This is a genomic window from Lysinibacillus sp. 10T31, from assembly GCF_056394365.1.
The window spans coordinates 1-57,671 of the sequence record NZ_JBFTHS010000012.1 but is presented as its reverse complement, the minus strand read 5'-3'; the positions used below and the strand labels follow the sequence as shown (position 1 = coordinate 57,671).

57 protein-coding genes, 2 pseudogenes, 1 riboswitch and 1 other annotated feature (1 of these 61 running past the window's edge) are annotated in these 57,671 nt (G+C 36.1%); of the genes and pseudogenes, 16 read left to right on the top strand and 43 right to left on the bottom strand.

Annotation, left to right across the window (positions count from 1 at the left end; translation table 11 throughout):
* From AC1DCY_RS09095 to AC1DCY_RS09010, 18 genes are all read right to left on the bottom strand, one after another.
* On the bottom strand, positions 1 to 608 hold the 5' portion of the coding sequence (locus AC1DCY_RS09095) for an Imm51 family immunity protein (RefSeq protein ID WP_477349380.1). It extends 1,057 nt beyond the left edge of the window; 608 of the gene's 1,665 nt are visible here — the first part of the coding sequence; it begins with the start codon at positions 606 to 608; its stop codon lies off the left edge, out of view.
* A gap of 147 nt (positions 609 to 755) precedes the next feature.
* Positions 756 to 1,997 carry a DUF6138 family protein gene (locus AC1DCY_RS09090; RefSeq protein WP_477349378.1) on the bottom strand — a complete coding sequence of 414 codons (1,242 nt, stop codon included), beginning with the start codon at positions 1,995 to 1,997 and terminating at the stop codon, positions 756 to 758.
* 67 nt (positions 1,998 to 2,064) lie between these two features.
* Positions 2,065 to 2,910 (bottom strand): YwqG family protein, encoded by an 846-nt coding sequence (locus tag AC1DCY_RS09085; RefSeq protein ID WP_477349376.1) that lies wholly within the window; start codon positions 2,908 to 2,910, stop codon positions 2,065 to 2,067.
* A 23-nt stretch (positions 2,911 to 2,933) separates the two neighbouring features.
* The gene (locus AC1DCY_RS09080; RefSeq protein WP_477349457.1) at positions 2,934 to 3,086 is read right to left on the bottom strand and encodes a DUF5713 family protein; all 153 of its coding nucleotides are present in this window, start codon (positions 3,084 to 3,086) and stop codon (positions 2,934 to 2,936) included.
* A gap of 232 nt (positions 3,087 to 3,318) precedes the next feature.
* Positions 3,319 to 3,813: a DUF4303 domain-containing protein gene (locus AC1DCY_RS09075; protein ID WP_477349375.1), complete on the bottom strand. Its 495-nt coding sequence runs from the start codon at positions 3,811 to 3,813 to the stop codon at positions 3,319 to 3,321.
* Between the two features lie 260 nt (positions 3,814 to 4,073).
* On the bottom strand, positions 4,074 to 4,910 hold the full coding sequence (locus AC1DCY_RS09070; protein WP_477349373.1) for a CbrC family protein: 837 nt from the start codon (positions 4,908 to 4,910) through the stop codon (positions 4,074 to 4,076).
* Positions 4,911 to 4,944: 34 nt separating this feature from the next.
* Entirely contained in the window at positions 4,945 to 5,328 is a 384-nt protein-coding gene (locus AC1DCY_RS09065) for a hypothetical protein (protein ID WP_477349371.1), read from the bottom strand.
* A 483-nt stretch (positions 5,329 to 5,811) separates the two neighbouring features.
* On the bottom strand, positions 5,812 to 7,248 hold the full coding sequence (gene proS / locus AC1DCY_RS09060) for a proline--tRNA ligase (RefSeq protein WP_477349369.1): 1,437 nt from the start codon (positions 7,246 to 7,248) through the stop codon (positions 5,812 to 5,814).
* Between the two features lie 64 nt (positions 7,249 to 7,312).
* Positions 7,313 to 7,532 (bottom strand) — a binding site (T-box leader).
* A 437-nt stretch (positions 7,533 to 7,969) separates the two neighbouring features.
* Entirely contained in the window at positions 7,970 to 8,275 is a 306-nt protein-coding gene (locus AC1DCY_RS09055) for a hypothetical protein (RefSeq protein WP_477349367.1), read from the bottom strand.
* A gap of 253 nt (positions 8,276 to 8,528) precedes the next feature.
* Positions 8,529 to 9,137 carry a transglutaminase-like domain-containing protein gene (locus tag AC1DCY_RS09050; protein ID WP_477349365.1) on the bottom strand — a complete coding sequence of 203 codons (609 nt, stop codon included), beginning with the start codon at positions 9,135 to 9,137 and terminating at the stop codon, positions 8,529 to 8,531.
* Positions 9,138 to 9,495: 358 nt separating this feature from the next.
* Positions 9,496 to 11,196 carry a putative bifunctional diguanylate cyclase/phosphodiesterase gene (locus AC1DCY_RS09045; protein WP_477349363.1) on the bottom strand — a complete coding sequence of 567 codons (1,701 nt, stop codon included), beginning with the start codon at positions 11,194 to 11,196 and terminating at the stop codon, positions 9,496 to 9,498.
* Between the two features lie 389 nt (positions 11,197 to 11,585).
* Positions 11,586 to 11,756 carry a transcriptional regulator gene (locus AC1DCY_RS09040; RefSeq protein WP_477349362.1) on the bottom strand — a complete coding sequence of 57 codons (171 nt, stop codon included), beginning with the start codon at positions 11,754 to 11,756 and terminating at the stop codon, positions 11,586 to 11,588.
* A 261-nt stretch (positions 11,757 to 12,017) separates the two neighbouring features.
* Complete coding sequence (locus AC1DCY_RS09035) at positions 12,018 to 12,167, bottom strand: transcriptional regulator (RefSeq protein ID WP_477349360.1); 150 nt, start codon at positions 12,165 to 12,167, stop codon at positions 12,018 to 12,020.
* A gap of 284 nt (positions 12,168 to 12,451) precedes the next feature.
* A complete protein-coding gene (locus tag AC1DCY_RS09030; RefSeq protein ID WP_477349358.1) occupies positions 12,452 to 12,988 on the bottom strand; it encodes a hypothetical protein in 537 nt (178 codons plus the stop codon).
* 549 nt (positions 12,989 to 13,537) lie between these two features.
* Positions 13,538 to 13,822, bottom strand: coding sequence for a phosphoglycerate mutase family protein (locus tag AC1DCY_RS09025; protein ID WP_477349356.1), 285 nt, complete (start codon positions 13,820 to 13,822; stop codon positions 13,538 to 13,540).
* Positions 13,823 to 13,875: 53 nt separating this feature from the next.
* On the bottom strand, positions 13,876 to 14,376 hold the full coding sequence (locus AC1DCY_RS09020; protein WP_477349355.1) for a DinB family protein: 501 nt from the start codon (positions 14,374 to 14,376) through the stop codon (positions 13,876 to 13,878).
* Positions 14,377 to 14,481: 105 nt separating this feature from the next.
* A complete protein-coding gene (locus tag AC1DCY_RS09015) occupies positions 14,482 to 15,444 on the bottom strand; it encodes a tyrosine recombinase XerC (RefSeq protein WP_477349353.1) in 963 nt (320 codons plus the stop codon).
* A gap of 364 nt (positions 15,445 to 15,808) precedes the next feature.
* Positions 15,809 to 16,222, bottom strand: coding sequence for a hypothetical protein (locus AC1DCY_RS09010; protein WP_477349351.1), 414 nt, complete (start codon positions 16,220 to 16,222; stop codon positions 15,809 to 15,811).
* Positions 16,223 to 16,396: 174 nt separating this feature from the next.
* On the opposite strand from AC1DCY_RS09010, the gene AC1DCY_RS09005 reads away from it, so the two are divergent.
* From AC1DCY_RS09005 to AC1DCY_RS08995, 3 genes are all read left to right on the top strand, one after another.
* Complete coding sequence (locus AC1DCY_RS09005) at positions 16,397 to 17,887, top strand: circularly permuted type 2 ATP-grasp protein (RefSeq protein WP_477349350.1); 1,491 nt, start codon at positions 16,397 to 16,399, stop codon at positions 17,885 to 17,887.
* A complete protein-coding gene (locus AC1DCY_RS09000) occupies positions 17,841 to 18,806 on the top strand; it encodes an alpha-E domain-containing protein (RefSeq protein ID WP_477349348.1) in 966 nt (321 codons plus the stop codon). Before AC1DCY_RS09005 ends, AC1DCY_RS09000 begins: the two co-directional genes overlap by 47 nt.
* 61 nt (positions 18,807 to 18,867) lie before the next feature.
* A complete protein-coding gene (locus AC1DCY_RS08995; protein ID WP_477349346.1) occupies positions 18,868 to 19,722 on the top strand; it encodes a transglutaminase family protein in 855 nt (284 codons plus the stop codon).
* A 121-nt stretch (positions 19,723 to 19,843) separates the two neighbouring features.
* Here the strand turns inward: AC1DCY_RS08995 and queE are convergent, their stop codons facing one another.
* From queE to AC1DCY_RS08975, 4 genes are all read right to left on the bottom strand, one after another.
* Positions 19,844 to 20,572: a 7-carboxy-7-deazaguanine synthase QueE gene (gene queE / locus AC1DCY_RS08990; protein ID WP_477349345.1), complete on the bottom strand. Its 729-nt coding sequence runs from the start codon at positions 20,570 to 20,572 to the stop codon at positions 19,844 to 19,846.
* On the bottom strand, positions 20,565 to 21,038 hold the full coding sequence (queD, locus tag AC1DCY_RS08985) for a 6-carboxytetrahydropterin synthase QueD (protein WP_477349343.1): 474 nt from the start codon (positions 21,036 to 21,038) through the stop codon (positions 20,565 to 20,567). The genes queE and queD overlap by 8 nt, the downstream gene beginning before the upstream one ends.
* A gap of 3 nt (positions 21,039 to 21,041) precedes the next feature.
* Positions 21,042 to 21,701: a 7-cyano-7-deazaguanine synthase QueC gene (gene queC, locus AC1DCY_RS08980; protein WP_477349341.1), complete on the bottom strand. Its 660-nt coding sequence runs from the start codon at positions 21,699 to 21,701 to the stop codon at positions 21,042 to 21,044.
* Between the two features lie 267 nt (positions 21,702 to 21,968).
* Positions 21,969 to 22,015: riboswitch (PreQ1 riboswitch) on the bottom strand.
* Positions 22,016 to 22,212: 197 nt separating this feature from the next.
* The gene (locus tag AC1DCY_RS08975) at positions 22,213 to 24,087 is read right to left on the bottom strand and encodes a leucine-rich repeat domain-containing protein (protein ID WP_477349339.1); all 1,875 of its coding nucleotides are present in this window, start codon (positions 24,085 to 24,087) and stop codon (positions 22,213 to 22,215) included.
* 426 nt (positions 24,088 to 24,513) lie between these two features.
* Between AC1DCY_RS08975 and AC1DCY_RS08970 the strand changes: the two are divergent.
* Positions 24,514 to 24,726, top strand: a pseudogene (locus AC1DCY_RS08970) (transposase); the annotation flags it as partial.
* Positions 24,716 to 24,907 (top strand): annotated as a pseudogene (locus tag AC1DCY_RS08965) (IS5/IS1182 family transposase); the annotation flags it as partial. The pseudogenes AC1DCY_RS08970 and AC1DCY_RS08965, both read left to right, overlap by 11 nt.
* 333 nt (positions 24,908 to 25,240) lie before the next feature.
* On the opposite strand, the gene speE reads toward AC1DCY_RS08965, so the two are convergent.
* From speE to metK, 4 genes are read right to left on the bottom strand one after another with little or no spacing between them, the layout of a single operon-like run.
* Positions 25,241 to 26,095 (bottom strand): polyamine aminopropyltransferase, encoded by an 855-nt coding sequence (gene speE / locus AC1DCY_RS08960; RefSeq protein ID WP_477349338.1) that lies wholly within the window; start codon positions 26,093 to 26,095, stop codon positions 25,241 to 25,243.
* Positions 26,095 to 26,529 carry an adenosylmethionine decarboxylase gene (gene speD, locus AC1DCY_RS08955; RefSeq protein ID WP_477349336.1) on the bottom strand — a complete coding sequence of 145 codons (435 nt, stop codon included), beginning with the start codon at positions 26,527 to 26,529 and terminating at the stop codon, positions 26,095 to 26,097. Before speD ends, speE begins: the two co-directional genes overlap by 1 nt.
* Complete coding sequence (locus tag AC1DCY_RS08950) at positions 26,526 to 28,001, bottom strand: aminotransferase class I/II-fold pyridoxal phosphate-dependent enzyme (protein ID WP_477349334.1); 1,476 nt, start codon at positions 27,999 to 28,001, stop codon at positions 26,526 to 26,528. The genes speD and AC1DCY_RS08950 overlap by 4 nt, the downstream gene beginning before the upstream one ends.
* 20 nt (positions 28,002 to 28,021) lie before the next feature.
* Entirely contained in the window at positions 28,022 to 29,197 is a 1,176-nt protein-coding gene (gene metK, locus AC1DCY_RS08945; RefSeq protein WP_477349332.1) for a methionine adenosyltransferase, read from the bottom strand.
* 972 nt (positions 29,198 to 30,169) lie between these two features.
* Between metK and AC1DCY_RS08940 the strand changes: the two genes are divergently transcribed.
* The gene (locus AC1DCY_RS08940; RefSeq protein WP_477349330.1) at positions 30,170 to 30,799 is read left to right on the top strand and encodes a hypothetical protein; all 630 of its coding nucleotides are present in this window, start codon (positions 30,170 to 30,172) and stop codon (positions 30,797 to 30,799) included.
* A gap of 269 nt (positions 30,800 to 31,068) precedes the next feature.
* Here AC1DCY_RS08940 and AC1DCY_RS08935 read toward each other — a convergent pair whose 3' ends face one another.
* Positions 31,069 to 31,653 carry a hypothetical protein gene (locus tag AC1DCY_RS08935; RefSeq protein ID WP_477349329.1) on the bottom strand — a complete coding sequence of 195 codons (585 nt, stop codon included), beginning with the start codon at positions 31,651 to 31,653 and terminating at the stop codon, positions 31,069 to 31,071.
* A 103-nt stretch (positions 31,654 to 31,756) separates the two neighbouring features.
* The gene (locus AC1DCY_RS08930) at positions 31,757 to 32,632 is read right to left on the bottom strand and encodes a tyrosine-type recombinase/integrase (protein ID WP_477349327.1); all 876 of its coding nucleotides are present in this window, start codon (positions 32,630 to 32,632) and stop codon (positions 31,757 to 31,759) included.
* Positions 32,633 to 32,975: 343 nt separating this feature from the next.
* Between AC1DCY_RS08930 and AC1DCY_RS08925 the strand changes: the two genes are divergently transcribed.
* On the top strand, positions 32,976 to 33,770 hold the full coding sequence (locus AC1DCY_RS08925) for an enoyl-CoA hydratase/isomerase family protein (protein WP_477349325.1): 795 nt from the start codon (positions 32,976 to 32,978) through the stop codon (positions 33,768 to 33,770).
* 46 nt (positions 33,771 to 33,816) lie between these two features.
* Here AC1DCY_RS08925 and AC1DCY_RS08920 read toward each other — a convergent pair whose 3' ends face one another.
* The gene (locus AC1DCY_RS08920; RefSeq protein ID WP_477349323.1) at positions 33,817 to 34,632 is read right to left on the bottom strand and encodes a hypothetical protein; all 816 of its coding nucleotides are present in this window, start codon (positions 34,630 to 34,632) and stop codon (positions 33,817 to 33,819) included.
* 259 nt (positions 34,633 to 34,891) lie between these two features.
* Here AC1DCY_RS08920 and AC1DCY_RS08915 point away from each other — a divergent pair, with 259 nt between their 5' ends.
* On the top strand, positions 34,892 to 36,067 hold the full coding sequence (locus AC1DCY_RS08915; protein WP_477349321.1) for an aminotransferase class I/II-fold pyridoxal phosphate-dependent enzyme: 1,176 nt from the start codon (positions 34,892 to 34,894) through the stop codon (positions 36,065 to 36,067).
* 30 nt (positions 36,068 to 36,097) lie between these two features.
* On the opposite strand, the gene AC1DCY_RS08910 is transcribed toward AC1DCY_RS08915, so the two are convergent.
* The 4 genes from AC1DCY_RS08910 to AC1DCY_RS08895 all read right to left on the bottom strand — a co-directional run bounded on the left by AC1DCY_RS08910 (position 36,098) and on the right by AC1DCY_RS08895 (position 38,637).
* Positions 36,098 to 36,568 (bottom strand): NUDIX hydrolase, encoded by a 471-nt coding sequence (locus AC1DCY_RS08910; RefSeq protein ID WP_477349319.1) that lies wholly within the window; start codon positions 36,566 to 36,568, stop codon positions 36,098 to 36,100.
* Positions 36,569 to 36,607: 39 nt separating this feature from the next.
* On the bottom strand, positions 36,608 to 36,988 hold the full coding sequence (locus tag AC1DCY_RS08905; RefSeq protein ID WP_477349318.1) for a hypothetical protein: 381 nt from the start codon (positions 36,986 to 36,988) through the stop codon (positions 36,608 to 36,610).
* Between the two features lie 321 nt (positions 36,989 to 37,309).
* The gene (locus AC1DCY_RS08900; RefSeq protein WP_477349316.1) at positions 37,310 to 37,786 is read right to left on the bottom strand and encodes a GyrI-like domain-containing protein; all 477 of its coding nucleotides are present in this window, start codon (positions 37,784 to 37,786) and stop codon (positions 37,310 to 37,312) included.
* A gap of 371 nt (positions 37,787 to 38,157) precedes the next feature.
* Complete coding sequence (locus AC1DCY_RS08895) at positions 38,158 to 38,637, bottom strand: hypothetical protein (protein WP_477349315.1); 480 nt, start codon at positions 38,635 to 38,637, stop codon at positions 38,158 to 38,160.
* Positions 38,638 to 38,832: 195 nt separating this feature from the next.
* Between AC1DCY_RS08895 and AC1DCY_RS08890 the strand changes: the two genes are divergently transcribed.
* Positions 38,833 to 39,801, top strand: a complete 969-nt coding sequence (locus AC1DCY_RS08890; RefSeq protein ID WP_477349313.1) for a helix-turn-helix transcriptional regulator — start codon at positions 38,833 to 38,835, stop codon at positions 39,799 to 39,801.
* 395 nt (positions 39,802 to 40,196) lie between these two features.
* Here AC1DCY_RS08890 and AC1DCY_RS08885 read toward each other — a convergent pair whose 3' ends face one another.
* Positions 40,197 to 41,396: an AI-2E family transporter gene (locus AC1DCY_RS08885; protein WP_477349311.1), complete on the bottom strand. Its 1,200-nt coding sequence runs from the start codon at positions 41,394 to 41,396 to the stop codon at positions 40,197 to 40,199.
* Between the two features lie 64 nt (positions 41,397 to 41,460).
* Positions 41,461 to 42,411, bottom strand: coding sequence for an LCP family protein (locus AC1DCY_RS08880; protein WP_477349309.1), 951 nt, complete (start codon positions 42,409 to 42,411; stop codon positions 41,461 to 41,463).
* A 175-nt stretch (positions 42,412 to 42,586) separates the two neighbouring features.
* On the opposite strand from AC1DCY_RS08880, the gene msrA reads away from it, so the two are divergent.
* Positions 42,587 to 43,111 carry a peptide-methionine (S)-S-oxide reductase MsrA gene (msrA, locus tag AC1DCY_RS08875; protein ID WP_477349307.1) on the top strand — a complete coding sequence of 175 codons (525 nt, stop codon included), beginning with the start codon at positions 42,587 to 42,589 and terminating at the stop codon, positions 43,109 to 43,111.
* Between the two features lie 133 nt (positions 43,112 to 43,244).
* On the opposite strand, the gene AC1DCY_RS08870 is transcribed toward msrA, so the two are convergent.
* From AC1DCY_RS08870 to AC1DCY_RS08850, 5 genes are all read right to left on the bottom strand, one after another.
* Positions 43,245 to 43,634, bottom strand: a complete 390-nt coding sequence (locus AC1DCY_RS08870) for a YidH family protein (RefSeq protein ID WP_477349305.1) — start codon at positions 43,632 to 43,634, stop codon at positions 43,245 to 43,247.
* Between the two features lie 104 nt (positions 43,635 to 43,738).
* Positions 43,739 to 44,923, bottom strand: a complete 1,185-nt coding sequence (locus AC1DCY_RS08865; RefSeq protein WP_477349303.1) for a serine hydrolase domain-containing protein — start codon at positions 44,921 to 44,923, stop codon at positions 43,739 to 43,741.
* A gap of 372 nt (positions 44,924 to 45,295) precedes the next feature.
* Complete coding sequence (locus tag AC1DCY_RS08860) at positions 45,296 to 46,531, bottom strand: MFS transporter (protein WP_477349301.1); 1,236 nt, start codon at positions 46,529 to 46,531, stop codon at positions 45,296 to 45,298.
* 199 nt (positions 46,532 to 46,730) lie between these two features.
* Positions 46,731 to 48,308 (bottom strand): class I adenylate-forming enzyme family protein, encoded by a 1,578-nt coding sequence (locus tag AC1DCY_RS08855; protein WP_477349299.1) that lies wholly within the window; start codon positions 48,306 to 48,308, stop codon positions 46,731 to 46,733.
* A 68-nt stretch (positions 48,309 to 48,376) separates the two neighbouring features.
* Positions 48,377 to 49,552 (bottom strand): acyl-CoA dehydrogenase family protein, encoded by a 1,176-nt coding sequence (locus AC1DCY_RS08850; RefSeq protein ID WP_477349297.1) that lies wholly within the window; start codon positions 49,550 to 49,552, stop codon positions 48,377 to 48,379.
* A 175-nt stretch (positions 49,553 to 49,727) separates the two neighbouring features.
* Here AC1DCY_RS08850 and AC1DCY_RS08845 point away from each other — a divergent pair, with 175 nt between their 5' ends.
* Together AC1DCY_RS08845 and AC1DCY_RS08840 are read left to right on the top strand one after the other, a co-directional pair.
* Positions 49,728 to 50,636 (top strand): LysR family transcriptional regulator, encoded by a 909-nt coding sequence (locus AC1DCY_RS08845; RefSeq protein ID WP_477349295.1) that lies wholly within the window; start codon positions 49,728 to 49,730, stop codon positions 50,634 to 50,636.
* 999 nt (positions 50,637 to 51,635) lie between these two features.
* Complete coding sequence (locus tag AC1DCY_RS08840; RefSeq protein ID WP_477349293.1) at positions 51,636 to 51,983, top strand: VOC family protein; 348 nt, start codon at positions 51,636 to 51,638, stop codon at positions 51,981 to 51,983.
* 63 nt (positions 51,984 to 52,046) lie between these two features.
* On the opposite strand, the gene recQ is transcribed toward AC1DCY_RS08840, so the two are convergent.
* Both recQ and AC1DCY_RS08830 read right to left on the bottom strand, forming a co-directional pair.
* Entirely contained in the window at positions 52,047 to 53,816 is a 1,770-nt protein-coding gene (gene recQ / locus AC1DCY_RS08835) for a DNA helicase RecQ (RefSeq protein WP_477349291.1), read from the bottom strand.
* Positions 53,817 to 53,824: 8 nt separating this feature from the next.
* Positions 53,825 to 54,985, bottom strand: coding sequence for a TcaA NTF2-like domain-containing protein (locus AC1DCY_RS08830; RefSeq protein WP_477349289.1), 1,161 nt, complete (start codon positions 54,983 to 54,985; stop codon positions 53,825 to 53,827).
* A gap of 445 nt (positions 54,986 to 55,430) precedes the next feature.
* On the opposite strand from AC1DCY_RS08830, the gene AC1DCY_RS08825 reads away from it, so the two are divergent.
* The 4 genes from AC1DCY_RS08825 (at position 55,431) to AC1DCY_RS08810 (ending at position 57,498) form a co-directional block, all read left to right on the top strand.
* Positions 55,431 to 55,979: a MarR family winged helix-turn-helix transcriptional regulator gene (locus AC1DCY_RS08825; RefSeq protein WP_477349287.1), complete on the top strand. Its 549-nt coding sequence runs from the start codon at positions 55,431 to 55,433 to the stop codon at positions 55,977 to 55,979.
* 3 nt (positions 55,980 to 55,982) lie between these two features.
* Complete coding sequence (locus tag AC1DCY_RS08820; RefSeq protein ID WP_477349285.1) at positions 55,983 to 56,375, top strand: alpha/beta fold hydrolase; 393 nt, start codon at positions 55,983 to 55,985, stop codon at positions 56,373 to 56,375.
* Positions 56,376 to 56,397: 22 nt separating this feature from the next.
* On the top strand, positions 56,398 to 56,832 hold the full coding sequence (locus AC1DCY_RS08815; protein ID WP_477349283.1) for a hypothetical protein: 435 nt from the start codon (positions 56,398 to 56,400) through the stop codon (positions 56,830 to 56,832).
* Positions 56,833 to 57,045: 213 nt separating this feature from the next.
* Positions 57,046 to 57,498 carry a hypothetical protein gene (locus AC1DCY_RS08810; RefSeq protein WP_477349281.1) on the top strand — a complete coding sequence of 151 codons (453 nt, stop codon included), beginning with the start codon at positions 57,046 to 57,048 and terminating at the stop codon, positions 57,496 to 57,498.
* A gap of 71 nt (positions 57,499 to 57,569) precedes the next feature.
* Here the strand turns inward: AC1DCY_RS08810 and AC1DCY_RS08805 are convergent.
* The coding region (locus AC1DCY_RS08805) for an IS3 family transposase (RefSeq protein WP_477349455.1) at positions 57,570 to 57,671 on the bottom strand (102 nt) is incomplete at its 5' end.

Here is a 57,671-nt window from a genome sequence, read left to right as displayed (position 1 = left end):
TGATTTTCAGCCCATGAAGTCGGCAAAGCCGTTGGAAAACAAGTGTTAACTGGCATACCGCCGTTCTGTTGTTGCATAAACCAAATATAATCTGCTGGCAATTTATAGCCAAGTTCCTCTTCTATAGAAGCAATCATTTCAGTAGTGGGGGATACTTCTACATAATTTTTATCCGCATAATCGCTTTTTTCCCAAAATTGACTGAAATCACGCTCATGAAAAGGGACAAGCTTGATATCATCTAGCGCTTCCACTGACTTTTTCATAATATTCCGACAGGCTACTATATACTCTTCAGTTCTAGTATCAAACTGTAATTCCTTCGCTTTTTCAAATGCAGCCAGTGCTTTTTGCCATTCCTGGATATAGAAATAAGCATAACCTACACGCCAATGCCAATCCGCATCTTGTTGACCCTGTTTTTTAACTGTGCGTAACTGGGATAACGCTTCATGATAACGCCCTAGATTATTAAGCGCACGACCATAATGACCTACTATTTCGTAATCTCGCTCTGACTTAGACAATTGTTCAATTGCTTCTACAATTTTGTCATGTTGATTTTCCTCATACCATTTTTCTAACATATTCAATAATTTTTTTGGCAAAATCCCACTTCCTCTCAATCATCTTGTAATTCAGCTAAACAAGTATCTTGTATCTCTTGTGATGTTTGATTAATAATTTACTTTTGACGTTGATGGACTAAATCATCGTGTGTTTCTTTGTTCGATGTATGATTTTTTCTTCTATTGTCATGACATGAGCTCCCTCAATATTTCCTCAAAACGTTCACGATATGGCGATAAAATCCGCATAAATTTTGGGTTAGTGAAGTCATTCAAATGGACAATCTCAAAGCATGCATACAGTAATGATGCTACATCCATATCTTTGTATTCTTCCATACGTTCATTTTGTTCAGGTGAAATCACTGGACAAAGCTCGATAAAGGGCGTTGTCATATATTTTTCAAGCCATTGTAAATTTTCTTCCGTATTCATTTCCTGTTCAAAGAAAGGTTCGTATGGAACAGTTGGTACGGTTGCGACAATGTAAGCAAAAATTGGCAATGTTTCAGGTGTTAACCCCCACCTTTCCACATAGGCTTTCGCAAAATATTCAGTCGGTGGGGAATGATCGGCATCGCATATTTCCATATAGTCGATAATGAGTTTGCTATAACTTTTATCGTATAAACCAAGGCCAAAAACGGCAAACGTGCTTGGCATTGCCGCTTCCTCATCCGCAACATCCCCGTAAAAATGATACTCAGCCATTGCTTTGTAGCTATATTCCACAAGCGCGGCATGTAGGTTTGGATAGCTCAACACCTTTGCAAAAAAATGATGGGAAGGTGTGACAGGTAAACGTTCAATCGGCAGCAATAAATCACTTTCCCCTTCATATAAAATGCTGTAGCTTTTGGGGAAATCCTCCTCCAATAAAGTATTTAAATAGAGCATGGCTTCACGATACGCTTCCTCTGTTTCTTCTTTAATATGAATCAAGATGGTAGCCATCACATCATTTGCATAGCAATAAATAAGATCAGATTCAGCTCGTTGCTTATTGATTGGCAAATCGCCAGAACCAATTGTGAGTAAACTGTTATACGTTTCCGCATCTAATTCCTTAATCGTTCGCAATAATTTCTCAACCGTTAACGATTCAAAGCTTGCACCGTATTTTCTTAAATTGATGGCATAATAGCGTAGCAATGGCAAATAAGCGAAAGATTTCTGTTTATGCGTGAATCGAGAAAGACAGTAGCGCTGTGTTTCAAAGTCAAGCTCCTGGCGGAATACGTCTAATAATGCAAGCTGTTTGTAATGGCAAATTACCTCTGTTAAGACGAAGGCATCAAGCGCAAAAGAGGTCGTGCGAATGCTAGCAGGATAATGGCCCTCTTTATCAATTGTATATTGCTTTTCAAGTAGCTCTTGTGCTAGCTGTTGCCATAGTGCTTCGTCTTCTATAAATTGTTTTGCTTTCATTCGCTTGTCCCCCCATAACTATTTATTGAAATAGTTTTCAAATTCACTTCTACAACTTCTAGTAGTTTCAATAACATTGTAAAATGGCCCATACTTTATCAAAGGCTTTATTTCTACAGTCTTGCTCGCGAATCCAGAAATATAGTCTTCCACTGTCGCCCCACATATAACCGAGATCATCTTCAGAATCAAGCTGTAATAGTAGTTGCCAATCTTTTACGTTAGGTTCTAGCTCCTTGCGCAAAGGGTGCTCGTAGCCTGAGGAATCGCCACAATACAAACCGTTCGTCACTAACTCGCATTGTAAGTACATATCCCCTTGAATCGTATTAGGATATCCGTCAATGCGATGTGCCGTAATGTCTGTTTCATCTCTCCATAAGAAGTCATCATAAGCATCTGCCTGTTCTTCTGTTAAAAGGGCTGTTAATTTTTGACCATCAGGCGATTCCCATGACGGCAGTGTCCATTCGTTTTTAAAGGAAAGTACCGCGCTATTAATAGACTCCTTTAAAGTTGTGGGTTGTTCCGTTCTTTGAAAATTCGCTTGCGTGAAGTAGAAAACATGAAAGCCATCTTCATCATTTGGATCATAACCCCATGGCTGTTCCACAGCATCATAGAAAAAGGATAATAGCCCCTCTGTAGGAAGTAAATGATTCGAATCAAAAGGCTTTATCTCCGCTAAATTTAGCTGGCAAAGAAAATAGAGCGGTTGCCCACTCTTTGTTTGTGGCCATACAAAATCTGTAGGTGTATCAGGTGCTCCTCCAATTTTAGAGTGACCCATTCGAATTTCTGCATCCGCAGTTGGTGTCGCTATAGCGCGAATCGAATTTTTAGCGAATTGTAATATTTGATCCGCGGCTTCTTCAAGTTCAAAATCATGTAATATTGTACGTAATTTTTCCATATTCGTAGCTCCTCTCTCTATTATCATTCACGCTCTCTTAATGCATCTTCTAAATCCAACTCAATATTGTATTCTTGCAATATATCCATAGCCGTTTCAGCAATACTATCTCTTGCGACCGTTTCAAGTTCATTATCGTGCTCATCGAATTCCTCTTCTAAATCAGTAAAGACCAGTCATGATTATTTCGCTTGAATATCTTCTAAGGCTTTAGTTCCTTACGCTAAATTTTGTAGAGTTAAAGTAAGAAACACAAACAATTTCAGCTTCGTAACACAATATTGTCATCCCTTTAGAAAGAGTAATACCTTTTTTAACAGCCCTAGCTTGTCTATTAATTTTTTGCTAAAATCATTGTTCCTGCGGTTATTCATCGCAAAAGGGCGTCCAAAAATGGCTTCTTTTGAATTATTGCTGCCAGTTAAGCAAAAAGGCTGAGAGCGATGGGTGATTCGGATTACAGCGTTTGGCTGATGTTATTTCCAACCTTTCCTCGTCAGCATCATCCGTTACCGAAATAAATGCAAAAATACTTTCATCAAGAACGCCCTCTTGTTTTAATTCATACATTGTATTGCTCATTGCCTCATGAATTTCCACTTTATGTGTTGCAAATTGCTCACCAGCATTTAATGGTCTATCTAATAGCTCACGGCTCACTTTTTGTAACAAGTCTGTATCATCTTCATGCAAAAATTCATCTTTCAAAAAGCGATAGTTTTCTGGGTTGTCCTCATAACTTTCTCCGATTTGAAGAAGTGATTTTTCCGTTCCCATTGTTAAATAGAGGCTACCACAATCACCGTCTGTCACTAGCACAACTGCATATATCTGTTCGTCCTCTAGCGTCTCATACATAGCTGTGTAGGCTTCATGTACGGCTAATTTGATTTTCTGTTTCATCTATACACCACTCTTTATCGACTCGTATTGTCAAAAATATATAAATCATCATTGAAGTTTAAGCGTCTGAGCAAAAAAGCTTGCCAACCTCTTATATTTTGGTATTGGATGAAGTTACGACACTACATATACCAATGAAAAAGACATGACAAGCCTTGTACCTCTAATTACCTTCCGCACTAACTAGTGTAGTAGCTCTCGTACATTTTCTCCAGATCCATATGGTCAACTCCCCCATATTTCACCAATGTAACCTAGATTTAATCAAAGTCGGAATACAGAATGTATTGCTGACATTCTAAGCATTGAAATAGATAACCTTGATGCGAGCCATTATTACGCAAAGTAGCGGCTAGCTCTTCTTTGGTATGACCATTAAAATGTTCAAACTCCTCCGTAATGCCCATCTCCACGAGCTCTTGCCAGCCAACATAGCCAATAAATGCGCAATAATCCGTGCAATGAGCTATCCAATCATTTCCTTGCCAACTAATATATCCGGGTGTGCGATGCAACACTTCATCTGTATAGTCATCATTCTTCACAAGCTCGGAATTTAATAAATCCTGCTGAAATTGTCCATCAAATTTTTGCGCAGCCAGCCCACTATGAATACAGTTTGGACAAAGATATTCCACCTCGTCAATCGCATATATGCCTTTTGTACAATAAATGTTCACTTCTTGCTCACAGCAGTCGCAAACAACTAATTCACCCGTTTTAAAAATATTCGCTTGTATTGGATTCGGCATATATTTAAATGTTGGTAATGGTATTTTCATCTCTGCCTCCTCCTGAATGACACGTGGCAATAATGACTTTACATTTTGTGGATTGTCAATCCAATATTTAATCGCACCGTATTTTCTCTGATCTTTTTTATTGCGTAAATCCATGACGGATGTAAAAATTTTGTATGCCTCGTCATACATTTGTAACATGCAGAAAATTTCGACGAGCATGCGCAAATTTACCTCTGTTGGCTCCGCTTTTTGAACTTGCTCCCTTAGCTTATGCATGGCGTTAATTGCTTTGGCATTCTTTGCGTCAAACGTCTTTCTTTGCTCTTGCCATTGCGCAATAAGATTTACTGTCATTTCTTATCCACCTCCCTACATACGATATAATGATTTAGAAAATCTCCCCTTCACCACTCACATCAAAAAAACCGACTCCATGCTTTTTTGCAAGCTCCTTCATCGTACTATATGCTTCATCCGCTACAGACCAGGCAAAAGCTGTGTAAATCATGGCATAACCAATACTATAATCAGTCAAACGACTCTCTAACTCGTCCTCTTCATCCTCATCCAATAATTCCTCATCCACCAGATTCATATTGGGGAATTGTTCCACTATATCCTGATACCATTTTTGTAATGCTGGTGTTGTAACTGTTATTGTTGCGTAGTCATGTGGTTCAGCCCATTTTGTTTGTTCATCATACCATTGCAAAAATGTTTCTTTATTGTTTGGAGCTTGCTCTTTATCAAAGACCATTAAATCATAACTCATTGTTTTCACCCTCCAAAAAAAGAATATATGTTCTATTTTTTATTCTATCATACTAGCATTTTTTTGAAAACATAGAAAAAAATCGAGATAAAAACACTGCATTTCGAGCTAGAAATGCAGTGGAAAACGAGTCGTAAACAAAACAGAATTGAAAGAATATACCTACTACGTTTGTTCTACTCATGTAGTCAAACATAGAGGGAATGCACACGGCACATTATGAGTATAGAGGACATCACAGAAGTTGTATTACGAGCCATTCAAGCGCAAATAGCACTTGTCGATGATATGACCACTTTCATCAAGGAAATTAATAAACAGCCTATCGTTCAGATTAAATCGAAACAATTAGAACAAGTATACAAGACTAAACAACAAGAGTTAGAAAAAGTAACAGCCGTCACAGATAATCTGTATTTGGATTGGAAATATGAAGATATTACAAAAGCTGAATACTTACGTATAAAAGCAAAATTTGACAACTTAGTATGCTTGAGCAAACCAAACTGTATGCTTCGCTTCATTTCCACAGCAAATACAAGTAGTTTTCGTAGTTGGTGGGTTAAATGGAATGTTACGAGAAGTATATTTTGTCTCTTCTTTCACTTTTTCCTCGCAGGCATCAGCTCCACACCATCCAGCAAGAACCCAACCAGGAATAGATCCGCTGTCCTTGGAAATGTTAATATGCTGCTGTAAATCTTTCAGTGTATCGATATTTGTATGGGCGTTTTCATCACGGAATTTACGTGCTTTATCGAATAAACGACTTTGCATTGTTGTCAGTTCTTCTTCAATTGCTACAACAATGTCGTTCAGGTCAATGGATTGCTTGTCATCTTCATCTCGTGCTTTTAACAATGCCTGGTTTTTCTCTAAGTCACGTGGACCCAATTCAACTCGAACTGGTACTCCTTTCAATTCCCATTCATTAAATTTGAAGCCAGGTGATTGGTCCGAATCATCTAGACGTACTCGAATTCCTTTCTTCTTAAGGATTGCGAAGATGTCATCTAGTTTTTCCATAATTTCAGGATTCTTTTTCCATGGACCAACAGGTATTAAGACAACTTGAGTTGGTGCAATTCTTGGTGGTAAAATAAGCCCTTGTTCATCACCATGAACCATAATTACCGAACCTATTAAACGTGTGGAAGTTCCCCATGATGTTGTGTGTACATATTCATGCTGATTTGCTTTATTTAAATATTTTATATCAAAGGCTTCAGCGAACTTTGTCCCTAAATAGTGAGAGGTACCAGCTTGTACGGCCTTTCCATTTTTCATCATTGCTTCAATAGAAAATGTATCAACTGCTCCTGCAAAACGTTCAGAAGGTGTTTTTTGTCCATCATAGACAGGAATGGCAAGTAAGCCCTCTACTACCTCCTTATAGACAGCTAACATTTGCATCGTTTCTTGACGTGCATCTTCTTCATCAATATGTGCAGTATGGCCCTCCTGCCACAAAAATTCAGATGTTCGAATGAACGGAAGTGTTTTTTTCTCCCAACGAAAAACATTTGCCCATTGATTAATTAAGACCGGTAAATCACGGTAACTTTTAATCCAATTCGAATAGAGATGGCCGATCATCGTTTCAGAAGTTGGACGAAGTGCTAAACGTTCTTCTAATTTCTCGCCGGCTGCCTCCGTTACCCAAGGAAGCTCAGGTGAGAAACCTTCGATATGATCTTTTTCTTTTTGGAAGAAAGATTCAGGAATTAACATAGGGAAATAAGCGTTACGATGGCCTGTCTGTTTAAAACGACGGTCCATCTCTTCTTGAATGTGTTCCCAAATTTCATAGCCGTCTGGTTTAAATGCGATACAGCCACGAACTGGTGTATAATCCATTAAATCTGCCTTTTGGATCGTCTCGATGTACCATTTTGAAAAATCGTTTTGTTGTGTTGTCATTTTTTATCCTCCATTTCTGTAACTTTACCTACTGAAAAAATAAAAAGCACAAAGCTGTCCTACAAATAAGGACGTCTTTGTGCCGACTAAACGTGGTACCACCTTGAATTTAGTTTTAAGAAAATCTTAAAACCCTCTAACGTTTTGTAACGAAAACGACTCGGTTATGTTTGCATAACATCTCCGTGGTAGGTTTCAGATAAGAAGCGGTGATATAGCTCTCAGCAATTGCTATATTCTCTGTTTCACTATTCTTACTTACTTGGCCACATCAACAATTTATATTTTATATAACTTTAGCAAAACAGTTAAATAATTTCAAATATTAAATTCTTTTAGCAGGTGTCCAAACATCTGTACCTTTCGCTACGTCGCACTGCGCTTTCGCGCAATAAACATCTTCTACTGACTCTTCGCTCTCGTGCAAAAAACATTTTTTGGCCTAAATCCTCCGGAGAATGTCACGGAATTATGCCGGGGTATAATTGATTAACGCGATTATTTTTCGGGAAATATCAGAAAATTGACTTTACTTATCGTAACCAAGTTTGCTTTTAACTAGCAAAAATTCATAAATATTTCTGAGCAATTGAAACATCCCGCGCCCCTGACGTTCTACCCTGGCTACTGAAAATTAAATCTAAATAAAAAAAGTTCAACCAGAAAGTTCTGGCTGAACTATATAATACGAACGAAGTCCCCATTTGACTGACGAAGGTTATTAAGTATCACCTAAGTATTCTGCAAAATGTAAAAATCCAAATTTCCTCACAAGATAGTTTCTTAATTCGCCCTGAGTAGCTTTTTCTACTGGAGGATTTGTCAGGGCGTATGCTTTAGCATTTAATTCAGCAAATCTATCTTTATCTACTTCATTATGTTCTTTATCTTCAATAATTCCTGAAGAAATTGCGGCTTTTGGATATCCCATAAAAAAAATATGTGTTCTTAATGCCATACTTGGTGTTGAATGCAATAAAATAATTACAACCAACGAAGAAACAATAATTATTACTTTTTTCTTCAAGGCACCGCTCCCCCCAATTGACGTTAATAATCTATAAAAATTTTAGCACATTTTTTCCGTTTATTGTAAAAAAAGTTCACTTAAATGTTGCTTTAAAATAAGTAAAAAATTCCTTTTAACTTTTATTTATCAACTATCAGCAAATGCAAACTCCATTTCGAAAAAAATTGATCATTTTAATATGCCTTATTCTACAAACGCGCCCGATTGCTAAATATCGTTATTTAAAAGTAAGCACCCGTAAGTGGAACAATTATAAACTCTCTGGCAAGTGATATTTATACATCTCTAATGCATTCGTATGTTCTTTTAATACAGCGACTACTTTAGGATGAGGCTTATTATAGATAACTGGATAGTTCATTTCATCAAGTTCTTCATTTATAAGGAGAGCTAATTTTTCCTCTTCAATTGAAAATTGAGCATCGATACCCTTTTTATTTCCACGAGCATCTACCCTAATCCATTTATTAAGTGATTTAAAGAAGATAGCATTTAAAGCATGAATACAATACCCTTTTTCAGGGGAATCAAACAACATCAATCTTTGATAACAAAAACCTGTTGGTATTCTCTGTGAACGCAATAAAGACGCTAATAAGTGCGTTTTTGCATAGCAAATTCCCTCTTTAAAGTCTAATACTTCCGAAGAATTACAAGTAACTCGTTTCGATTGAATGTCCCAAGAATGAAATATTTCATCACGAACAAATTCAAAAGCTGCTTTAGCTTTTTCAATTTCCGTTTGAAATGGATTGAAAAGCTCATCGACTTTCGTTTTAATTATTGGATTAGAATAATTAACTTCATTTAGTTCGAGTAAATAATCCTCTAAATTTTTTGACTCACAAATCATATTCATTATCGACACTCCTTACAAATTTGTATAATAATATGTATTTGAGTATTATTATACATCAATGAATTATGAAATTGATATGTTCACTATTAAACTAAATTGCAACGTTAGCTCAAAAAAAAGCTCCCTTTGACTTCGGTAACTTAATCTTAAACTCATACTCCTGCATCTGTTTGTTCTATATAGGCGGCGTTTCCGTTGTTCTGTTAGATTTATTGGCGAAACAAAAAATTGTAATAGGTTCGAAGGATTGTGCACCTAAGGGAGATTAGATTGGCTATGTGAACTGGGTTTGTTATAAAGAAACCGTAAACACTTAGAGGATCTTGTCCTAAACTAAAGACAAAATCCTCCATTTTATCTACGTGTAACTATCTACTATCAGTTTCTTAAAGTCCTCTACGGATAACGGCTTACTGAAATAATAGCCCTGTACGTACTCGCAGCCATGTTCGCGTAGCACGTTTAATTCTGCCTCTTCCTCGACACCTTCAGCTACTACTTGCAGATTTAAAGCATGCGCTAGAGAGATCATAGCTGAAATCATAGCAATGCCTGATTTTTCAGGCACAATATTACGAACGAATGCACGATCAATTTTCAAAACATCTACTGGGAAAGTCTTTAAGTAATTTAACGAAGAATAACCAGTTCCGAAATCATCTAATGAAATTGTAATACCAAGTGCTCTTAATTGCTTAATTGTATTAATTAAGTCCTCCGTATAATCCAGCATACTCATTTCTGTTATTTCGATTTCTAAAAATTGCGGATCAATTTTTGTTTCTGCAATAACTTCATGGACCATTTCGACAAAGCCTGTTGTACTAATATGAATCGGAGAAATGTTCACGGCAACACGTAAGTTTAAATTATGTACTTCATTCCAAGTGCGTGCCTGGGCAGATGCTTTTCTTAACACCCATACCCCTATATCATTAATGAGCCCACATTGCTCAGCAAACGGAATAAAGCTATCAGGAGGCATATGACCTAGTTCATGATCATGCCAACGAAGCAATGCTTCCATGCCAATCATTGTATTTGTTTTTAAATTGATTTTTGGCTGATAATGTAACTCTAAAATATCATTTTTTAACGCTTGATGTAATTTTGTTTCAAGTAATAACCATTTATCGTTGACTTCCTCCATATTTGGACGATATAAGCGATACTGATTACCACGTGAAGATTTCGCAGCATACATAGCGATATCTGCATTTTTCAATAATTCCTCAACAGAGTTTGCATGATCTGGGAAAATACTAATTCCAATACTAATACTTGCGTAAAACTCATACGTATCCACAATAAAACTCTCATTAAATACGCTAATTATTTCCTCGGCCTTCTCTTCAATTCCGTCAACATCGTTAAGTATAATAACAAATTCGTCACTGTTGTGGCGGTAAATAGAATTGGATGTATAATCAACGTTGCGTAAACGATTCGCCATTTCCACTAAGAACATATCCCCGATAATATGACCAAGTCCATCGTTAATGTTTTTAAAACGATTTACATCAATGAAAAATAACGCAAATTTTTCTCCTGTACGTCGAGATTGATGGAATTCATTTTCTAAACGTTGTTCTAACTTACGACGATTTGGTAGCCCTGTTAATTCATCGTGATAAGCAATATGAGTTATCTTTTTTATATCCTTTTGTGCGGTAATATCGACCCTTATAGCTATATATTGATACGGTTTACCATTGTCATCAAGAAAAGGAAAAATCGTTGTCTTCACCCAGTAAAGACTGCCATCCTTCGCGCGATTACACACCTCGCCATTCCACATTTCACCATTTCCTATAGTTTTCCACATTTCTCTAAAGAAAGATCTTGGATGGAAACCTGAATTGAGTAAACGGTGATCCTGCCCTAATAATTCTTCACGAGTATATTTAGATATTTTGCAAAAATGATCATTAACAAACGTAATTTTCCCAGTTCGATCTGTAATGGCTACAATAATTGAACTATTCATTGCTGAAAAAATATCTTGTAATTCTTTCAGACTATAGTTAACTTGATTGATATTACTAGGCGTGATATTCATCTTTTTCATTCTCCGTTCATTAGAAGGGTTTGGTACTTTTGTTTTATATTGATGTGAGGTATAAAGTTATGGGATATCGCCCTTTTTTATGTAATTATATTATAGTCTTAGAAAAGAGGTTAATTCAACCTAAATATCTAAAACATTCAAATCTACATTTGATGGTTAACAATAAAACAGACACAAAAAACAAGGTCTTTTAACATACTAACAACGCTTGTATTTAAATATTTTAATTACCTTAGTGCTATTCATATTTTATATTTAGCCTATTTATCTTTAGAACATATGAATTTTCTGTAATTTTACGATACTTGAATAATTACTTCATTTATGATATAAAGCAAAAAGCCTTACTGTCACATATAGGCAGTAAGGCTTTTTATAAGCTAAGAGACTTCATATTCTATTTGACCTCCCAATGTTTTGGCTCGTTCATTGTAAGCATCTAATTGCTCTTGTGATAAGTTTAAAACATAGTAGTGAAAATTTATTGGCTCTAAACCATGTTTCTCACATACTTGTCGATAAAAATCATAGCCTTCTCGATAATCTGCCATCCTAATAACTTCCTTTCATTTGTGCAGCTTCGTTATAATATTCTAATTGCTCTTAAAATAATTGATTTAAACATCTTGTTCTATAACAGAATTTTATTTTTGTTAATAATATATAACAGTTAGTTTACTATGTCAATAAAGTTTTCTGATATTTCTTTCAAATATACGAATGCCCAGTCCATCTAAATTAGTATGGCTGGGCTTTTCATAAAATATTCACGTCGGCGTCCGTCTTAACCACATCCTTTAATTATAAACCTGTTAAATTCCTAATTGCTTTGCTTGCATATTATAAGCTGACAGTTGTTGCTGTGATAACTGTAGCAAATAATAGCGGAATGAAATTGGCTCAAGAGCATAGCGCTCACACATCTCACAATAAAATTCATAACCATCACGATACTTTGACATTAGAATTCCTCCTTGAATTAAACTGTTTTATAACAGTTATTATTATTTTTATTTAATATATAACAGATGGTTTATTTCGTCAAGCTTTACAATAAAATAATCTTGAAAACTTAAAAGTAAAGTAAACTTATACAAAAGTATAAAATGTCTTTATATTTACTTAGAATACTTTGATTTAACAAGAGCAAGAATGCAGAAAGAACCTGACAAAATTCATGATTCCATCAGGTTCTTTCTGCATTTTATGATATTCAATCAAAACAATAGCTCGTCAATTTCGAATATTAAAGACTTTTGGGAAGTAACTCTACCTTTACATTTAGATTTATATCTATTGGATGCTCTTCCTCTTCTACAAGGTAAGATATGACGTAAGATCCTTTTGGAAATCCTTTAAATACCTTTTCAAAACTTTCGTTACTTTTTAAAACACCATTTACAACTTTTGTTTCTTTATCTACATTTCGAATTTTGTATAAAAAGCTTTTTGTACCAGTATTTGATACGGATATTTTAAATGGAACATCTCCTTCATAAGAAAAATATGATTTACTTTCACCAATGGGAGAGGTTACCGCTTCATCAATCTCAATAGGGTGATTAGTTCCTATTGATTCATCGTCTTTCTCCTTATGTGTGATATCTACGACAACAGGTTTATCATCATTCTCCTTATGAGTGCTCTCCAAAACAACAGGCTCATTTTTCACAGCCTCTGACGCTGCATTTTTAGAGGGTACTTCTGTTTTAGATGAAAATGTATTACACCCTGATAAGAGTATAATAGAAATGCATATACTAGCTAACTTATAAATTCTCATAATTTCTCCTAACAAAAAATAGTAAATAACGATAATTATAACATAAAACGCGAAAAAGAAGGAAAGGCTTTTTGTCCTTTCCTTCTTACTATGTGGCTATATCTCGACCTCATTATGCTGATTGCGAGAAATTAAACGTTCACCATAAATTTTTCAATAATCGAAAGATCATTTTAGGGATAAACATTAAAATGTTCCAAATTATTTCTGATGCAATTGAATTGTTAATGTCTCTAATAATTTCTTTAATATAATGTCGCGCTTTTCTTTTCTTCATTCTTTGTACTATCTCTCCAGGAAGTTCATTAGTTCTTATCTTTGCTTAATTGTAGGAATAAAGATTGATTAAAATGGATTCTTCTCAACAGATTAACTTGCAGTTTGCAATAAACTCTTCAGCAAGTTTTATAAAATTATTTTCTGGTATAATATTTATGCCAGAATTCCATAATTCATTTGGTACATTTAAATCGACTTCGAAGGCCGGGTACTCTCTTTTAATTCTTTCGAAATCCATTATTTCATCACAAGGGCAATGTTTTTTTATTTTTAAAAAATAGGAAACACTCTTGGCGAAACTAATGGACTTACAATTTTAAGGCAATCAATATTTTCACTTAAAATTAATGCTGTTTGCAGCGTTCTTCTGGTAGGGCTAATAAATATAACATCATTGTTAGTCAAAGGAAATTCATTTCTTAATAGTTTTACTTGCTTAACCCCTTTAGCTGTTAAGGAAGGGTCTTTTACTTGTAAACTACTTGGTAAATCCATTGTGTGTTCTCCTTGACCGTGACGAATAAATATTAATTCCACTAAATCATCAATTTTCATTATTATTATTTGATATTCAACTTTATTTTAAAATGTCAAATCGATTTTACAAACTACATCAATGCTTTGATTTCTTTGATTTGTCCAATATGTCGTTGTTCATGAAAATAAATTTGCTCTACCCATTGATCGAGGGATAATTCACCAATGGCAGGATGCTTCACGGATTTTTCAGCTAATATTGATGGATCTTCAATTGTATTAAGGAAAGTTATTAATTTATTTCTTGAATCGTCTAACAACTCAATGATTTGCTGAACCGTAAAAAAGTTTTCTGCTGGTTCAACAATTTTTGGCGCCAGAATTTTCTTCGTTCTATCTACAATAAGTTGCACATTTTTACGTTCCGTTTGCTTATGATCTGCTTGTTTTAATCCCCATGCAATCGCTTTTACTGAAGACTCCTCCACTAAAACTAAGTGATGGCAGATTTGAGCTATACTCCAACTGTTAGCATCAGGCTTTGTATTCAATTGCGTATCGTTTAATAATTTAATCTCCTCAACTAAGTTATTTCTTGTTTCGCAAAGATGATCGTTAATTAATTGATTCATAAGCTACTCCCCTTACCAAACGATTTTTGATTCCTATTCTGTATATGTTCTATACACTGTAAAGTATTCTTTAGACGAAGTGGTTTTCCTTTAATATTTTGAAAATTATCTTGCTCGAACAATATTGAACGGATTATTTTCGAGTACATGTTGTAGTTCTTCATCTTCAATATGAGTGTAGATTTGCGTCGTTGCAACACTTGAATGCCCAAGTATATGCTGAAGACTTCGGATATCCGCCCCAGATTTATACATCATTGTTGCAGATGTATGTCGTAATTTATGTGGCGTCAGTCGATCTTTTTGAAGTCCTGATTGCTGATTAATTTGTTTAACGATTTTTGCAACAGTTTGACGAGTAAAGCGTGTTCCTTTTTGTGAGACGAAAAGAGGCTCTTCTCCCTCGCCTTTATAAACTGTCTTTCCGCTATTTTCATAGTCAGCAAGTGCCTGGATGCAACTATCATTCAAATAAACGGTCCGCTCTTTATTCCCTTTACCAACAACCGTTAAGTAGCGACCTTGGATAGATGTCTTATTTAGCTGACAAAGCTCTGTCACACGAATCCCTAAATTTAAGAAAAACATCATCATACAATAATTCCTCGGTGAAGCACGATTTGGCTGGATACCATCGATAAATTGCGTGGCTTCCTCGATGTTCATATAGATAGGTCTTTTCCGACCAATTTTTGGCGTTTCTAATTCATCTGCCGGATTTTCCTCTAGAAGACGTCGTTTCCCTTTTAGATATTTAAAAAATGATTTTAACGTTGCTACTTTACGTGCTCTCGCAGAAGCTGAATTCCCACGCTGCACCTCGCAATATTCCATAAATAAATATAGATCCTCTAGTGTCATTTCTCGAATATCTTCTATTGAAATAGTTGAAATATCTATTTTCGTTAATTCTGATATATCATGATCATTCTGAATTGCTATGTAGAAACGGAAGAATAATGTCAAATCATATTCATATTCTTTTCTTGTGCGATGAGACTTTCCTTTAATCGTCGTTAGATAGACAAGAAAATCTCTCATTATTTTAGGAAGTTTTGTCTTTTCCATAAAATCACCTCTATTTTCTCTATTTTACCACGAAAAAACGTTCCCAAATATAAATTTGGGAACTTAATGGTGAAAAAAGTGTCATTCTTTTATTAATGGAACGAATGTTCTATTTATAGACGACAAAAAAGATGATTCTCTTTTAGCAAGAAAATCACCTTTTATAAAAGTTTTTTTGAAAGTTTCAATATTTAGGTATAAAACACGAAAAAAATGAATATTTAAATCTAGTGAGTTAAATGCTCTGAGACGATTCGAAAAACGAAAAGATGGGTAACTATACGTGTCGATTCTTCTCACAATGAGCATGGGATTATTTGGTTTTTTGTCGATTCCGGTATAAATATGCCCAGGTGAGATTCGCTTACTTTACAAAAATACTATACGTCCCATCTACTTGTTTCGCTAGAGACCAGTTTGTTGATAGCATATGTTGAAGCTTAGCGATAGCTTCCTCATCACAAGTTAAATGCTGGATTCCTGTTTCTAATAATTGATAATCCTTACCTTCTTCTAATTGGAAACGAAGATACAGTAAACGTTGAATGCCTGGCAAAGTTACATATTTGATACGGTAGTTACCATGCAGAGCGTTCAAAAATAATTGTTCCCCTTCTTGATAAAGTGCCATTGTTTCGGAAAATTCATAGTTTGGTACTTTTTCCTGCCAAACTGATACATCCCCTGTTTGCAATGTGTGTACAATCTCCTCATCAGTAAAATCTAATTTTGAAAGCTTGTCTAACTCATAAGCTTGCATTAAATTAATGATTGTCATTTTATTAGCTCCTTTTATATGTATTTATCTTCATTCCTCTAAAAGTGATGAGATGAATGAAGATATGGTTCCATTTCAATTGGTACCCATTATCTACAATTACGCCAAGGCGAAATTGATTCTTACTAAGTGTAACACGTTTTCTCTACTACTTAAATTCGGAGGGCGATCCATATGATGAAGTTCTATGAATCTGGTATGTTTTTTGATGAGATGTTCGAAGGCAATCAACCGAAGCCTCATTATCGGTCTTTCCATCATAAGCTCAATGCTTTCACTAAGGAACAATTAAAGGAAAAATATCAGCAAGCACAATCAACATTCCTTAAACAAGGCATAACATTTACCGTATATGGTGCACAAGGTGGAACAGAGCGGACAATGCCCTTTGATTTTATACCTATTATTATTCCATATGAACAGTGGGAAGTAATTGAAGCTGGTATGAAGCAGCGTGTAAAAGCTTTAAATTGTTTTTTACATGATGTCTACCATGAACAGTCTATTATTGAGGATGGGGTTATTCCGAAACAGCTCGTTGAAAACAATCCGTATTATTATAAAGAAATGCTTGGTGTAAAAGTACCTATCGATAATCATATTTTTTTAGCAGGCATAGACTTGATTCGTGATGAAAATGGTGTTTATTACGTGTTAGAAGATAATTTACGCAATCCTTCAGGGATATCCTATGTTTTTCAAAATCGATCTGTTATGAAGGAAGTGTATCCTGAATTTTTCTCTAAACATACGATCCAGTCGCTCGACAAACAAATGGCCTTTATGAAGAAGGCACTTCTTGCTCATCGGCCACCTTGTATGAACCCAGATAGAGAACCTAAAGCTGTTCTGTTAACAGCAGGCATGTATAATTCGGCCTATTACGATCATGTTTTTTTAGCACAGCAGCTCAATATTCAGCTTGTTGAAGGGCGTGATTTAGTTGTCCGAGATAACAAAGTCTATATGAAAACAATCTACGGTTTAGAGCAAATTGATATTATTTATCGTCGAATTGATGATGATTTCTTAGATCCTGTTGTTTTTCGTGAGGATTCTTTACTTGGAGTTCCTCATATAATGGCTGCTTATAAGGCTGGAAATATTGCTATTTTAAATGCTGTTGGTAATGGTGTTGCTGATGATAAAGCGATGTATGCCTATGTACCGGATATGATTCGCTACTATTTGAAAGAGGAACCTATTTTACGTAATGTCGAGACCTATCATCTAGCTGATGATAGACAGCGAGCTTGGGTTCTTAAGCATATGAGAGAGCTTGTCATAAAAAATGTTAGTGCCTCTGGTGGCTATGATATGCTAATTGGTCCGCATGCGAGCGATGAAGAAATGGCTATTTTTAAAGAAAAGATTTTGGAAAATCCGTATCAATACATTGCACAACCAACTATTAGTCTGTCTAGAGCACCAGCTTTCCAGGATGGGAGATTCTATCCTTGTCATGTCGATTTGCGTGTTTATGTAATGAAGGGCGAGGATATTTATGTGCTTCCTGGAGGTTTATCGCGTGTAGCATTAAAAGAAGGATCTTTAGTTGTGAATTCTTCCCAAGGCGGAGGAGCAAAAGATACATGGATATTAAAGGAGGAATTGCAGTATGCTAAGTCGAGTAGCCGATGCACTATACTGGATGGCACGATATAGTGAACGATCACAAACGAATGCACATATATTACAAGTACAGCTGTTGAATATGTTGGAGCAATCTGGCAAAGAAAATGAATACATCGATCATTGGGAAGCGGTGTTGAATATTTGTGCCTCGAAGGAAGAATACTTGTCCTTTTATGAGTCGATTCGAGTTAATCCACTTATCGAATATCTACTCTTTTCTAATAATAACTGCAATGCCCTCCATGCTACTTTACGTGCGGTACGAGAAAACGCTCGTATAACTCGAGATAGCATACCCATTGAACTTTGGGAATTGCAAAATGCCTTTTATCTATCATTACAGCAAGAAATGATGGAACGTGAAAGACCAATTCCACTAATCGTTCTTAACTCCTTTTTACAAAATGTACGAAAGACTTCTTTGACGGTAACAGGGCTTATCGAAGGCTCGATGGATCGAGATTTACCCTTTTATTTCATGCAAGTTGGGAAATGGTTAGAACGTGTAGAAAAGACGATTCGTATGGCTTTAATTATACTGGAGCAACATAAGGAAATAGCCATCTCTTTAATAGAAGCGGACGGTTCGTTTTTACTCGATTTATCGGAGGCGACGGAATCTTTTTTGCGCAAGCATCGCCAAACCAATTTACTTTGTGTGATTCAATATTTATTACAGGATAATCATTTCCCACGTTCAGTGATGTTTTGCTTAGAAAAATTAGAAGAAGCATTTACTTGTTTAGAAAACGATCCTCTTTCAGCAAGATTTTTAGAGCTTCATACCCCATTAAAGAGTTTATTATTTGCTGTGATGAATGTAGATTTATGGAATAGTACCATTGAGGAAACTATTTTGTTAATGGAGGAAAGATTGTGTCAATGTATTGAATTTGGCAATACATTTGCAACAATTTATCATTTATATGAACCCAGCGTACAACCTTGAAAGGAATCAACCACAGCTCCCTTTCAACAAGCAAGTCAGTAATCCAAAGGAAGCGGACACAATGAAATTTGAAATTCAACATACTAATATTTTTCAATATGAGTCTGAAGTCGACCAAAGCCTAAATACAATCCGCTTAAAGCCAAGGGGCGATGAGCGTCAGCGCTTATTATCCTATCGAATTACCATTACACCTTCATCTTTAACGCGTGAGCATACAGATATATGGGGCAATACGGTTGGCACTTTTTATATACCTGAGCAGCACCAAGAGCTAGAAATTCAGACGACCTCTATTGTCAGCATTCAACGTGCACCATTTATTCATCGCATTCAATATTCACCAGAAATGCAGACCATTTTTCACTCGCAACTATTTTATGAGCATTATTTACCCTATTTAAAGTTTACACATTTTACGTATATGACAGAAAATCAGTTAGAGGAAGTTTATCATGCCATTGGTCATGCTGAAAATCCTGTACTATTTTCATTAAATTTAATGCAATATATATACTCGACTTTTGAATACGTTCCTGGTGCGACCGATGTTACGACAACTGCAAGTGAAGCCTTCTCCCTTAAGCGAGGGGTTTGTCAGGATTTCACCCATGTCATGCTTGCAGTGCTAAGAGCTAAAGGAATTCCTGCACGCTATGTGAGCGGTTATTTATACGTCGATGAAAACTCTGCCTTGATCGGTGATATTGCAACCCACGCATGGGTAGAAGTCATGATACCAGGAATCGGTTGGATTGGTCTAGATCCAACTAATAATGTAGAAGTATTAGAAAATCACATTATTTTATGCATCGGTCGTGATTATTCCGATATAAGCCCAGTTGAAGGTGTTTATTCAGGTGGTAAGCATGATTTATCAGTTAAAGTGAGTGTTAAAGCATTGAGTCATTTGTAACAAAAACGTGTAATGTTTTAAATTAAACCCCCTGATTTTTCTACGCTAGGAAGAAGAATCAGGGGGGTTATTAAATATATGACTCTTCAAGCAAATTTAAAGAAATTTATGTAATAGCACACTATACACCTCTTTTATTTCCCCAAACAAGGGCATGCAACTGTGGCAGTACTTTGACATCTCTTAATTCCTCATCCTTAATCACTCTATCAATTAGCGCATGATATTTATCTAATAAATGTAGTATTAATCGTGAATTGTCAGTCGTCATGAGATCATCATTACCGACTTGGAGATAAAAAGGAATCATTGGATATCGTTGGTGAATTTGTTTAGCATAATCGTAATCCCCTTGAATAAAAACGACTATTTTGATGGATATATGTTGATTACTGTTTCGATTTTTAAGTTTTTCGAAGATATCAGAGAGGATCAAATAGTCTGTGGTCATTCCAGAACTAGGTGGCTTTGGTGAGATAGTCAGTTCATCAATCTCATACATCCATTTTTGCCACCTACTTCCCTGTGTTTCCACTCCGACCTTTATGTCATTTTCTTTTAAAATTGCAATGAGCTCTCCCAAATTTTGATGGAGTGCAGGATTGCCGCCTGAAATCGTGACAAATGAAAAGCCACTGCCTCCAAGACGTTTCAACTCAGTCCAAATTTCTTCTGCTGTCATTTGGACAATAAGATGCTTTCCGCTGCCATCCCACGTAAACGATGAATCACACCAAGAACAGGAATAATCGCAGCCGGCAGTTCTCACAAACATTGTCTTCTGGCCAACTACCATTCCCTCACCTTGAATCGTCGGTCCAAAAATCTCGATAACAGGTACCTTACTCAACTTCCATCCACTCCCGTCTCGCTTCTGCATAGCTTGTCGGAGTTTCATATAACCTGATAAACTCTACACGCACACCGTTATATTCTTGTTCATCAAGCAAGGCAGCAGCCATCTTTTCGTAAATCCAAACAACAATGTTCTCTGCCGTCGTATTCATAGGTGGAAGCGTTTCATTTAAATAACGGTGATCCAAATGAATTTCTATTTTTTGTTTCCAAATGCCTTTAATATCGCCAAAATCAAACATCAATCCGCGTTCATCTGTGTATCCACTCAGTCCTAATACTACGCGATACGTATGACCGTGCAGGTTTTTACATTTCCCTTCATAATTATGTAAATGATGAGCAGCATCGAAGGTAAATTCTTTGCTTACGAGTACACGCTTTGCATGATAGTTCAATTGATTTCTTTGAATATCCTCATCTATTTTTTGGAGTTTATCGACGATTTTAAAATCTGACATGCTTTAAGACTCCTTCCTGTAACTCATATACTCATCTAGCCCTTTTTTTCGCAGTTTACATGCTGGGCATTCCCCACAGCCATCTGCTATTACACCGTTATAGCAAGTCATCGTTCTTTCCCGAACAAATTCAAGTGCCCCAAATTGATCAGCAAGCTCCCATGTCTGTGCCTTATTTAGCCACATCAATGGTGTATCAATCACAAAGGAATCATCCATCGATAAATTTAACGTTACATTTAAGGATTTAATAAAAACATCTCGGCAATCTGGATATCCGCTAAAATCCGTTTCACAAACGCCAGTTACAATATGCTTAGCTCCTACTTGGCTCGCTAAAACTCCCGCAAATGAAAAAAAGAGAAGATTTCGGCCAGGTACAAAAGTCGATGGAAGCTCACCATTATCTCCGTCTTCTACCTTTATGTCTTGTCGTGTCAACGCATTCGGAGCAAGCTGATTCAGGAGTGACATATCAAGAATGTGATGCTTAACACCGAGCTCACCTGCTATCTCCTTCGCACATTCAATTTCAAGACGATGCCTTTGACCATAATCAAAAGTTACTGCCTCAACCTCTTCAAAACGTTCTTTTGCCCAGAACAAACAGGTTGTACTGTCCTGACCTCCACTAAATACAACAATTGCTTTTTCCTGCTTCATCTATAAAAACTCCCTTATATCGAAAAAACAGCACTCTAAGAAAAAGCGCTACTTTCTTCTTAGTTTTTAAACGAATATTGTGTACCTTGGTTACCCAATAATATTAAATCCTTCAACCTTCTTCACGGCTTTGGCCAAACATAAAAAAACCTCCTTGCAAAATGTTTCCCAACACTTTTCAAGAGAGGCATTACCAATCATTCTATTAAAACATAAGTAAAAACATAAAAAAAAGCCACGTCCGATATGGACATGGCATATTGTCATGTTTCCATAGTTTTTTATAGAGGGTATTTGCTATGAACCTCTCCCGTTCTAGTCCGGGCATTCTTTTCATCAATATAATACATAAAATAGTATAAAACGTCAAATTGATTTTTTATAAAATCTTCCCATGAATGCTTCTCTGGAAAAAATGACTGTTATATTGCCCTATATTTTAGCAGTATACTAAACATTTTGCTGAGATTAGATTCATTAATATTTTGAGGATATATATAGTCACATTACTTCAATAAATCACTATTCCATTGTCTAGAACTGATTTATTTTGCACCTGATTTCCTAAAATATATAGCTTTTTCAAATTGGGCAAATTCACTAAAGGCTCTACATTTGAAATAGCGTTATTTTCCAAATGAAGCACCTCAATTTGTTGCCAATTTTCCATAAAACTTAACGATTGTAGTGAACTATCTTGTATAGTGAACGAACGTAGAGCTGTTAAGCCAGCAAAGTAAGGCATAACCTTATCAACTTCATGCACCCAATCACCATTACCTATTCGATAGGATACATCATTCAAAGTTAAATGTTCCAGTATGTTGTTGTTAAATGAATTTTGACTATTAATTTGAAACCTACACTCATTACAATTTAACGTTTTTACATGCTGTAAATTGAATAATTCACTCGTCTCTTCATAAAAAGATGTTTCATTTAAATTTATTGTTTGTAGATTTGGCAGACGATTTAAAGAACGAATGCCCGTAAAATCGCCAGATTCCATCGCTGTAAGTTGTTCTAGCTGTGGGTATTTCAGTAATTCTGCTCCATTCAAATACGACTGTGCTCCACTTATATCAACAGTCAAATCTTTTAAAGCAGGCGCCTCTAACTTGGATAAGAAAGTATTTTTTAATTCCGCTTTTTTTAAATGAGGTGCTACAATTGATGCTATTTGGCCACTATAACCAGTTATCGATAAATCGGTCAGTGAAGTCAGGCTGTTCACAATATCAAGCAAATCTGATTTATAAAGAGAAGCTAAACGCAGCTTGGTCAATGAAGACTTATTTCTAAGGCGTTCTAAATTTGTAATATCCATATTTTCAAGATCAAGAGATTGCAAGTTAGGCATGTTTTGTATAAAATCAAGCGTTTTTAAATTTTTTACCGCTGTAAGTTTCAATTCTTGTAATTGATTCAGTGAATAGAACGAGCTAAAATCTGTCGCCTCACTATAATCTATTGTTAACGACTCTAGATCAGTAAATGATGACAACCACTTTAAATCATTGGCAAAACTTAAAGACAATGATGTTAATGGCAGTTTATTCAGAATAGCGAAGTCTGTAACTGTCTCGGTGTGATACGAAATTTCAAGTGATTGAAGATTAGGAAACTCTAATAATAAAGCAAGTTCATCATTACTTCGAATTTGAATAGAGAGCTCTACAACATTAGACTTATCGCTAAAATAGTCAGCAATTTTACTAAATGATTCATTAAAGCTACCTGTATAGCTTTTTAAGCCTTCCAGATGTCGGAAGCTTACCTTTTCACTTTGTGATATTTCATAATCGCCCATCAAATTCAATACCGTCAGACCAGTAAAGGCTTCAAAATCTTTTTGTTCGATTTTTTTTGTATTTAATAACTTATCCATAATAATATAGTTAGAAATTTCGGCTTGCTTATTTGTAAACGGATCATCAAGGCTGTAATCAAAATGCCATTGATCTTCAGAATAGTATGCCTTTAAATAACGGATACTTGCGATTTCTTCTTTAGTTGGCATTGCTCCACCTTTATCAAAAATATCTTTTAAAAAGAATAAAAGAACTTCGCTTTCAGGCATTTTTCGAACAGGTATGTCCTCACGCTTACCATATTCTGTTTGATTGCCGCTCAAAAGAAAATAGCCAAAGAATGCACAAAGGATGACAATTGGTATTATTAAAAGCGCTTTTAAATTCTTTTTTGGACGTGTATCTTTATCCGCAGAAGTTGTACCATAATAATTATTAATCGTCTGATCAACATAATAGACTTTATTCTCTTTCAACATTATTTCAGTTTCACAAAAAGGACATTTGAATGATTGTCCCTCTCTATATTCAATTTTCCCATTACAATTCGGACAATTTAATTTAATGATTTCCACTGGCAATCCCCTCTCCAGCTCTACTTTTAATTAAGCTTAGTTGTCTGAAAAATAATTGTCAATATTTCTATTAAATACTATTTATCTTCCACCTTAAGACCTACAAAAAAAAGTCGCCCATAAGGAGGGCACTGAAAAAGTCTATATCTTCTCACATTGTGAGGTATTCAACGATTAAATCGTTGAATACCCCGCTTTTTTCATTTGGTACTGTGACTCTACTGTTGTTTTCCGAAGCATTCTGCTCGCTTTCCGCGGGCGAGCGCCGAGCCTCCTCCTACGCTTCGCTTCGTGCGGGGTCTCGTCTGTCTCGCTTTCCCGCAGGAGTCGAGCGATGCTTCTCCAAACAACGCAATGTATCACACTATTATTTTAGTCACGCTTTCCTTTATAATAAAAGAATTAATGTGCAGGTGGTGCCCCCTGATGATTTCAAATCAAGAAACCCTTAATTTAAGTCCATATATGGCGATCTACGATATTGTTGTGCCAAAAGATAATATACTTCGCCAAATCAATGAACTTGTTGATTTTGCATTCATTTTAGAAGAGTTAAAAATAAAATATTGTTTAGACAATGGACGTAATGCCATTCCTCCAATTCGTATGTTTAAGTACTTATTATTAAAAGTCGGATACACATGCCGAACAAGAGGCATTTCAAAATACGGAAGCATTTAAGCAATTAGCCGCAAATCGCTACAAAGTAGAAGCGAAGAATAGTGAATTAAAAAACGGACACGGGTACGATACGGCATCGACTGCGGGTCTATTTGGCATGGAAATTCAAGGTGCTACAACGATATTCGCTGTCAATTAGCTACTAAACGAAAATGAATAAGGAATAGAGACAGAAATAAGGCACTTCCTGTTCAAAATTGAACAAGAAGTGCCTTATTTTTATCTGAAAAAGGTTCGCTTTTATGAAAATGTAAGTTTTTCAGTACCCTCCACATAGGCGCCTTTTTTTGTGTTTATTCACTTTTTTATACAATAAGTTTAAACTTCTGGTTTACTATTACTTGTGATACAGTTCTACGTAACATGGATAAGCGGTTATTATACGTCACTCAAGCCTCAACTTCCTTCGAAAGAAGCTCCACAAAGTCCCTATAATCTTCTGTCGTAAGAGTAAGTTTCTACATTTAAAGGTTTATTCATCACAATCAAGTGCGTCTTTCACAAATGTAGGAAGTGCGAATGAACCAACGTGTAAGTCTGTATTGTAATATTTCGTTTTTAGAGTAAATTTTTCCCAAGTATCTACTTGAATATCTTTAATTGGATGTAATGCTTTTGAAGCAAATCCGAATAGCCAGTGTCCCGATGGATATGTTGGCATATGGAATTGATAGACGCTCGCGATTGGGAAAATACCTTTAATTTTTTTATGTGCTTTACGCATGTTTTCCGCATACTCCGCGAAGTATGGTGATTCGTGTTGGTTAATTAGAATTCCTTTTTCATTTAATACACGGTAACATTCTTTATAGAAAGCTGTTGTAAATAAACCTTCACCGACTGAAATTGGATCAGTAGAATCTACTAATATTAAATCGAATGATTGATCAGCTGCGTTTTGAACGTAAGCTAAGCCATCATCGAAAATCATTTCCATGCGTGGATCTTCTTCGACACCAGCAGCTGTAATTGGAAGGTATTTTTGGCACAAACGGAATACTAACTCATCAATTTCAACCATTACTACTTTTTCTACTGATTCGTAACGTAGTACTTCACGAGCAGTACCACCATCACCACCACCGATAATTAATACTTTTTTTATATCTGGGTTGGTAGCGAATGCTGGGTGCGTAATCATATCGTGATAAACGAACTCATCTTTTTCATTGACCATCATTAATTCGTCTAAAGTGAAGAAAGTACCAAACTCATCACCTTTATAAAAATCAATTTTTTGGAACTGAGATTGTTCACTATGAATTTTTTCGTTGTATCCGATTGAAAATTTACAGTGATCGCTCCATTGTTCTGTATACCATTTCATTAAATCACGTCCTCTAATACTTCTTGTTTCACTAGAATTGTATCAATTTTTTGTTCTGCAAATTGGCGAATTTTATCTGCCATTCCACGAGGTACTTCAAATGATTCTGTCTTTTTCGCTTGCAGTTTTTGTTCTAAATATTCTGCTGCTTTCCAAGGACTTACTGAGTCGCCACAAGTGTAAACATCTACAGAAGCAAAGCCATATTCTGGCCAAGTATGAATCGTTAAATGTGATTCAGCAATAATTACTGCACCTGAAACACCATATGGGTTGAAATGATGGAAGCAAGATTCTACAATTGTCGCCCCAGAATAGTCTGCCGCCTCATTCATAAACTGCTCGATTAAAGCATTTTGCTCAATAATTTCACTTGGGCAACCATAAAATTCGATTAATACGTGTCTACCTAATGTTGATAATTCAATGCTCATTTATCTATCTCCCTTACGACTGTTATATAATTTTCTTCTTTCGTTTCGAACAGAACATTTCCAAAATTATGAAAATAGAAGTTATATAATTCTACTACTTCCTCTGAAATAACTTCTCCGGGGATCACTAGTGGTATTCCCGGTGGATAAATCATTAATGAATCTGCACTAATTCGACCTACCGCATCATAAATTAAAATTGTTTCTGTTTCTGCATGACACGCCTGTTGCGGTGTCATTGCTAATCTATTTATTTGATTTGCTGTCACATAAGCTGACTGAATCGCATCTTTTTTAGCGTGATTAAGTTCTATATCTTTTAACGCATGTACTAATTTACCGATTGTTTCATTCGTATCAACATGACTAATGACTGCCATTATGACATATCCTTCAGCAAGTTCTAATTGAATTCCATACTGTTGTTTCAATATTGTGTAAACTTCGAAACCAGTTAAACCGATATCGTTCACACGAATAACAAGTTTTGTCCAATCATAGGATTGATTGAAATTTTGTTGTACGTATTCAGCTTGTAGTACTTCATAGCGTGAATTATGTTCAATTTCTTCAATTGCCGCATTAACAATTGACTTTAAATTGCTATAACGTTGCTGTCCAAACAGCGCTAAATCCCTTCGTGCTACATCTAAAGAACTCATTAATAAATAATTTGCACTCGTCGTTTGAAGCATATTTAATACTTTTTGCAAATGCTTCGAATCGATTCGTTTTTCTTGTAGTAAAAGAAGCGAACTTTGCGTTAATGAACCCCCAGTTTTATGCATACTCATCGTTACTGCATCTGCACCAGCACTAATCGCATCGTGTGCATCAGGTAAAAATGTTAAATGCGCTCCGTGTGCACTATCAACAATAACTGTTACATTTTGTTCATGTGCGAGTTGACAAATTTCTTGCAGTTTATTCATCGAACCAAAATATGTTGGATACGTCACAAGTAAAGCTTTCGCTTGTGGATTTTCTGCAAGCGCTGATTTTACATTTTCAACTGAAATTCCGTGTGCAATACCAAAATGTTGATCAACTTCAGGTTGAATAAATACTGGTTTTGCTCCGCTTAATATAATGCCGTTCATAACTGATTTATGGCAATTACGAGGTACAATCAATGTATCTCCCTGTTTACATGTGGCTAAAATCATCGCCAGAATACCTACAGTAGTGCCATTTACTAAAAAGTAAGCGTAGTCTACATTAAATGCTTGTGCAGCTAATTGCTGAGCTTCTTTAATAACCGATTCCGGATGACTTAATAAATCAAGCTCTTTCATCGAGTTTACGTCCATTCTTAATGTCATTTCTCCAAGCGCCCATTTTAATGGGTTTTCTTGTAGCCCCATTTTATGTCCGGGTACATCAAACGGCGTAACTTCTTGTTTAGCGTAATTGACCAAAGCTTCAAATAATGGCATGCGGTCTTGAGTGACTAAAAATTCCTCTGTAGCCACTCGATTTACCACGCACTGCATTATTGACCAATAGCAACTGCTAAGAGTTGCTGTAATTCTGAAACTTTGTCTGTTTTTTCCCAAGTTACACTTACATCACTACGTCCAAAGTGACCATAAGCTGCAACTTGTTGATATTGCGGTTTACGTAGATTTAGCATGTTAATAATGCCAGTTGGTGTTAAGTCGAATAATTGACGAATCGCTATTAAAATTTCTTGTTTCGCTACTTTTTCTGTACCAAATGTTTCTAAAGCGATACTAATTGGTTCACTTACACCAATTGCATATGATAATTGAATTTCACATTTTTCTGCCAAGCCTGCTGCAACAATATTTTTCGCAACGTATCGCGCTGCGTAAGCCGCTGAACGGTCAACTTTTGTACAGTCTTTACCAGAGAATGCGCCACCACCATGACGAGCTGCGCCGCCATAAGTATCAACAATAATCTTACGTCCTGTTAAACCTGCATCTCCGTGTGGTCCGCCTACTACGAAACGACCAGTAGGATTAATTAAAATGCGGAAGTCTTCATTCATACCAAATTGCTTTGCAACAGCTTTAATTACATTTTCTGTAACGTAATCAATGAATGCTACTTGGTCAAAATCATCATCATGTTGTATTGACATTAAAACAGTATCAATTTTAGGTTGCATACTATCTGTATAATCAATTGTAACTTGTGATTTCATATCTGGGCGAGCCCATTTGAATTGACCATTTTTACGTTGCTCAGTTGCTCGTTTTACAAGCATATGCGCCATTTCAATAGCTAAAGGCATAAAGTTCTCCGTTTCATTAGTTGCAAAACCGAACATAATACCTTGGTCACCTGCACCAACTTCTTTAGTATCGCTTGAAGAATCAACACCCATTGCGATATCAGGAGATTGCGTGTGTACTAAAACTTGTACATTGCAGTTATGACCATCAATACCGAACTTATCATCTGTATAACCAATGCCGATTAGGGTATCACGGGCAATTTTTTCGATATCTAGTTCTGCTTTTGTTGTGATCTCTCCACCAACAATTACTGTGTTTGTAGTTGTGAATACTTCACATGCCACACGAGATAGCGGATCTTGTAATAATGCTGCGTCTAATACTGCATCTGAGATTTGGTCTGCAATTTTATCTGGATGTCCTTCCGAAACAGACTCCGATGTGAATAATACTTTTTCTGACAATTTTCACTGCTCCTAACAAATTTATAGATTTTAGGGCATAAAAAAAAGCTCACCCAATTTTAAGGAAAGCTTCGAATACTATCAGCTGCTGTTCCTCTTATTGTTCACAAAAGTTAATTTTGTGCTCAGGTTCGGCCCACTGGATTTAATTCATGATGAACTAAATTGTTTGGCCACCGTATCTTCGACCCCTCGTCTCAACGGTTATTAATAAGAGCTATATTATTATGCTGAGACTCATATTAAGTCATAAACATTTGAGTGTCAATTTATTTTTTAATATTTTTTTATAATTAATCGCTATGAAAATCAATTCATTTACCCTTTCGAACCAAAAAATACTAAGTGTAACATTTTGTAAACATTAAATATTTATTATAAAAAATGAATAAAAATGCATTTGGTGCTTTTTAATATTAATAATAGAATGAACTCCTATTTAATTTATAAATAGATGTGTCAAAATAACATATTGTAAGCAAAAATTATTTTAGATAAACAAAGAAAATATAGTTAATTTTAGCGTCTTTTATTTATAGAAATCATTTAAATTTCTATAATTCAGAATATTATTTTCGGTCAATTATAAGAAGAACATGACGATTCTTTGATTTCAAACAAGGTGTGTTGATCAACTAATTTAAAACCATATTTATTAAACTGCTAGGTTAATTTCCACTACGGATGCTCGCTTTCCGTGGGTAGTACCTTCACTCAAATCAACAAAAAATATCAAAGTTTTATTATAAAGCGAAAGCCTATCTTTATCTTTCAATGAGGGGGCTCATCAAATATCGCCACCTTTTGGAATCATTTCATCTAAAAAGGTATGCAAAACTACTCTGTTCACATACCTTTTCATAATTTCTATTTATAATAAATAGTACTTACTGTTAATACAGTTCTCTGTAACATGTATAAGTGCGGTTTTTTCCAATCAGATTTATAATATAATCTAAGGACGTGTTTGGAATGAATTTAGAGATTGGCTTTTTACCCAAAAAGTATTATGATAATGCACCTTCAACTGGGGGCTATAACTTTTTTATAAATGAAGGCATTCAATACGCCATTAATATTGGCGAGATGTATTATCCAGACTATACAGACGAACAACTTGCTTTATTTACAGAAAGCTTAGCCCCATTTCCACTTTATTATTTATTCGAGCAGAGTGATAGAAAAATTATTGAAGAGATAAAATATGAATTACATGATGCACAGCTACCATTTGAAGTATTTTATCAATCAAAAAACAGCACTTATTTAATGATTACTGTCATAAAACATCAAGAACTAATGCGCCTAATTCCTATCCTGATTTGGCAGCATAATTATAATATGAGCTCTTTGTGGTCGAATCGAAAAGACACTTTTATGATAGAGAGCAAAATTTGGGACGCGAAACTTGCAGATGGGATAGATCCTTTGATAGAGGAGACCATTTGCATTCATTTTAACGAACCAACAACTGCTTTTTTATTTAGTCATGACTTCAAAGGTACAGATATTTTTTCAAATGAAAATCGCTTTTCAACATTAGAAGATGTACAAAAGTTACTACCCTCTTTTATTAAAACTGACATTATTGAATTTGGATAAATGAAAACCACCTAAAACGTTGACACTCCAACGTTCTAGGTGGTTCTTTTCATAAACCGCATTTACCTATGGTAAGGTTCAACGAAACTAATTTGTAATTGTATTACCTATTCTCGCTCGTACGCCTATCTTTTTTGTTAAATATTAAAACAGACGTTTTTCTTCAACTAACTTGCACCGTTAGTAAAAGAAGCGATTGATCTAATTGAACAATCGCCCTCCCTTACTTTAAGTACATTTATTCATTATCTATTTAAGTAATGAAAGTTTCATATTTTAAACGTTAGATTTGAATTTCTCTCCCAAAATAAAATACCGCTGTCATCTGCAATTACAAAATAATTTCCACTAAATGAAAATCCATAGCAATACAAAAAACCTCTATAAATGCGAACACAATTTGTATTGTGTCCTTCGACCAAACAGTCCTCAAACGCAGGTTGATAAATTATATCTTCACAAGGGTAAAGAGGAGATACTCTTTGTAAACAATCCCCGAATTTATTACTGATTGGCAATATGCTCCCACCATACTTGCCTGCCAATTTAATCGATTTATCTTTTAAAACGTCGAAGCCTTCACAAATTAACAAAGTTTCATCTAAAACAAAGTCATCGGTATAATCTCGGGATATTCTTACTGCTCTTGCTAAATCTATAATCCCTCTACCATTAGTAGATACAACAAGTAATAAATCGGATGATTCATCAAACCCGAAATATTCAAAACCACCAATACTAAAATTACCTTTAAAAGTCCAACCAACTGGACTTTTAGCAGAAGGTATTTGTTCTAATATGCTATTTGTATTTTTTCTATGTTCCTCAAATGCCTTACTATTAAAGTAATCCATGATAACCTCCATTAATTAATTTTTAAAAGCGTCCACAAATTTCCATTATTATTAATAATTTGTACACGCTTAATAACAATCCAATACAGACGAAAAACCATCTTTATTCAAAACGCCCCTGTCTTTCAGTAAGCACCCATTTTCGTACATAACCCATCTTTTCCTGAATATTTTCGATTGTTTTTTCACTTTGAAATGCCTTTTGCATGACGGTGTAGCGCAAATCAGTGGCTCTCACATTTGTGCCGATATCCTTTGATATCGTTCGGAAAATTCGCTCAATTGTTTTTGTTGAGATGGCTTTTGATTGACTAGCGTCGCTAACCCAAACCCATTCTCCTACCTTTTCTTTATGTAATTCCTCTGTTGCCTCTTTATAGTGCGCAAGCATTTCCATTACTATTGGAGAAAGCTTTATTTCTCTACGGCCATTTTGATTAGCAATGTAAACCACCGATGAGTCCAAATGAATATGAGACCATTTCATACGTACAAGCTCTGCTGGCTTACATCCTGTTTCCATAAGCATTTGGACGATGCAGCCATTCCGTCTTGCCAGCCAGGCATGCTCCATAGTTTTAGCGTATTGAAAATAAGTTGGCCAGACATTCGCAATTTGCATTAATTGTTTCTTTGTTAGTAATGTCAAAGCCTCTTTCTGTCTCTTTTTTGGCTCTAAAATACCCTCATAGTCAAATGGCTCCACCCACTCTCTTAAAAAGACAAAGTCTACAAAGCTTCGTAATGTAGCAATTTTATGATTAAATGTGTTGACATTTGTATAGGTCTCTTTCAAATAATTACTATATACAAATAACAATTCTTTTAAATGATGATCCACATACAAATAGTTATTGTCATGAGCAAACGCTAAAAATTGCTGTCCATCTATATTGTACTGCTTTTTAGTAGCAGCACTTTTCTTTAAAGAATTTAAAAGTAATAAATAGCTGTTCCAAGCGTCCACTAGTGTGTTCATCTTGCTACCTCCTTATAAACTGTGCGTGTTTTATATTTAGTTTACTATATTTTGGGTGCGTACGTTTATGATTAATTTATATAAAATGTAATGTCGGATAATCTGTAGTGTTTATACATTATCCTGCTTCCACTGTTCAAATGGTCCGCTAGCAGTGTCTCATATCTTTTGCTTTCTTACAATAGTAATTTCACTCTCACTGTTGTAGTACAATTTCTTTAAAATGCCACTATTCTTGTATAACAGGGCTTATTTACATGAAAATTCGTATAATTTAGTGATTATCACCATTTGTGTTATATAATAAGTGTATCAACTATAAAATGTAGGGGGCTTTTCAAGTATGCAAGTAAAAACAACTCGACTTGAAGCAGAAGACGCAAAAATTATTTATCAAGAAACAGCCGGGCTAGCCATTATTACGATCCACCGCCCACAGGCTAAAAACGCGCTAACAGCAAATATGTGGGATCAATTAGCTAAAATTGCCCTACAAGTATTAGATAATCCGAAAAATAAAGTATTGATTCTACGCGGCTCTGGTGAAAACTTTACGGCCGGCTCTGATATTAAAGAGTTCAACGCCATTTCCCTTGATAAAGCAGAAAAAGCATTTGTACATATGGAAAAAACGATTTCCACAATTGAGCGTTTACCGATTCCAACGATTGGCGTAATAAATGGTCCCGCAATGGGAGCAGGTTTAGAGCTTGCATTAGCTTGTGATATACGCATCGGCTCTGAAAAAGCAAAGCTCGGTATCCCTGTCGGTAAATTAGGTATCACATTAAATAACAAATTTGCACAGCGTTTAGTTCAACTAGTTGGCCCTTCTACAACAAAGGATTTAGTATTTACTGGTCGTATGTTTAAAGCTGAAGAAGCATTTAAGCTTGGCATGCTTAACTACTTAGTAACTGAAAAAGACTTAAATAAATACATGATTCGAATGGGTAAACTTGTTGCAGGAATGTCTCCTGAATCTTTACTAGCTGTAAAGAAATCTGTACAAGAATGCGTGGACAGTGCTCCAACATTATGGCAAGGTTCAACACCGTTTGTTGGTAAAGATTTTGAAGAGGGCTGCCGTGCCTTTGTAGAAAAACGTCAACCTCACTTTACACGTCAATCAAAATAACAAACAGGTACTCTGCTCGCTTTCATGCGAATGGAGTACCTGTTTGTTAAAATTTTCGCTTTAACACTACCGATTTAATGTGGAGATGAATCGCATCTAATTCATAACCAAAATGTTGGTGAAATTCTGCCTGTATCGTTTTTTGTAATGCATACAGGCGATCTGGTATCGAATCATGAATGGGTAGCTTTAGCTGTAAGGTAATCGTAGCTTGCACTAGATCACTTAATACGAATTGTACGTGCTCAACCTTGTGTACAATATCCTCTTTTGCACAACAATACGTTAGTAACTGCACGTAAACATGCCTACCGATGTCAATATACTCTTGTTGAAAATCAGGACGAACAATCGTCGTCTCCCCTATTTTTTCACGCTTTGTAGAGAAAATCTCCATCCCTTTTTGAACGAGTCGTTTAAAAAAGTTTTGTTCGACTTGTCGGTACGGTATTGGCATGACATGCTTCCCCTGCGTCTGGCGAATAAAGCGAGCTTTTGCAATTTCTTTTTGAGAACGCACATCCTCAACATAGTAATATGTATCGATAGGAGCAAGCTCAAGCTGTCGGGCTATTGTTTTTGTCATTTTATCGGACGTGCCGATTAGCAAAATTGACTGTACCTTATATGTATCAAGTGCTTTTTTTACATCCTCACAGTGTGTATCATCTGTAAAAATAGCTCGTCGAACGGCTGTTATCGTATTTTTTTCAAATTTAGCAGAAATTCCAGCTACTTTCACACCATTGACAATGAGAAGACCATCATCAATAAGAGCCTCTACCCCGATTTTATGAGCGAAAACAAGTGCGCTTGTACTTTTTCCTGTTCCACTTGGACCACTTAAAGAATAAACATTCATGACAAACAGCTCCTTTCCATTTCATGATAGCAGAAACGTAACACTTTTTCCGTCATAGAATGTTGTTTCCAACATTTCACCACCTATAGAGGTGGGAGACTACAGCTGACAGAAGTTAAATTATTTTCGCTAGACTACGCACACATCTTCTTCATTATTGAAATATATTCTTTTTTCAGAATAACTTTCCCTTTATGTGCTTTAGTATGATAAAATGTGAACTACTATTCTGTTATAGAACTATAAGGAGTGTACTAGTTTGAAAATCGTACCATCTAAAAAAATGTCTTTATTTACAGCAGCAATTTTCGGAGATTTAAAAAATCATGCCAAGCTACAGGAAGCGAAAGGCATGAAAATGATTGACTTAAGCTTAGGTAGTCCAGACCTACCCCCTGATGCTAAAATTCGCGAGCATTTATCGTATAGAGCAGGCTTAGCAGAATCCTACGGCTATACATTAACAGGTACACAACGTTTTTATGAAGCTGTAAGTCGTTATTATAAACGTCGTAGCAATGTAGATTTAGATCCCGCTTCAGAAATCATTCAAACAATTGGCTCTCAAGAAGGATTAGTGCATTTACCAATCGCTTTTTGTGATCCAGGAGATATCGTATTATCCACAAACCCAGCTTACGTTGCCTATGATGCAGGAATTCATCTCGCAGGAGCAACTCCCTACTATATGCCTCAAACAGCTGACAATGATTATTTACCAGACTTAGATACTGTTCCTGAAGATATTGCTCAAAAAGCAAAGCTACTAATTTTAAACTTACCAGGTAATCCGGTGCCTGCAATGCCTTCATTAGCTTATTTTGAAAAAGTCATTGCCTTTGCGAAAAAATATAACATCATCGTTTTACATGATGCAGCATACTCAGAATTCTACTTTACAGGTGATGGCCCAATTAGCTTCCTAGCCACTCCAGGAGCAAAAGAAGTTGGGATGGAGATTAACTCTTTATCGAAAAGCTTTAGCCTTGCTGGTACACGTATCGCGTATATCGCAGGTAATGCTGAGATGATTTCGATCTTAAAACAATTAAAATCAAATTTAGATTTCGGTATTTTCGAGCCAATTCAAGATGCTGCGGTCGTAGCTCTTGATAACGCAGAGGAAATTACAGCAAGCCTACGTGCAACTTTCTCAGAACGCCATAAAACATTAATGAATGGCTTACGTGCATTAGGTTGGGATGCAGCCCCTTCTGACGGTGGCATGTTCGTCTGGGCAAAATATCCGTACGATATTGACTGCACAGAGCTAGCTTTTAAAATAATTGAACAAGTTGGCATCGTAACAGTCCCTGGTACAGTATTTGGTTCTGCTGGACAAGGTTATTTACGTTTAGCCCTAGTACAACCAAAAGAATTGTTACAGGAAGCTGTTGATCGTTTAGCACAAGTGCAAGTTACACCACAAAAATAATCATATAAACTACATAAGACCCTTCTAACTTTAATGGTTGGAAGGGTTTTTGCTATAGCTAATTATGTAATCCTCAAGTATCGGTCTATCAGGAGGACTAATATTTTTGGGTAAATCATCTAAAGAGAAAAATTGTAACATTGTTGCCTCGTCCTTATCATGCATGAGGGTGCCACTATATTCTTTACATTCAAATGCTGTAACAACGATATAAACTTCATCACCATGCGGATATTGATAATAAAAATCTTGTCCAGAATACGTATTGAGCAATTTCAGATTTTTTGCCTTCAGTCCTGTTTCCTCAAATAATTCTCGATGGGCAACTTCCTCTAATGTTTCCCCCAGCTCCATCGATCCCCCAATTAACCCCCAACACCCGTTATCTTTCCGAAGCTGCATTAAAACCTGTTGACGATTATTAATGACCAATAAACAAGCACCACACATAATTAATGGTCTGGTTCCAACTACTTTACGCAAATCTTTTATATATCCCATAAAATCCCCCTTTAATACGTAGGTTCTTATTCAACTCTCTTATTCATTAAAATTGACTGGTATTTTCACTAACAAATAGTCTCGAGTCCACTTTTGTGTCGCTACAATCAAATTTTCACCATGTCTTTCAAAGAAGAGTCCATTACCATCCTTTTGTATGAAAGTCCAACCGTTTTGATCAAGCATTTCTTTGATTATTTCATCAGCTACAGATGTATCTCTTTCCTTTATCACATACCATTCTTGACCGTTTTCGTTCGACAATTTAACAAGTTGTTTCTCGGAATCATTTATTTTTTCTATAACTTCTTTTTTACTTATATTTTCTATAGGGAGTGAAGGAAGATAAAGTTTATTGTAAAATACAAATACTCCAACAAGGAAAATGATTATTCCGATTGTTAATATCACCTTTTTCATAAAACACCTCCTAGTATACTTTCAACAAATATCCACAAACCCCTTCTCTCTCCTATTTTACAGCAGGCTTAATTTAAATAGATACTGCTTCAGCAATTCTTATATGGATCCCGTCAGGAAAATACGGATTTACAACGATAAGAAAATTAAAAAAGCCAACTTCTTCATAATTAGAGAATGGACTAGCCTAATTTAATGAGACAATATTAATCACATTCGTAAATGTTACACTTTAAGAAGAACATTTATCGGTGGTGCTCGGGGATCTTTACAACCATTTGATAAAATAAAAAAATCCTGTTTTCACAGGATTTTTTCTTATTATTTTTTAACCACAGGCACCCAAAATTCACCGTAGAAAGTGCCGTCGCCATTATCTTTGCGATAAGTCGCATTTGGACCGCCGATATAAGCATAGTCAGTGATTTTGGCCAAGACTTCGCCAAAAGCACGGTATGTCAGCTGATCAAACAAAGTTTCCTTGTCGCCATTTCCTGCGACCACGATGTACTCGCTCTCTGGAAACTCGATGATGCGTGTTGCGTCAGCCACTGATTTGCCAGCTTCTACAGCGAAATAATTCCACGGTTTGCCTTGATAAACCTCGTTGACTGACCATTCCCGATCGTCTTTTGCGGCGTCTTTGAGCTTATCAAAACGCCCGTCAGCCTTGAGTCCGTCCCAAAACTCAGCCTTTTCCTTTTGCATGGCTGGCATGTCTTTGAAATCCGACTGTATTGAAAATCCATAAGCGGTCAATGTGAATGATTTTTTGTGTTCAAGTGTGTAATCTGCCATGTGAGTGCTCCTTTTATCCAGGTTTAACTTCCAAGAGTCAGGGGCCGCTACAAAATGCCAACGAACCCCAAATTTGTCAAGCAATAAGCCTTCTTTACCACCAAAAGCTTGCAGTTTGTACTCTGCCAAAATGTTGACAGAATCATGTTGAGAGACTTTTGTCCAAAGAGTACATAATTTCTCCGCGCAAACTTCCTCTTTATTTTATCAAATCTATGGAAAAGCTTCATTGTGTGGAAATTGGCTTGAGCTTATCGCGCTGTTTTTTACGTAAGACGATAAGCGACCCAAGCGATGGTAAAAATAACAATGATGATTTTTGCGAGTTTTCCAAGTATTATTTTCCTTTTAAATTAAGGTCTTGATAGAGATTAGCCTTCGACTTTTTCCGCACGAAGCCACATTTCGCCGTAGAATTCACCGTTTTCAACTGCTTTAACGAATGTTGAGTTACCTGGCCCAACGTATTTGTAGTCAGTGATTTCTTGCATCATGCCACCGAAAACTTTGCCTGTGATTTCGTCATCAAGGCGGTCTTTGTCAGCGCCTGTGCCAGGCACGACGATGTAGTCGCCAGCAAGGAAGTCGAGGACAACCGAGCCTTCCACGTCGAACTCACCCATTACACCGAAGCCGCGCCAAGCCTTACCGTCGATAACGTAGTTGATTTGATATTCTTGCCCATCAGCGAGTGTGAGTAGTTCGGCAAGCTTGCCGTTTTCAGTGATTTCAGCTTTTTTCGCTGCAGTTTTTGCTGCATTACCAGCCCAGTCGTTGAAGTTTTCAAATGAAACACCGAAAGCAGTCATTTTGTAGTTTTCTGAGATTGTTTTGATTGAGTAGTTAGACATTTTGTTGTCTCCTTTGGGATTTATTTTTTACAAGATTGATTCTATTTTCTAAATGTATCAAAAAATGATACTCTTTATTGAAAATCAAAAAAGCAAAGTTTTTTTACTTTTCCCCTGATTCATATTTTCAATCATAAAATGTAATCTGTAAGTACTGTCATTTTTTTTTTGCTACATTTTTGATACAATTAAATCATGAAAAAAACAGAACGAGTGAACCTTATTATGCGCTACATCAATAACCGCGCTCATTTTACGATAGCCGAGATTCAGCGGGAGTTTAAGATTTCCCGCGCGACTGCAATCCGCGACATTGACGAGATTCAGGCGATGGGTTTTCCGCTAACGACCGAGCTTGGGCGTGGTGGCGGCTATCATGTCCTGCAAAATCAGTATCTGCCTTCCGTCCGTTTCACGCCAGAGGAGCTGAAGGCGATTTTTATCAGCTTTATCGCCTCGAAAAATTCGCAGCTGCCTTATCTGCAAAATCGCCGCTCAATCACTGAAAAACTTATCGGCATCGCGTCGCAAACTCAGCAAGACGAGCTGATTGAGCTGAATAATATCTTGCTTTTCGAAAATACAAATCCTGGCAATCCGAATCTTTTGGAGCTTGATGATGCGGCGCCTGTGGAGCTGAACCAGCTGATTTCGCTTGCTGTGCGGGATAAGCATTTGCGCGTGACTTATGAGCTGAGTCCTGGCTGGTCCCAGTTGATGGACGTTTTTTTGTTGCATATTTTTAACTCGAACGCACAGTGGCTGGTCGAGGTTTTTGATTTTAAAACGGATGAGTTCCGTTATTTGCCTGTTGAAATGCTGAGGGATTCGGCAATTTCTGAGCAGGAGATGAAGTGGTCCGAGCAAGAGATTTTGAACAAAAAACTGCTTGGTGCACGGGAGTCCAATCTTGTTGTGAAGTTAGATACGACTGGGATTCAACGCTTTAAGCGTATGCACCCGCCCGGGATTATTTTGTCCTTTACGGGGATGTTTCAGTCGAGCGGAATTTTCAATGTTCAGCTGGATGTAACCAATGTTGAGACGCTGAATTTTTATGCGGATTGGCTTTTATTTTTGGGAAAAGGGGTCGAGTTTCAACGTATACCTGACGAGCTACGCGTGATTTTGGAAGAGCGTTTAGCAAATTTAAGATTTTCTTGAGTTTTATCTAAGAAAATACAAAGGTCTTTAAAGAAAATATGAGTATGTTTGAGATTAGCTCATTCAACAAGAGAAGGAACAGTTACAGTACTATGATTGAAACAGTTATAAGCAGTTACAAGTAATAAATGATGTTACGAGAAGCTGTTGATCGTTTAACCTTCACAAAAATAAACATATAGACAACTAGAAAACCCTTCTAACTTTAATTGTTAGAAGGGTTTTCAATGTTAAGTTATCTAAACACAATTTTCTGCTGTTTGCCCCGTTTGTTCTTGTCCAATATTCACCTCCCCCTTTAAGTTCTACAAGTATAAATTTTAAACTTGGATGCAGCAAAAGATTTATGCTCGATAAAAAAACAGCTACTGCACGTTCACAGTAGCTGTCTCTTCTTACACATCATATTTTTGATGAATCTCATCTTCGTAACGATTATAACGCTGTTTAAATAGCTTGAATAAATGTGTCACAAGCACTTTAATAATGGCATAGCCCGGGATCCCTAAAATGACACCTGGAACGCCAAATAAAGAACCAGCCGTTAATAACACGAAAATAATTGTAATTGGATGGATACTAAGTGATTTACCCATAATTTGAGGAGAAATGAACTTCCCTTCAATGAGCTGTACGACCGTCCAAACAATGGCTAGCTTAAATAGCATGAATGGTGATGTTACAAGAGCGATAATGACCGCTGGCGTAATGGCAATGACTGGCCCTAAGTATGGAACCACACTCGTGATCATAGCAAGAAAACCTAGCAATAAGGCATATTTCATACCGATAATTAAAAAGCCAATAGTCACCATGGCACCTATACACATTGACACTAAAATTTGTCCTTGAATATAGGAACTAATTTGCTTGTCCATGTCATGGAAAATTTCGTGTACTTCTTTACGTATACGTGGCGGGCAAATTTTTAAAATAAAGCTCGGTAGTTTTTCGCCATCTTTAAGTAAGTAAAATAAAATAAATGGCACTGTAACTAATGATAAAACAATTCCTGTTAACGTTGAAACGAAGCCGGTAATACCAGATGCCACGCCTTGCGCTAAATTCGCAGCTGTATTTTTTACCGTCTCCATCGTATCCGTAGTAAAATTCTTAACCATTGAATCATAGTTTAAATTAACTTTATCTAGGTACTCGTTGATTCGTGAATTGTTAAAAAAATCAGCAATATTTTGTGTAAACGCCATAAAATACCCAGGGAATTCCTGTACTAAATTAGTGAACTGGTCACGTAAAAACGGATAGACAAGAACTACTAATAACGTTATTATGCCGATCAGAATAATATATAGTAGAAAGATACCCCAAACTCTTGGGATACGCCATCTTTCGAAAAGCCCTACTATTGGACGTAATAAATAATACCCAATACTGGCCAGTACCCCTGGCAGAATAACTACCTCAAATAAAACTTTAAGCGGGGTAAATATAAAGGAAACTTTTTGGAACATGAAAATAACACATGCTAGCAATAATAAAATAATCAGTGTAAAAAATAAATTTTTACCACCTAAAAAGCGAATAAACTTTGTTGAAAAGAAATTTGAACGCTCTTTTGGCCTTTCTTTTTCCATCGACTCACCCCATTACAAATCCTTTATCAATATAGTACAGGATAATGTTGGATTTTGCGAAAAATCACTCTAGGGAAATGCCTAAAAAATTACGTAAAAACTCTTTATTTTTTTCTACATCAATAATAATTGAATCACCGACACCACTAATGTTTCTGAAGCTATAACTACCTTCAATTGGAATAGTTGTTTTTTCAATTTTGACTTTACCTTTTGACACCATTTTCAGCACTTGTTGAACCTCTTCTGCTGATGAATAGTCCGTTGTAATATATCCTTGTGCTGCACCGACAAATTTTGGTAAGTTCAACATATTTCGAGGTGATAAAACTTCATTTTTTAAGGCTTCAATTACCTTTTGCTGACGCGCTACCCGACCAAAATCCCCTTCAGCATCATGACGGAAACGAGCAAAGCCAAGTAATTCTTTTCCGTTTAAGTTTTGCACACCTTGTTTTAATGAAACTCCAATATTTTCGGACATATCTTTATCTACATCGATTTCAACTCCATTTGGCGCTAAAATATCTACAAGTGATTCAAAATTTTTAAAATCAATAATTGCATAATGATGAATTGGTAGGCCAAACATATTGCCGATCGTATCTTTTAATAATTGAACACCGTCTAAATAATAAGCCGTGTTAAGTTTATAGGATTTATAACCTGGAATCTCTGCATAAATATCTCGCATGAGTGACACGAGCTTCATATCATTTGTTTTTTTATTCCACGATAAAACCATCATTGTATCTGTACGTGATTTTTCTTCACCACGAGAATCTACCCCTAATAATAAATAGTTTTCAACATCGCCTTTTACTGTATCACCGGCGAAATCCTCTTGATCTACCTTTGTATCACTTGCCAATTTGAGTCCACTTCGATATTGCATAACGGAATAACCTGCAATCACGATGACACAAAGTAATAGCAATGTGAAAAATGCTCTCACTTTACGCAAGCGACGTTTTTGGGGGCGCTGCGAGCGTCTTGAATAATCTTGCTCTTCCATAACTGTTAACTCCTCTATTTTTTATAGTAATGTAACGATTCCACATAAAGAAAGGTTCATTTTATATGATGTTACGGATCCTATCAACAACTACTTATAGGTTATTTTACACCTAATTTGCCAGTAATGAACAAAATAATGCTATAATATTTTCACGAAAGAAAGGATGATGAACATGATCGAGAAAGCTACGTTTGCTGGCGGTTGTTTTTGGTGTATGGTAAAACCATTTGTTGAATGGGATGGTATACATAAAGTCACTTCGGGCTACATGGGTGGCCATTTAGAGAACCCAACTTATGAGGATGTCAAAAAAGGTACTTCTGGTCATTTAGAAGTAGTCGAAATTGAATTCGACCCTAGCGTTTTTAGTTATGAGCAGCTCCTTGATATTTACTGGATGCAAATAGACCCAACGGATGCATATGGTCAATTCCATGACCGTGGTGAATCATATACGACAGCAATCTTTACCTATTCAGAAGAGCAAAAGCGCATTGCAGAAGCATCCAAGGAAAAGCTAGCAAAAAGTGGTCGCTTTGATAAACCTATTGTAACCACAATTCGCGACGCCAAGTACTTTTATCCTGCAGAAGATTATCATCAGGACTTTTATAAAAAAGAGTCTGAGCATTATCAGAAGGACCGTGCGCTTTCTGGTCGAGATCAGTTCATCGTTGAGCATTGGGATAAAGAGTAATTCCTTCATTGAAAGTATATAGCAAACTAAAAAACACGTATTTTGAATGATGTTTAGTCAAAATACGTGTTTTTATGTTTATATACTACCTCATTAAATAGCCGTTTTCCTCGTACAGCACGCTATGAATAGCTTACAGAAATAATAAAAAAGAAAGATACATAAAAATAATGAAAATTAAGATGGAAAAAAGGCAAGAAATAATAAAAATACAACGATTCGAAGCATTAAATATACCATGCTGGATTTCTTTTCTTTTCCTTGAATATTGAAAAGTAGCCAACACGCCTATTATAAAACCAATGATACAGGCGAAGATGCCAAGACATATGGCTACGATATGAATATAATGAGTCGAGTTAACATTATTCGTAAAATGCAAAGAAGTGGTCAAAAATCCTACTCCAACAATAGATATGCTAGTCCGTATCCAAGCTAAATACGTTCTTTCATTTGCTAAATGCTGCTGTGCATATTTTACACTATCTTCTATTTCTTCTGTCCATTTATTTAAAGCCTCCATAAACGAAAATCCTTCCCTATCCCTTTTTGAAAGTCTCGTATTTTGTGAACATAACCCTTAGATAGTCCCTTTAAAAGCTTCAGCCCTCATGAACAGCTCTGATGTTATTGCTTTACTAAAAATTCTGTTATCGCTTGATACGCATCTGTTCCTTCTGATTTAGGGGAATGATAAGAAGATAATTTTACAATGACTGTATCAGCTTTTGATGTTATATGAATTCGCTGGTCAAACTTGCCTCGAGCAGAAAATCCCCCATATCGATCATGGCTAACCCACCATTGATTATGATAGGAGAATCCAGAAAGATAATTATGGGTACTTTCCGCAAGAAATTTTGGGTTCCCCCCTTTTTGAATTCCCCTAATTATATGCTCCGGAATAATTTGTTGGCCATTATAGTAACCATCGTTACACATCATATCACCAAAACGTACCAAATCACGCAATGTAGCTCGCATACCGCCACTTGCTATATCTGTACCTATTTGATCTAAGTGCATGAAGGCATTTTCTTCTGCACCCAATTTAGACCATATAAATTCTTGAATTAATTCTGCTAAATTTTTTCCTGTTAAGCGTTTGATCATCCAGCCCAATGTTTCTGTTTGCCCATTTTCATACTTAAATACAGTACCGGGCTGTATATCTTTTTTGCTTGATATCATAAATTCATAGAGATTTTCCGGTCCATTATAGTTATCCGGTTTTGGCATTGAACCAGATGCAATAAAAATTGGTGTCCCACGGCCAATTCCCATTGGCGTGTTAGCTTCCATATATTTCACAGGAACTTGCATATCAAGCAATTGCTGAACAGTTCCATCACCAAGTCCTGTCCCTTTTAATTCAGGAATATAAAAGGATGCCTTTTGATTTAAATCCAAAACCCCTTCATCAACCAATAAACTAACAATCAACCCGACAAATGACTTTGTAGCAGAGTTCAATGCATGAGGCTGATACGATTTATACCCATTAAAATAATTCTCATACATAATTTTTCCTTTATATAACACTAAAAAAGCATCTGTATTCGTTCTTTCAAGATACGCTAACACACTTTCATCCTTATTTACGTATATATTCGCTAGATTTAATGGATCGTTAGCATATGATAATGTGGTAGGTTTCTGGCTTCCTCTCCAGATAATACGGCAAGGACTCAGTTCACCGCTATGACAATACCCTTGCAAATTTTTTTTTGAAGTAAACCAATTATCCTTCGTCACGATATCCGCTGAATTTGGCGGAAAAGCTTGCATTTTATTTGTTGTTAAATTCTGCATGACAAACTCTCCTTCAATCAATTTTGCCTCGGCATAATTGCGTCCAGAATCGGCTTGTACTTAGGCCTGCAGGATGCAGGTCAGTTAGCCGTTATCGCATGGATGCGATGATTTTAGGCTAACATCCTTTATGAACTCCTTTCCGATTCCGTGACATCCGCCGGAGGCTTTAACTTCTTTCAGCAGGTTTGGGACACCCGCTGAAAAGTAAAAATCCGCATTCATCTCACCACCTATTGGAGGTGGGAGACTTCTGTATCTGTCGCTACGCTTTGGATACAATAGACATTTATAGCTGACGCTTCGCTTTCGCTACCAAAACATTTGTAGCTGACGCTTCGCTTTCGCTACCAAAACATTTGCTGAAAGAAGTTAAAAAGTAGGCTCTATAAGCATATCTTCTTTTGATTCTTTACCTTTATTATTAATTGTTATTGCAGCAATTGCCCCAGCCAGTGCAGAAGCGATTAAAAACCAAAAAACAGCCGTATAAGATCCGTTGAAAATAGTAAGAACAAACCCAATGACCATTGGTGAGATCCCCCCAGCAATCTGTCCACCAAAGGAAACTAATCCTGTCACAGAACCAGTTAATTCCTTACCTGAATACTTAATAATCATCGTGTATAATGAAGTTCCGATAAACGAGATGGAGATAGCATTGAAAGTCAAATAAACAATGCCAAGAGAGACAGATGTTGCATTAAACATCAAATATAGAAAGACACTAGAAGATAGTAATCCTCCCATTGCTAGGTATTTTTCTCTTCCAGCCATATATTTATCTAAAATCAAACCGCTTACATTAAACATAATAAAGGAAGCAACATAGGGGATGGCCATCAAGACACTTGCAGATAACAAGTCCAAACCTTTACTTACCAAATAAGAAGGCATCCAGGTAATCATTCCCCAATTCACGATATTCGAAAAAAATTTTGTAAAGAAAAATTTCCAAAAATTATCGGTTTTAAATACCATTTTGTAAGGAACCTTCTTTTTATTTTGTTCCTTATTAGTTATTCGCTGATCTTCTGGAGATTTTAGATAAATCCAAGTTGCCCATGCAATAAAAACTCCTAAAATCCCAATGCTAACAAACATCCACCTCCACTCAAAGGAAACCAACAAAATACCTATTGCTACGGAACCTATCACACCACCTGCAGTTTGTGCAGAAAGAAAGAATGAACTGGCCCTTCCTCTTTCATTTTCGCCAAAGTTGTCAGCAATCGATTTCATACTGGCAGGAAAGACACTGCCTTCCGCTATACCAAATAGGAAACGTATTAAAAGTAGTGAGATAAATGACCAGGCAAGACTTGTAAGTGCCGTAAAAAGCGAAAATCCTAAGATGGAAAAAACCAGCACATTTCGTGCACCATACTTATCGGTAAGCCATCCCCCTATTGGGTGCATCACAGCGTAGCTGAAAAAGAAGATACTTAAAACTAAACCTGATTCAAAAGAATTAAGGTCCAAAGCGTTTTGAATTGGAATGATGGCTACGTTCATTGATGTTTTATCAATATAACTTAATACCATCCCAATAAATAGTAAAATGATAATAATGGATTTACGCTTTTTATTAGCAGCATCTACTTGCATTTTTATTCACTCCTTTTAAAGTATCGCTATATGATTCGTACCCTTGTCGGCATTCCTTAAGGGTCGTAATCATCAGCATACTAAACAAAATTTTTAAAATTTATAAGTGACTCCATTGCATTCTCGATTTCACAAAAAACACCAACTGAATTCTAGTAAGAGCTATTATCGGAATAAACTGCTACCATTTTGCATTTTTCTAATTCACCAAACGTGCCGTTCCTTCCCAGAAAGGTTTTCTTAGTTCTTTCTTATCAATCTTCCCTACCATTGTTAACGGTAAGGACGTCTCAAAAAAGACCTCTTTTGGAACCATATAAGAAGAAGTACGTTCTTTACAAAACTCGATTAATTCTTCCTTCATACAAGTTTCACCGTTACGCAGTACAACATATATACAGACTGCTTCACCCCAATCGTTATGCGGTATTCCTATGCAAGCACTCATCGCCACCTTAGGATGCTGATTCACGATCCTTTCTACTTCAGCAGGGTATACATTAAAACCACCAGAAATGATCAAATCCTTTTTACGTTCGACAATATGAAGATATCCGTGTTCATCCAGTTTCCCAATATCCCCCGTAAAGAACCAGCCATCCCGATATGCCTCTGCTGTCAATTCTGGTCTTTTGTAATAACCAACGGAGACTGAAGGGGTTTTGACAGTAATCTCCCCCGGTTGTAATGGTTTCACGTCTCGTCCATTATCGTCAACCAAGCGAATTTGAGTGAACATACACGGTTTTCCGCAGCTCTTTAACACATCAAGATTGTTCTCATACGCAAAGAGATGGTCGCTTTTTGTAAGTCTCGCAATGACAATACTGCATTCAGTCATCCCATACTGCTGTCTAAAAATAGGCCCAAAGATTTCAAGTGCTTCTTTTAAACGTTCTAAAGAGATGGGCGATGAACCATAATTTATATTACGCAATGAGCTAATGTCATAGCTTCTTCTCTTGGCCTCATCTATCAATCGGTAAATAATAGTTGGAACCACAAAAGTACTTGTAATCCGTTCTGTTTGCACAATCTGCATAAATACTTCTGGATGAAATGCCTTCATGATATATACATGACATCCAGATGCTAATGACCTTTGTAGTAACACTCCTGCAGCATGAATAATGGGTGTACAGAACAAAACCTTGTCTTGATCATCGTAAGGATATTCCATACATGAAGCCATGAGTGATGCACCAAACCCCCGTTGAGAGTGCATGACCCCTTTTGGCGTCCCTGTTGTACCACCGGTATAAGATATGATTGCCAAATCATCTAATGAGGCAACATGGAACGCTACGCTGCCTTTATTATCATCTACATCAATACAATAAAATTCATCTGGGTATTCGACACCAAAGCCTGGCAGACCAATAACTGTTACAGTGCTTTGGCCTTCTTCTTTTTGATAGTTAAGGACACTTTCTACATGTTTCTGAGTTGCCATAATGACCACTTGGGGCTCTGCATCTCTTAAGATAAACTCGATCTCTTTAACGCCCAACTTATCATTTAATGGGACGACTGTTGCCCCAAAACGACTTACACCAAGATTATAAACGACATTTTCAATACTATTCGGAATTAGTATTGCAACACGGCTTCCGGTTTGTATGCCTAGTCGTATTAACTGGCTTGCTACCGCCTCAGCTTTAACCCGTAATTCCCTGTAAGTGATCGTTTCATTTGTATCAACACAAGTAAGTGCTGGCTGGTAATCAAATTTATTTATACTATTGAATAGAAAACCCTGAAAAGTTAATGTATCCATGAAAACTTCCTTTCTCTAGTAAAATATAAAACCTCGATTTTATAATAGAATGAATTATTCTTTTTCTTTTATTTATTCAGTAATTCCTTAGCAATCATGTTTTTTTGAATTTCAGATGTACCAGTCAAAATCCTAAACATCCGTACGTTCCTGTACATTTTCTCGACAGGGTGCCCCTTCATTAACCCTTGTCCTCCAAAGATTTGAACAGCATTGTCGGCAACTCGATTAGCAATCTCAGATGAATACAACTTAACCATCGATGCACTTTCTCTTAGATCTTCACCGTGGTCAATCTTTTCAATCACATCGTAGAGCATGCAACGTGCCGCGTATATTTCAGTCGCCATCTCCGCTAACATGTGTTGAATGGCTTGAAAATCTCCAATTGGTCGTCCGAACTGGATCCGCTGCTTAGCATGACCGATAGATAAGTCTAATAGACGTTGTGCTACCCCAATGTATGTAGCGCCCCAAGAGGCCCGATTTTCATTTATTCTGCTAAGTCCCAACATCAACCCCTTGCCCGGTTGACCGAGAATATTGGCAGATGGTACTCGACAATGATTAAAGATTAGCTCAGCTGTGCTCCGTTCTCCGGAAATTGGAACCTGAATGTTTCCTAATTCAAAACCTGGGCTACCCTCTAATTGTTTCTCTACAATAAAAGCAGTTACTCTTTCACTAGCTGGCTCCACAACTTCCTTCGCCAATACAATAGCCCAATCTGCATATGGAGCAGCGCTAATAAAATGCTTTTTACCATGTAATATATAGTTATCACCTTCGCGTACTGCCGTGGTTTGAATAGCACGGGCGTCGGATCCTGCCTCAGGTTCTGTTAGTGCAAAACAACATCCCGCTTCAGCATTAATCACTGGCATTACATACTTTGTTATTTGATCCGGAGTAAATATTTTTAACATCTGACCAATGCGTAAAGGTCCCCCTATTTCACCTAAAACATGCCCCCATAAAGCCGCCCCTGATTTTGCCAGTTCTTCTTTTAAGATACATAGCCCTTTTAGGCTAAGTGACTGTCCCCCTACCTCCTTTGGAAGGTTGATGCCATAAAACCCGAGCTCCTTTGATCGTTTTCTGACCCATTTAATGTGTTCCATTGGAATCTCTTGTTCTGAATCAATTTCATGTTCACTTTCAAACGGTAACAACTCGTTGTATATGAACTCAAGTAACCTCTCTTTTAAATGTTGAATATTCTCGATTTGTACTGTTCCATGCATACTTTACTCCTTTCCAAAACACATTCTTCCTAGATTAGAAAGCGGTTTCAATTATTTGATTTTCAGAATAGTTATAATATTCTTAATGGTTATTTTATATATGGCTACGAGTAAAGTAAAATGGTAATATATCATATAAACTTGAACCAAATTCATATAAAGAGGAGGTAACATTGTGCATTTAGAGCAATTAAAATATATTGTTGAAGTAGCTAAAACACGTTCGATTTCCGTCGCTGCCCAGAATCTTCATGTTTCTCAATCTACCATTAGTAAGGCAATTACCAGTTTAGAGCAAGAATTAAGCATTCAATTGTTTACACGTTCACGGTTAGGAGCCCTGCCGACAGCAGAGGGTAAAAACATTCTTAAAAAAGCGTATGAAATTGTCATTAAACTTGAAGAAATACATGAAGAAGCGCACGAGCAAGCCTCATTAATAAACGGAGAATTAAATTTATCGGCAAGTCCAAGCTTTTTCCTACCAATTTTACTTGGAACGTTAACAAACTTTAAAAAAGACTATCCTACCTTTCGCATTCTTATGACAGAAAAAAAATCACCGAATATTATTGAAGATGTTATCCAAGGAAGGATTGACATCGGATTAGCTATGCTCGATGAAATCGATTGGAATGCACATGAAGAGTTGATTTTCGAAGCCTTATTAGAGGGAAAAATCATGGTATGTGTCAGCAAACACTCTCCATTCGCATTCAGTGATTATATAACGCCTGAGGAGTTAATAAATGAAACAATAGTGATGTATGATGGGGTTATATGGAAAGATTCCATTTCTTTATTTATGAATAAATACGGACCAATGAATATTTTATTTACCTCTAACAATACCGAAGTCATTAAAAAGGCAGTTGCAGATGGTTTAGCGATAAGCTTTTTGATGGATATAGCACTAAAAGATGATCATTATGTTAATAGTGGAGATATTATTCCTATTCCATTAATAAATTTCGAATCTCATCAACGATCTTTCGGATGGGTACGATCAAAGAAAAAGCATTTTTCTTTGGCAGCTCGAGAATTTTTAAAATACCTCAAATTTAATATTTCCAAGTTAGAATAACGTATTACAAAATAATTTAATGATATTAAAAACGCATTTCTGAATGGACAGTTTCACAAAGACGAAATAACAGCTCTATACCGAACTTAAGATTGCAATTTAGGAAAGTAAAGATTTTATACTAAAAAGTTGAATTTTCACCGCAATGGATTCGATTTTTTTATTTTCTTATACGGATAATCGTTAGTTTAAAAAATCAATCATTTATATAACCGTAAGCTTTTTGCTATTTTGAAGCATATAATTAAATGTCGCTCTCCTTTAAGTCGAAACTTTTTTTAAAAAAGTGAATAAAAAATAATAAGCGGTCTATACTATTAAAGATTTCACTTCCAAATCCAATGACAAGGAGGGTTAACCCGATGAGTGGGGCTGACCGGTAACTCAGAAGGACCATCAAAAGCTGAATGAAGCTAAAGCACCGTTGTCTTAAAAATTTAAGATCAATGCGGAAGCGAGGCAGTGTGTCATGGAGCACTATAAGTAAGTGAGAATCATGCCCGGAATATTAATATTCCGGGTTATTTTTTTTTGTACTATAGCTTTGTAAAAATGATTAATCGTTTGAAATTATAAAATTCACTACTTTAGTTATTCTTTGATGTAATCTTTTTTAATTAACGTGTATAAAAAATAATTAACGATCTATACTATTAAAGATTTCACTTCCAAATCCAATGACAAGGAGGGTTAACCCGATGAGTGGGATTGACCGGTAACTCAGAAGGACCATCAAAGCTGAATGAAGCTTAAGCACAGTTGTCTTAAAAATTTAAGATCAATGCGGAAGCGAGGCAGTGTGTCATGGAGCACTATAAGTAAGTGAGAATCATGCCCGGGATATATTCCCGGGTTTTTATTTTTGTTTCGATACTACAATCACCTCTTTAGTTTTTCTTTGAAGTGATTTTTTTAATGGATATTTATGCTAAAATTTGAAGAAGGAACTTAACATTAATTCGAAAACAAAAATTTTTAGACGGACAGGAGTTAAATACGATGATAAAAGGTGTTGGAGGAATATTTTGGAGAACTAAAAATCTTGATGTTATCAAAAAATGGTACAGTGACGTGTTAAAGCTTGAAATAGAGAATTGGAATGGGACTATGATTAAACCCGAATTAGGAAATGAGACGATCTTTTCTTTCTTTACCGAAGATGATAGTTATTTTCCAACAGAACAACAAGTGATGTTAAATTTCCAAGTACATGATCTAAACGAGATGATTAAGCATCTTGAACATGTTGGTGTACCTCTTGAAAAGAACATAGAGATAAGTGAGTTTGGAAAGTTTATTTGGATTAAAGATCCTGAAGGACGACTAATCGAGCTTTGGGAGAAATAGCGGGTTGTAATACTTAGCGAATAAAAGGAAGTGCCTCATTCATTTGAATTAGGCACTTCCTTTTTAAACTGTTTTCAAAAAAGACTGTAGAGCATCGAAGAAACGCTCGCCGTATTTTTCAAATTTTACTTCACCAATACCACTTACATGACGTAAGTCTTCTAGCTCCTTCGGTTTTTTGTCACATAAATCACGTAATGTTTTATCAGAGAATACAACAAATGGTGGTACCTTTTCTTCATCTGCAATCTCTTTACGTAATAATCGTAAATGCTCAAATAGAGGATCATTGTCAACAAGCTTGCGCACAGTAACAGCTTCTTTTCTCATGACCTGTCGATTCCCCATTAGAACTTCTTTGCCTTCCTCTGATACATAGATGGTTGGAAACGTGCCATGTTTAACGGCAAGTACGCCCTCAGCAATTAAAAACTCAATAAAGGTTGAAACATCCTTTAAGGAATATTGGCCTTTTAAAATGCCATAGGTAGACAGCCTTGCAAAGCCAAATTCAGCGACCTTTTGGTTTTTGGAGCCAATTAACACTTGGGCCACCATCGTCTTACCAAATTTTTGCCCCATCCTTACGACACAGGCTAACACTTTTTGTGCATCTACCGTCACATCTTTAACTTCCCGTCCATCATTACAATTACTACAACGACTACAAGGCGTGCCTGCTTCGTCGTCAAAATACGTTAAGATGGCATTTTGTAAGCAGCCTTCTGTATGACAATAATCAACCATTGTTTGCAGCTTCGCTAATTCCTGCGCAATTCGTGTTTCATCCTGCGACTGTTCAATTAAAAAGCGTTGGGTTTGAACATCACCTGATGCATACAGCAAAATACAAGCACTTGGCAAGCCATCCCGACCTGCACGTCCCGCTTCTTGATAATAGCTCTCCATATTGCGCGGCATTTGATAATGAATAACAAAGCGTACATTACTCTTATCAATACCCATACCAAATGCATTGGTAGCTACCATAATGCGCGCCTCGTCTTTTAAAAAGCGCTCCTGCTCTGACGTACGCATGTCCTCTGACAGTCCTGCATGGTATTTTGCCACAGCTTCGCCCGAGCGACTTAAAAGCTCATAGATTGCGTCTACAGCCTTTCGTGTAGCTGCATAAATAATGCCCGCTTCATTTTTATTTTTCATTAAATAATTTTTAATGTAGCGCTCTTTGTTTTCACCGATTAACACAGAGAATGCTAAGTTATCGCGCGAAAAGCCGGTAATTACAGTTGATTGCTCATCAATATCTAATAATTGTCTAATATCGTCACAAACAGCTGGTGTAGCTGTTGCTGTAAGTGCTAAGACAGTTGGCTTTTGCGGCCACAATGTAAATAATTTTTGGATTGCTCGGTAACTTGGTCTAAAATCATGACCCCACTGGGATATACAGTGTGCTTCATCCACAGCAAGCAAAGGGACAGATAAATTCGATAATACCTGTAAAAATGTTGCACTTTCTAATCGCTCTGGCGCTATATAAAGAAGCTTTATATAGCCAGCACTCGCAAGCTGTATCGTTTCATTCACTTCCTGCACGGTTAAGGTACTATTTATATACGCGGCCGGAATATTTGCTGCACGTAATGCTTCTACCTGATCTTGCATAAGAGAAATTAAAGGAGATATGACGACTGTGAGGCCATCTAGCATGAGTGCCGGAATTTGATAGCATATTGATTTACCTCCGCCAGTTGGCATCACACACAGACTTGATTGACCTCGTAATGTTTGTTCAATAATTGGTTCTTGTCCATTGCGAAATGAATCATAGCCAAAATGATGTTGTAGCATTTGTCTCGCTTGCTCCATCCAACTTTTCACTCCTCAGTTGTTAGACGAATAAGTTTATACTCGCCCTGTTCATTTTTATTTATTTCATATACCATCATAGAGTTCGCAAGTGCCTCTTGACCAGCAGAATTTGTTAGTACATATTCTGATTTAGCACGAACAACAATATTTTGTCCTTTCATGCTGATGTTTTTAATCGACAGATTGGTAAAATGAATTTTCGCTTGCTTCGAGGCATAGTATGCAACCATGTTATCCAATGTGCCTTGTAAATCGTCAGTACCTGCGAAAGGTTTCATGACGCTAGCATCTTGAATCTCAACAGCTGCTTTTAAATGCTTATGAAATGTATCTAAAAACAGTTTTATTTCGTCGGCATTATAAGCAAAAATGTTCTTTCCATATTGCTCAATAGCTTGCTGAACTGCTTCTTTATCGCCCTGTTCTATATATGGATATAAGTTTTTGGATTGAGTTAGTCGATCATCTGTCTTCATATTACCTGAGATTCGTTCATCTAATAACTGTTCAATATCTTTATATGGCAATATAAATGGCTGTGATACACCGTTTTGCTTGCGTTTAAAATAGATGCCCACAAGTTCACCATTTTCTGCTTCTAGAACCGGGCTCCCTATAAGTGTATTTTTTTCTGCATCTATGTAATAAGCTGCTACACTGTCACTATATTTTTTAATGATATGCGGTAAGCTATCGACATAAACAGCTAACTGATTTAATTCACCATTATAAATGGTCGGCATCTTAACGGATGCGTTATATGATACCTCTAAAATGGCGATATTATAAGCTGTAGATATATAGTGCACATCGGCTTCTAAAAGTTTATCATTATTAAATTGTACGAGAGCAGCTGGCTTTGACGCTACGAGTGCACCATTTGTCAAAATATAGAGCTTAGCGTCTTCTTTTTTTATAATGACTCCTGCACCAATTCCGTTCTCCCCCACTACTTTTACTTCCGGTACAATTTTTTCTAGCTGCTTTGTCACAGCCTTTTCCGATTTCACATCGGTCTTTTTAGTATGAAACACCTCTGCCAATGTTTCATTTTCACAGCCCGTTAATAATAAAGCTGTTGCTCCAAGAATGAGCATCTTTTTCCGCATACGTTCACCAAAACTTTCTATCAAATCTGCCTCTGCATAAGGCACGATGTTGGTCACTCAAGCATTCACACAAGATGTGAAGTTCATAGCCTGAGTTCCTCTATCTCAGCGGATATTTGTACACCCGCCAAAAAGAAACCTCACCCCACATTCATCACATCACCAATAGAGGTGAAGACTTCCTGTTCTGAATGTAAGATAAACATCTTTCTTTACTATCATAAACAAGGTTACTATACGTTTCAAGTTTACATAATAATATTATTTAAGATTAATTGTTACAAAAATATTGCCCTCACCTTTTACTCAATCCGTTATACCTATAAAAAACGTCTCTTTTTTAGGTTTGCTATGAAAAATGGCTTATAATTTGCGGTTAAAATGTTATTAAAAAAAGAAGTCTTCTCACAAATCGACCGTTCATTAATTTTATAGACAATACATTGTCCATTTTGTTATGATGATTTTAGACAATGTATTGTCTATAAGAAAGGACATCTTTATGAACAATGACTTATTTCTAATGCAACAAATATATTCAGCCCTTTTTTCTGTTGGCAATAAAATTCAAGTACAATCTGATCAATATTTAGAAAAATTAACATCTAGACAATTTATGGTTATCTTAGCTATTGCTCATTTACCTGAAGATCAAGCATCATTCAACAATATCGCAAGAAAACTAGGAACCACTAAACAGAATGTAAAACAACTAGTAACTACTATGAAAAACAAAGGATACGTTGAAATTGCCCCTAGTCAGCATGATAAACGTGCGGTCAACACTACGATTACTGAGTTTGGTAAACAAGTTGCGTTAGAGGCAGGAGAAAAAGGAACATATTTTTTAGCGGATCTTTTTAAAAATTTTTCTACTAATGACCTAGAGACAATGTGGGATCTATTAAAGAAGTTATATAGTTTTGATGGTGAAGAACAAGATGGTTTTGAAGAGCACAGTAACTTGACAATGGATGAAAATCAAAATGACGTTCAGTTGAAAGTTTTAAAGGAGTTTGAAAGACGAAGAAATCATAAAGAGGGAGAATGAGAAATGAAAAATAAATCCGAGAAATTAATTAATATTGAAGAATTTGTCTCGGTTAACGATGTAAATCATTATTTATTTCATTCAGGTACTAATTATGATAACCCAGTATTACTTTATTTACATGGTGGTCCTGGTAGTGTTGAATCTCTTTTTGCCCATGCTTTTCAAGATAAATTAGAAGAAATTTTTACGATTGTACATTGGGATCAGCGTGGTGCTGGAAAAACGCTTACTAAAAACCCCGATAAGTACCCTACAATTGATGTCATGCTAGAAGATTTATATGGAATTATTCAATATTTAAAGCAGAAATATAATAAGGAAAAGATCGTTTTACTCGGAAGGTCTTGGGGCACTATTTTAGGAAGTATATATATTTATTCAGCAATATCCTGAAGACATTGCTTATTATATCGGCGTGGCACAAGTTGTCTCCTTTCTTGAAAATGAGCGTGTTGCTTATGAAAAAATGAAGGAACAAATAGAAAAGGCTAATGATAAAAAAGTTTTAATTGCAAAGAAAGACCAAAGCTACTCTGCAACAGATGTATTAGAGAACGCTGACTTTAATGTTGAAAATCCAACTATAACCATTCATACCGTTGATACAGACAAAGAAGATTTATATACACAAATTGAAATTCCAGAAGAAACGCAAAAAAGGCTTATACAAGCTTTTCAGAAGGCAAAATTTGATAAAACAACCCTAAATCCAGTTGATTACGATTATCGAATCACCATCTCATTAAATACAGGTTACACAATGTATCTTGTTTCAGATAAAAAGTCGCTGACTGTTACTAGCACCGATGAAAACTATGCCATCGTCAACGATAGTGATTTTTTTAAATAACTATTCCTCTTTATTAATTTTCCCAAGTCAAAAACGAAGTTTTTGGGGAGTACCCATACTGCCATTGCTTGCCTCACCACATGGCCAACATCACAGCATGAATAAAAGCCTCTAGAGCATTTCTAGATGTTCGACTTGTTTAAAAGAGTTTAAAACTTTCTTCCAATATCATAAACTTATAAAAAAACAAAGGGATGGAGTTGTATAAATCCAATGAAAAAAATACTTATCACCATTGGTGTTATCATGGTAGTAGGAATTGCATTTTCAATCTTTCAATACAACAAATATAAAGAAAAATCAGTTACCGATATCCTAACCACTTTAGATTACAATGCGGTTGATTCTATAAGAGCAAAAGATGTTGGTGACACAAAACTTGAATACATTTTTGAAAAAGAAGACAAAGACACTATCGTGCAAGCATTAAAGAATTTAAAATTACATCGCACTTCAAAAAAAGATTTACCATTTGATTCTGGATATTTGCTAACAACATCAACGAAAGATGATATTTACAACTTATATTTAAACGGCCACGGCAAAACAATCATTTTTACCACTAAAAATGAAGATGTAGGATATTACATTAACTACGAAATGAGTAATAGCGATTTCTACAAACTTATAGAAAGTTTGATAAAAAAAGAGGAAGATAATAAATAATAGAAATGCCCCCTTTTAAGGAAGAATGAACTGCTCCCTGTCAAGTAGACAGTGGAAATAATAAAAAGCTTTTAAGCGGCTTTAGCCCTGTATTCTAATGGGCTTAAGCCGTTTAATCGTTCTTGGTATCTATCGTTATTGTAAAACTGGATATAATCCTCAATCGCTTGTTG

Bases quoted from the DNA above. Each gene is read 5' to 3' on its own strand.
- queC (WP_477349341.1), bottom strand. From the start codon at position 21,701: ATGAAGCAGGAAAAAGCAATTGTTGTATTTAGTGGAGGTCAGGACAGT.
- AC1DCY_RS08870 (WP_477349305.1), bottom strand. From the start codon at position 43,634: ATGGAGGCTTTAAATAAATGGACAGAAGAAATAGAAGATAGTGTAAAA.
- AC1DCY_RS09005 (WP_477349350.1), top strand. From the start codon at position 16,397: ATGATGAAGTTCTATGAATCTGGTATGTTTTTTGATGAGATGTTCGAA.
- AC1DCY_RS08895 (WP_477349315.1), bottom strand. From the start codon at position 38,637: ATGTCTAACTACTCAATCAAAACAATCTCAGAAAACTACAAAATGACT.
- AC1DCY_RS08995 (WP_477349346.1), top strand. From the start codon at position 18,868: ATGAAATTTGAAATTCAACATACTAATATTTTTCAATATGAGTCTGAA.
- msrA (WP_477349307.1), top strand. From the start codon at position 42,587: ATGATCGAGAAAGCTACGTTTGCTGGCGGTTGTTTTTGGTGTATGGTA.
- AC1DCY_RS08905 (WP_477349318.1), bottom strand. From the start codon at position 36,988: ATGAAAAAGGTGATATTAACAATCGGAATAATCATTTTCCTTGTTGGA.
- recQ (WP_477349291.1), bottom strand. From the start codon at position 53,816: ATGGAGCAAGCGAGACAAATGCTACAACATCATTTTGGCTATGATTCA.
- AC1DCY_RS08880 (WP_477349309.1), bottom strand. From the start codon at position 42,411: ATGGAAGAGCAAGATTATTCAAGACGCTCGCAGCGCCCCCAAAAACGT.
- AC1DCY_RS08910 (WP_477349319.1), bottom strand. From the start codon at position 36,568: ATGGGATATATAAAAGATTTGCGTAAAGTAGTTGGAACCAGACCATTA.
- AC1DCY_RS09030 (WP_477349358.1), bottom strand. From the start codon at position 12,988: ATGAGAATTTATAAGTTAGCTAGTATATGCATTTCTATTATACTCTTA.
- AC1DCY_RS08865 (WP_477349303.1), bottom strand. From the start codon at position 44,923: ATGCAGAATTTAACAACAAATAAAATGCAAGCTTTTCCGCCAAATTCA.
- AC1DCY_RS08855 (WP_477349299.1), bottom strand. From the start codon at position 48,308: ATGGATACATTAACTTTTCAGGGTTTTCTATTCAATAGTATAAATAAA.
- AC1DCY_RS08920 (WP_477349323.1), bottom strand. From the start codon at position 34,632: ATGAATGTTTATTCTTTAAGTGGTCCAAGTGGAACAGGAAAAAGTACA.
- proS (WP_477349369.1), bottom strand. From the start codon at position 7,248: ATGACAACACAACAAAACGATTTTTCAAAATGGTACATCGAGACGATC.
- AC1DCY_RS09090 (WP_477349378.1), bottom strand. From the start codon at position 1,997: ATGAAAGCAAAACAATTTATAGAAGACGAAGCACTATGGCAACAGCTA.
- AC1DCY_RS09040 (WP_477349362.1), bottom strand. From the start codon at position 11,756: ATGGCAGATTATCGAGAAGGCTATGATTTTTATCGACAAGTATGTGAG.
- AC1DCY_RS08890 (WP_477349313.1), top strand. From the start codon at position 38,833: ATGAAAAAAACAGAACGAGTGAACCTTATTATGCGCTACATCAATAAC.
- AC1DCY_RS08885 (WP_477349311.1), bottom strand. From the start codon at position 41,396: ATGGAAAAAGAAAGGCCAAAAGAGCGTTCAAATTTCTTTTCAACAAAG.
- AC1DCY_RS08930 (WP_477349327.1), bottom strand. From the start codon at position 32,632: ATGAACACACTAGTGGACGCTTGGAACAGCTATTTATTACTTTTAAAT.
- AC1DCY_RS09035 (WP_477349360.1), bottom strand. From the start codon at position 12,167: ATGTCAAAGTATCGTGATGGTTATGAATTTTATTGTGAGATGTGTGAG.
- AC1DCY_RS08860 (WP_477349301.1), bottom strand. From the start codon at position 46,531: ATGCAAGTAGATGCTGCTAATAAAAAGCGTAAATCCATTATTATCATT.
- AC1DCY_RS09000 (WP_477349348.1), top strand. From the start codon at position 17,841: ATGCTAAGTCGAGTAGCCGATGCACTATACTGGATGGCACGATATAGT.
- speE (WP_477349338.1), bottom strand. From the start codon at position 26,095: ATGAAATGGTATACAGAACAATGGAGCGATCACTGTAAATTTTCAATC.
- queD (WP_477349343.1), bottom strand. From the start codon at position 21,038: ATGTCAGATTTTAAAATCGTCGATAAACTCCAAAAAATAGATGAGGAT.
- AC1DCY_RS08840 (WP_477349293.1), top strand. From the start codon at position 51,636: ATGATAAAAGGTGTTGGAGGAATATTTTGGAGAACTAAAAATCTTGAT.
- AC1DCY_RS09015 (WP_477349353.1), bottom strand. From the start codon at position 15,444: ATGGAAAAGACAAAACTTCCTAAAATAATGAGAGATTTTCTTGTCTAT.
- AC1DCY_RS08940 (WP_477349330.1), top strand. From the start codon at position 30,170: ATGAATTTAGAGATTGGCTTTTTACCCAAAAAGTATTATGATAATGCA.
- AC1DCY_RS09050 (WP_477349365.1), bottom strand. From the start codon at position 9,137: ATGAATATGATTTGTGAGTCAAAAAATTTAGAGGATTATTTACTCGAA.
- AC1DCY_RS08925 (WP_477349325.1), top strand. From the start codon at position 32,976: ATGCAAGTAAAAACAACTCGACTTGAAGCAGAAGACGCAAAAATTATT.
- AC1DCY_RS08850 (WP_477349297.1), bottom strand. From the start codon at position 49,552: ATGCATGGAACAGTACAAATCGAGAATATTCAACATTTAAAAGAGAGG.
- AC1DCY_RS08935 (WP_477349329.1), bottom strand. From the start codon at position 31,653: ATGGATTACTTTAATAGTAAGGCATTTGAGGAACATAGAAAAAATACA.
- AC1DCY_RS09075 (WP_477349375.1), bottom strand. From the start codon at position 3,813: ATGAAACAGAAAATCAAATTAGCCGTACATGAAGCCTACACAGCTATG.
- AC1DCY_RS09020 (WP_477349355.1), bottom strand. From the start codon at position 14,376: ATGAATCAATTAATTAACGATCATCTTTGCGAAACAAGAAATAACTTA.
- AC1DCY_RS09025 (WP_477349356.1), bottom strand. From the start codon at position 13,822: ATGAAAATTGATGATTTAGTGGAATTAATATTTATTCGTCACGGTCAA.
- AC1DCY_RS09070 (WP_477349373.1), bottom strand. From the start codon at position 4,910: ATGACAGTAAATCTTATTGCGCAATGGCAAGAGCAAAGAAAGACGTTT.
- AC1DCY_RS09010 (WP_477349351.1), bottom strand. From the start codon at position 16,222: ATGACAATCATTAATTTAATGCAAGCTTATGAGTTAGACAAGCTTTCA.
- AC1DCY_RS09045 (WP_477349363.1), bottom strand. From the start codon at position 11,196: ATGAATATCACGCCTAGTAATATCAATCAAGTTAACTATAGTCTGAAA.
- AC1DCY_RS08900 (WP_477349316.1), bottom strand. From the start codon at position 37,786: ATGGCAGATTACACACTTGAACACAAAAAATCATTCACATTGACCGCT.
- AC1DCY_RS08810 (WP_477349281.1), top strand. From the start codon at position 57,046: ATGAAAAAAATACTTATCACCATTGGTGTTATCATGGTAGTAGGAATT.
- AC1DCY_RS09085 (WP_477349376.1), bottom strand. From the start codon at position 2,910: ATGGAAAAATTACGTACAATATTACATGATTTTGAACTTGAAGAAGCC.
- AC1DCY_RS08825 (WP_477349287.1), top strand. From the start codon at position 55,431: ATGAACAATGACTTATTTCTAATGCAACAAATATATTCAGCCCTTTTT.
- AC1DCY_RS09065 (WP_477349371.1), bottom strand. From the start codon at position 5,328: ATGAGTTATGATTTAATGGTCTTTGATAAAGAGCAAGCTCCAAACAAT.
- AC1DCY_RS08820 (WP_477349285.1), top strand. From the start codon at position 55,983: ATGAAAAATAAATCCGAGAAATTAATTAATATTGAAGAATTTGTCTCG.
- speD (WP_477349336.1), bottom strand. From the start codon at position 26,529: ATGAGCATTGAATTATCAACATTAGGTAGACACGTATTAATCGAATTT.